Below are 57671 nucleotides of genomic sequence, written 5' to 3'. Positions count from 1 at the left end.
GAGAATGATGAGTTGATCATGCTGTCTCTCACTTTGCGGTCTCGGTTTGGTCGTTTAGGGCATGGCGATGAGGCCTATGCATCCATCGTTCCAGTACTACATCATCCTACTTCGGATCATGCCCACCCTAGCCAGCCCGCACCTGAGCCAGCCGCTGCGTCGACGAATTCAGTGTCATTGTTACGCTCTATAGGTAATTCGGTCGCTTCTGCGATGACTGCAAAAGAGTCCGAGCCAAGTCAAGCAGTGACAGCAACCGAGCAAGAGGGTGATAAAAAACGTTATGTCATGAGTCTGCGTTGAACCAACTAGTCTTTTTTTGATATTGGATGAGTTTAAGTTTTATTTATATGTGAAATCATTATCTTACTTTCGTAATCCAAAGTCTGTATTCGAGCCGCAATGGCTCTTTTTTTTGTATAAATTTTAGTTTTTTTATATTCAGGTGCTTGAAAAAAGCACTATTACTACGCATTTATAGATTATCTCAAATCATAAAAGAGTGCGGTTGTCCAATTGTGGCACCGCTTCACAGCTGATGAGGAAATTATATGCGTTTTGAAAAGTTTACAGATCGGTTACAACAAGCGTTATCCAATGCTCAGTCCCTTGCAGCAGGTCTTGATCATACAGGGATTGAAGCAATACATATTTTAGCGAGCCTGCTGGATGAGCCAGCAAATGTCAGTCTGCTGACCCAAGCGGGTGCCAATATGCAAACGCTGCAAAGCCGTTTGCGTCAAGCTATTGCCGATGCACCAAAATTGGCAACACCAAATGGCGATATTAACTTGACCCCACAAGCGGTCAGAATCTTGAATCTTGCGGATAGCTTTGCCCAAAAAGCTGGTGATGACTATATTGCTAGCGAGTGGGCATTACTTGCCTTGGCTGAACAGGGCGAGACCAAGAAAATCATTGAGGCTGCTGGTAGTGATGCCAAGCGTTTACGTGCGGTGATTGAGCAAGTTCGAGGGGATAGTAAAGTGAATAGTAATAATGCTGAAGATCAACGCGAGGCGCTCTCAAAGTATACGATTGATCTGACTGAGCGCGCTTTAGCAGGGAAACTTGATCCAGTGATTGGTCGTGATGATGAAATTCGACGCACCATTCAAGTGCTTGCACGCCGCACCAAAAATAACCCTGTACTCATTGGTGAGCCTGGCGTGGGTAAAACTGCAATTGTGGAAGGTCTTGCCCAACGTATTGTTAATGGTGAAGTACCGGAAGGATTGAAAAATAAGAAGGTGTTGTCTCTAGACCTTGGTGCCTTGATTGCTGGCGCAAAATTCCGTGGTGAATTTGAAGAGCGTTTAAAGTCGGTTCTAAACGATTTGGCCAAACAAGAAGGGCAGGTCATCTTGTTTATTGATGAACTGCATACTTTGGTTGGTGCAGGTAAAGCCGATGGTGCGATGGATGCGGGCAATATGCTCAAACCCGCACTGGCGCGTGGTGAGTTGCATTGCGTTGGTGCCACAACCTTGGATGAATATCGTCAATATATTGAAAAAGATGCTGCGCTTGAGCGTCGTTTCCAAAAAGTGATTGTTGATGAGCCATCCGTTGCCGATACGATCGCTATTTTACGTGGCTTAAAGGAACGTTATGAGTTGCATCATAAAGTCGAAATTCAAGATTCGGCGATTATTGCGGCTGCACGGATGTCACATCGATATATCACGGATCGCAACTTGCCGGACAAAGCGATTGATCTGATCGATGAGGCAGCGAGTCGTCTACGCATGGAGATGGATAGTAAGCCTGAGGTCATGGATAAGCTTGAGCGACGTTTGATTCAGTTAAAGATGGAGCGTGAAGTCCTCAAAAATGATGAGGATGCACGTAGTCAATTACGCTTGATTGATACTCAGATTGAGCAGCTGGAGAAAGAGTATGCAGATTTAAATGAAGTTTGGCTTGCAGAGAAAGCGATCGATAAAGGTGGCAAACAAATTATCGAAGATCTCGAAAATGCACGTATTGCTTTTGCTAAGGCAGAGCGGGAAGGCAATTATGCTGAGATGGCTCGTCTGCAGCATGGTGTGATTCCTGAGTTGAATAAACAGTTAGCACAGGGTCAAAAAGATGAAGATGCAGAAAAGCCAACCTTGCTGCGTAATAAAGTGACGGATCAGGAGATTGCCGAAGTCGTTAGTGCGGCTACGGGTATTCCTGTCAGTAAAATGATTCAGGGCGAACGTGAAAAGCTCTTGCATATGGAAACTGAGCTGCATAAGCGAGTCGTTGGACAGAACGAGGCTGTTGTTGCGGTCTCTAATGCGGTGCGCCGTTCACGTGCAGGTTTGTCTGATCCGAATCGCCCAAGTGGCTCGTTCCTCTTTTTGGGAGCGACGGGTGTGGGTAAGACCGAACTCAGCAAGGCCTTGGCGAATTTCTTGTTTGACAGTGATGATGCCATGATTCGAATCGATATGAGCGAATTTATGGAGAAGCATTCTGTTAGTCGTTTGGTTGGCGCTCCTCCAGGATATGTCGGTTATGAAGAGGGAGGTACGCTCACCGAAGCGGTGCGTCGTAAGCCTTATAGCGTCGTGTTGCTTGACGAAGTAGAGAAGGCTCATCCCGATGTCTTCAATATCTTATTGCAGGTTCTGGATGATGGACGTTTGACGGACTCACAAGGGCGTACTGTAGACTTCAAAAATACAGTGATTATCATGACCAGTAATTTAGGTTCGGCTGCAATACGTGAGTTGGGAGAAGATGCTCCTGCCGATGAAGTCAAAGCGGTCGTTATGGAAGCGGTCGGGGAACATTTCCGCCCAGAGTTTATCAACCGGATTGATGAAGTAGTGGTATTCCATCAATTGGGTCAAAGCCAGATCAGAGGTATTGCGGATATTCAACTGGATCGTTTACGTCAGCGTTTGGCGGATCGTGAGATTGATTTAGTGCTTGATGATTCTGCATTTGATCAATTAGTTAAAGTAGGTTATGACCCTGTGTTTGGTGCTCGTCCATTGAAACGAGCAATTCAAGCGGAGATTGAAAATCCACTGGCTTCGCGTATTTTATCGGGTGAGTTTGGTGCAGGTGATACCATTACTGTCAGTGCTAATCCTGATCAGACTGATTCATTAAAGTTTGAACGTGCTCGATTCCATTAATGAACTAAATGGTTAACTATTTGGTTTGTTAAGTGATTAGAAGCAAATGAAAAGACGAAGTGATCTTCGTCTTTTTTTATTTTTAGAATACGCTACATTAATAATGGTCTCTTCGGTTGCGTGTTTGTATAATATTTGATAGATTCATCAAACAATATAATAATTCCTCAGTGTTGTTATGCTTGGACAGGAGTCTAGCAAAATGGAAGTGTCCCCTCGAATGAAGGACGCGGAGAGTGATTTTCTTAAATCTAAAAACTACTCCGCATTCGTGAAAAAGTTATCTCTCGTCGCCATGATTGCTTCTGCAAGCACGCTCGCACCTGTTCATGCCGCGTCACAACTGACCGATGCAGAATTAGATACCAAATTTCTGGATGTGCCGATCAAGTCTCCCTATCTCACCAAGAAAGAAGCTGACCGCCAGTCTGCAGCAACTGCCAATTCAGACACTACGTCTGCGACGGCTTTTGAAAATGCGCAATCAGTGTTGGTTGAGTCCCCAGATGGTTTAAATAACCCACTTTTATCTGGTGTGGAGCAGAGAATTCGTTCATTAGGTGTTTCTGACGTCGCGGGTGTGCCTAATGGGGTTGCTAACTCAGGAATTGAGATTCCATTTGGCGCCGAAAACTACAGTTTTAAATGGGCGGGTAATGTCGATCAGGTTTATGTCGCTCCGCCAACGAATATTGACTATCTACAGAGTGTATATGGGGCGGATGCAGAGTTTTATCTCACCAAACCACAAGTGGTTCGTATTGAAGCAACATCACATCGTACGAATTAAATATAGGTTAGGCTGGCTATAAAAAAAGACATCTATTGATGTCTTTTTTTTATAGCCTCATGTGTTGTTTTTAGGGGTTAGGGCGCGAGTTTAATTTTCTTCATGAGATAGCTTGCGCACCAAGCCGGTCCAATCAGCAAGAATTGTAGATCTTTAAAGAAGGAGGGTTTTTTACCTTCAACTTTATGACCGTAGAACTGTCCAATCCAGCCGATGACAAATAGACCGATATAAAACCAAATCGGTGTTGAGAGGGCTGTTGTCAGCGGTCCAGAGAGTATGACAACGAATACCACAACGATTGCCGAAAACAACGCCATAACGAAGAATAAAGGGATAGAGAGGCGAACATAGAATACCAGCATCAAAACGAGGATGAGGAGTGCTACAACGGGGCTTATGCTCCAGATGATCCCAATTAAGCTTGCTGTGATGAGCGGCACGCAGATCCAGTGGATTTTTTTATTGAGAGGATTTTGGTGACTGATACTGTACTCATCAAGCCAGTTTTGTAAGGTCCGCATATGATTCTCCCTGTCCCTATATTCTTTAGTCCTCTATCATAGCGCATATACAAAAAAACCGCCTCTAAAGGCGGTTTTCGTGATGATCGTTTATCAGATAGATTATTGGTTAGGGCCGCTTACACGTTCAATCGTAACGTTACCCATACCTTTATTCACGATGCCGAGTTTTTCAGCCGCACCATAGGAAAGGTCAAGGATCCGATTACCTGAATAAGGTCCGCGGTCGTTGACTTTTACAATGACGCTTTTGCCATTATCTTTGTTGGTGACACGGATAAAACAGGCCAGAGGCAGCGAACGATGCGCAGCGGTCATCGCATTCATATCAAAACGTTCGCCAGTAGCGGTTTTACGACCGTTAAACTGATGACCGTACCATGAAGCAATACCGGTTTGTTTAAACTTACGAACAGTATCGTTAGCCACAGAACTCAAGCGATCTAAAACGCTGATATTATCACTACGTTGATCATTGTCATCGGATGATGAATCAATGTTGGTGACTTTAACGACAGTATTTGCATTTGCGGCAACTGCGACGTTGTCTGAGCTCGTTGTATCGCGTGTGGTGGCAAGCGTAGGTGTAGTTGCGAGTGCGAGAGTAGTTGCATTCACGGTTTTGCTATCACGTGAAAGTGCATTGGACGCAAGGCTCGGTACATCGAATGGCGTTGTCAGCGATTGCGATTGTACTAATTCTGCGTGAGCAGAAGTAGTCAGTGTTACGAGTACAGCTAGCGTTGTCAGTGTTATTCGCATAAACATGCTCCTTTGGAAGGCGGTTGCTGGATGTTGCTATCAACCACCATCTTCAAGTTTGGCTTAATATAAAATGTAGCAATGAAGAGACATCCTACTGTCCAAATCCAAAATTGTCTAAAAAAATGCCCGAATATGGGAAGTTTTTACATAACGGCATCATTTATGCTGTTTTTTTGAACAAAATAGTAACAATATATTTCTAAAATCAAAATTTGTTGATTTTTTGGTCGACTGCGAGAAGATTTTTATGGCGTTTTCGCCGCATCTAGGTCAGGCATGGCCAGTTTAGCGCCTCTGGCGCGGATTGCTGCACCTAGCTGCCAAACCGCAGTTGCATATAAGCGACTGCGATTATATGTCGTAATGACTTGATAGTTTGGATAGGTGAACCAGTATAGCGGCCCTGTATCCCCCATTAAGCGCACACCACAAACAAGATCAGTCGGTGCCACCGGTGCGGTGATCGGCGTCAGTCCCAGTGCAAATAACTCACTTGCAGGGCGAGGCTGGGTCAGATCCTTGGTAATGATGAGATTATCATCAGTTCCTTGATACTGAGCACGATAACCGATAGGTTTTCCCTTTTGCCATCCATGAGAAGCTAAATAGTTGGCAATGGAGCCAATGGCATCGATGGGACTATTAACGAGGTCTATACGCCCGCTGCCGTCAAAATCAACGCCATATTGGCGAATATTGCTTGGCATAAATTGAGGATAGCCAATCGCGCCTGCATAGGAAGATTTGATAGTAGTCACATCAATTTTTTCATCGCGTGCAAAGACGAGGAGTTCGGCCAGTTCTTGCTTAAAGTAGTCGGGGCGACGTGTATCCTTAAATGCCAAGGTAGACAAGGCGTCTAAGGCTTGGAAAGAGCCTTTATGGCCGCCAAAGCCTGTTTCTACGCCTAATATCCCTAGAATGATCTCAGCAGGCACGCCATAAGTGCTTTCAGCACGATTTAAAGCTTCTATATATGTTGTCTGAAATGCCAGACCTTTATTAATAGTGGCTTCGGTAATAAATTGTGGTTGGTATTGATACCATTCTTTGCTTTCACCAGGTTTTGCCATCACCGCCAGAATATTGGGTTTCAGATGAGCATTGATCATGATGTTATCGACATCTTCTGGTGCAAACTGATATTGGCGGACCATTTGATCGCGAAAGGCAGGATAAGCGGGATCTGAATCAAAGTCTCCAGCATAAGCAATACTGCTCAGCGTGACGGATGCAACGATAGTTGTTATAAATTTAACGTGATTCAATTTGGAATCCCTCAAAGGCGGCGAACGCCGCTATCTGTATCTATTAATAAGCTGTAAATATCGTATGAAAATCTTAATTAGATTTCTTGATGTTTAGCGATGAGTTCGGATGGACATCAATAATCCAAACCCGCTCATCAATGTAATCAATGCCGTACCGCCGTAGCTAATAAAAGGCAGGGGCACACCTACGACAGGCAGAATACCACTCACCATACCGACATTCACAAAAACATAGACAAAAAACGACATAGCAATTGCACCACCCAGCAAACGGCCATAGGTGCTAGATGTTTCAAAAGCGATAAATAGCGCACGACCCACTAAAGCACTATATAGAAGAAGAAGGAGCGTGACGCCGACTAAGCCGAACTCTTCGGAAAAAGCAGCGATGATAAAGTCGGTATGCCCTTCAGGTAGGAATTGCAGGTGAGATTGGGTTCCTTGAAGGTAACCTTTACCCATTAAACCGCCAGAGCCAATCGCTGTTTTAGACTGAATAATATTCCAGCCCGTACCCAATGCATCCGCTTCAGGGTCGAATAAGGTTAAAACACGTTGTTTTTGATAATCATGGAGGAGGAACTCCCATGCGATGGGTAATGCTGCGCCTAAAGCGACAACACAGCCGCCAATCATCCACCATGGCAGTCCACCGAGGAATAGCACAAACAAGCCGCTGGCGCTCACGAGAATCGCCGTACCCAGGTCGGGTTGCTTGGCAATCAAGCCCGCAGGGATGGCTATGAGGAGTAAGCCAGTCAGTACAACCTTCCAGCTAGGGGGCAGAACTCGCCCAGATAAATACCATGCCATCATCATGGGCATTGCGAGTTTAAGAAACTCTGAGGGTTGGAAGCGAAATAATCCAGGAACACCCAGCCAGCGCCTTGCGCCTAAAGAGACTTGTCCAATCAATGCAACCATAATCAGTAGAATGAGCCCCATGGCGAAGAACCACGGGGAAAAAGCTTCATACATCTTGGGTGGCACTTGGGCCAGCGTGATCATGACTACAAACGCCATGCCAAAACTAATGGCTTGGCGTGTGACCATGTCTGCATCTTGTCCTGAGGCGCTATACAGGACAATCAAACCGAAAGCCGCTGCAATTAAGAGTAAACCCAATAACCATGGATCTAGATGCATCCGTGTCCATCGCCCAGGCTGCATTTGCATGGTTGTACCATCTCGCGGCGCGTAGCGCAAAAAGCGGTAGTGATGATAATCAGACATGTTTGAGCAACCTAAAGCGACTTCCGTGGGTGAGTTCTTACGCGGTGTAAATCAAAGCATCATAATGCGTAGTGAATGCCAGTAGTTCGTCTTGGCTTAAACTAGGAACGAGCTTGTCGATCGCAACGTGCAATGCCTTTGTGATACCGCTTTGTGCAAGGCTAGATGCTTTGCGTTTGAACATGCCCAGATCCAGCGTTTGGTTAAAATCAACCATGAAATGCTTGATCATGACATCAGAGAACAATTTGAATTGTTCAGCAAGTGCTGGACGTACCGCTTTGCCATTCCCGGCAAAAACTTCAGCAAAGGAAGCTTTCATCTGAGCAACCAGTGCATCAGGCAGTACGGTACCTACTTTAAGCTGCCCTTGATGGGTATTGCTGCTGAGTGCTAAGAATTCAGTTGATTTGAGCACTTGTTCATTCGGATCTTTATTTAAAAGTTGTTTCATGAGGACATGAACAGTGCTTTTAATAAAGTTAGCGAGTTTTTCCATAGTTTCTTTTTTGTCGCTAGGCGGGAGCATATGTACCAGCTGAACGAGAACGTTATCGATCAGTTCGTCAGTAATGCCGAGTGATACGAGGTCACGGATGACATATAACGGTTCAGTTGAAGGTGTTTTAGCCTGTACTAATGCTTTTTCGATATTGCTTTTTAGTGTCTCGGACGGTGTAAAACCAAAATAAGCTGTCATAAGTCTTTCCTCTTAAAGATGTCTTTATAAAAAATAGTGCTTGTTCTAAATATAGATACTTGATTTTAAATAAAAAGTATCAAATAAAATAGAGCCCCTCGCTATTGGTGACGGTAGCTTTTTAAGCGCACGCTATTCTGTTGTTTCAAGCTGGGCTTGTCGAGTCAAATTATTGCCGAGCCAGTCGAGTCACTTGCGGAAGCCAGTGCAAATCTGAGGTCCGGCAAGGATTAATATCGAGTCCGCCACGCCTTGTGTATTGGGCGTGCACTGCCAGTGCTTCGGGCTTTAGATGTTGCCAAATATCTGCAAAGATTTGCTCAACACATTGCTCGTGAAAACCGCTATGTTTACGGTACGAGATGATATAGGTCAATAAGCTACTTTGACAGAGCTTTGCTCCACGGTAACGTATAAAAACGGTGCCCCAATCGGGTTGCCCCGTGACAGGGCAGTTACTGCGCAATAGATTAGAGTAAAGCGTTTCTTCAACAATCTCGGATGCACGATCATCCAGTTTCAGTAAACTGGCATCGGGCTCAGTGGGAGCTGGCGATGGTGTGGTTGCTAACTCATCAAGATAAATACCCTGAGGTAAATGCGTGGCAAGTTCATCAACACCTAGAAGTTCTAGTTGTACTGGTGCATGCGCTGCCGCAGAGAGGTCTTTAATCACGACTGCGAGGAATGCATCAGGATCAGCAAAGGTCTCAAAATTTAAACTATTAAAATAGAGTTTCAGAGACTTCGATTCAATCAGATAGAGCGAGTTTGCGGGCAGAGCCATACGGCCAACCGCTACTATGGGTTTGCCAGATTGATCTAACCATGAAAGTTCAAAGATATGCCAAATATCCACACCCTGATTGACGGTCTCTGGATAAGTGGCCCCTAATAACGCGCGCCCTTCGGCACGCGCAATCGGGAAAAGTAAAGCGGGGTTATAGTGATCTGGATAGACTGTTTCTTCACCCAGCGCAGAATCATTAACACTCATGCGCGCATTCCTGTGCCGTTGTGTAATAAGCGATAAGCGAAGAAATACATCGCCACGCAAAAAATGCTAATGAATCCCAATGATGCCCAAACGCTTACATCACTGACGCCCAAGATGCCGTAACGGAAGGCATTGACCATATAAACGATGGGGTTGATCAGAGACAGCGTCTTCCAGAACGGAGATAACTGATCCATGGAGTAGAACACACCACCCAGATAGGTCAAAGGGGTGAGCACAAACGTTGGTACGATACTCACATCATCAAAAGTACGCGCATAAACGGCGTTAATAAAGCCACCGAGAGAGAACAATACGGCGGTCACAAAGGCAGTAAAGACAACGATGCCCACATGTTGAATACCCAGATGGGTGAAAAACAGAGACAAAATCGTCACAATGATGGCAACCAGAAGTCCACGAGCGACGCCACCCATGACAAAACCGAGCAAGACCACATGATGTGATACAGGGCTCACCAATAGTTCTTCAATTGATCGCTGAAATTTTACACCGAAGAAGCTGGAAACGACGTTGGAATAGCTATTGGTAATAATCGCCATCATCACTAGACCTGGAACGATGTACTGCATGTAAGAAACACCATGCGTAGAGCCGATTTGGCTACCGACCAAATTGCCAAAAATAACGAAATATAAGGTCATCGTGATCGCCGGAGGCAATAAGGTCTGCGACCAAATGCGCATAAAACGGCGAACTTCTTTAATCACGATCGTCGTAAAGGCAATCCAAAGTTGTGAACGGTTCATGACTTATCCTTTTAAATTCTTTTCGACGAGACCCACGAACAGTTCTTCGAGGCGATTGGATTTGTTGCGCATACTTGAAATCGTAATGCCTTGGGCGGTCAATACGTCAAAGATGTCATTGAGCGAGTGATTTTTTTCTAAGGAGAGCTCAAGCGTATTGGCATCGATTCGCTCAAGGGTGATCCCGGCCAGATTGATTTGTGGCAATGTTTCGAGCGGTGAGCGCAGATCCAATATAAAAGTCTCCACTGAAAGTGAAGCCAACAGGCTCTTCATATCGGTGTCTTTTTTAATCTCGCCTTTATCGATGATTGCAATGCGTTTACACAAGACTTCGGCTTCTTCAAGATAGTGTGTCGTCAGAATGATTGACGTACCCTGCTCATTTAAGGTGGTTAGAAAATCCCACATTGAGCGGCGCAGTTCGATATCAACACCCGCGGTGGGTTCGTCAAGGATCAGCATACGAGGCTCGTGCACCATTGCACGGGCAATCATCAGTCGACGCTTCATACCCCCTGACAAGAGGCGCGCTTGCACATTGCGTTTTTCCCAAAGCCCAAGTTGGGTCAGGTATTTTTCAGCGCGTTCCATGGCCAATGGACGAGGAATACCGTAATAGCCCGCTTGAGTGACCAGAATATCAAATACTTTTTCAAACATGCCGAAGTTGAATTCCTGCGGAACTACACCGATGCACTGTTTGGCTTTTGATGGCTCTTTATCCAGATCGTAGCCAAAGATTTCTACACTACCACTGGTTTTGAGTGTGAGTGAGCTGATGATACTAATCGTTGTCGATTTGCCGGCACCATTCGGGCCGAGCAGAGCATAGAAATCACCTTGAGCAACTGTGAGATCAATTCCTTTGAGGGCTTGCAATCCGCTTTTATAGGTTTTGGTGAGGTTACGAAGAACCAGTGCATCCGTCATTACGATCTCTCTTTAAATATGCATGCATGAGGGCAATACAGCAGCCAATCTGATTTACTAATGAATGATATAGAAATGGTATTTTAAACGAAGAATGCAAGGTGATGAGTAAATAAAATGTCTTAAATGGGAAACTTAGCGTTGCAAGCAACGATATGGCCATCACCACAATGTGAGCAGGTGAATATATAGTCATTTGTGGATAAACATTGACTCAAATAACAATCGTTGCTTTACCTTGCGCAGCTTTTTGCCTATTATGAGCGCCGCATCAAAAATGCGCCTGTAGCTCAGCTGGATAGAGTACTGCCCTCCGAAGGCAGGGGTCGTGGGTTCGAATCCCGCCAGGCGCACCAATTAAAAAACCACCTTAAAGGTGGTTTTATGCATTCTAAAAGAAATTCTTAGCTCGCCTTCCGTTGCCCCCAAAGATTACAAGCTACTTTATAAGCATCTTCATCATTGGAGTTGGGCGTAATGTTCTTCATTGGATCTTTGCTGTAATTACTATCTTGTATGGTGTCCGTTTCATCATAGGAAATCACCTGCACCATTCGGTACTGCGATTTCGTACAATCAAAAATTTCTTGAGCGACAATTTTATTCAGCTCATACGGTTGCCCATCAGGATTCTTTAATTTGTCATTATCCTCAAACATCGCCTTCACCCAGACTTGAATCAAGCCTGAGCTTCCCTTGACGGCTTTAATTGAATCCGCATCTAAGAAATAGTAGCCATCTTCATCGACCGAGACTTCCTGCCAATCAGCTCCTAGCACTGCACGTGTTGTGCAGATAGCCATCAGCAGCATCAATAAAGCGCGCATATGCAATATCACTATAAATAATCTCACGCAGTATATAACACGGCAGATATGAGTTGCCAACGCGCCACAAAATAGAAAATCATAGATGAATGATTTTTGAGGATGGCATTGTTCATTTTTTAACAAATCTGTAAACTAAAATCCTTGGAAGTGTGATTAAGTGTGCAATAGATTGTTTTATAATTTTTTGCCGAATAGGATTTTTGGCAAATGACTTCAATCAATATGAGGCTACAAAAATGGATTTTTGTTATAGCTGCGCATCGTTTAATGGCAAAAAAAATACGCTCAAAGGACTGTGCAAAGAAGGTGAGAAGAAACTCACGCTATGCGCTATTTGTGGGTTCTTGTGGGTCGATTTTGAGGGGAAACCCATCGATGAGCCCGATGATATCTTTGATCGAATGCAGCAAAACCACCGTAGAAGGCAGCAGCTCTAAAGTATTCGCTCAAGCTTAAAGTGCTTTTATATCACGAGATATATAGATCGATATCTCACGTAGATACTTGTCGTTTGATACGTAATAGCCACCTATTAAAACGCCCCGAGAGCGTGAGCTGTCAGGGCGGATGTGTAGCACCAACTCAAAGGATTACAAAGAGCTGAAACTGGAAGAAGATTATCATATTTGAACTTTAATGGAACCATTTGGTCAAATAAATCTTGTAAACCACGCAAAGCGAGTTGTCAGTTACCTAGAAACTATTAATCACAATGCATTGTTTATCTTGGAAACTTTTCGAGCGCGCCACTTTTTCTGTAGCCAATTGATGATACGAATGCCAAGTAAAATAACCAGTGCCAAGGCATAAGGCCATGTTGTAGTTAGTCCCAATTTTTTAAGCCATGTCATATGAATCACTGCAAGTATGCCGATGACATAGACCAGTTTATGCAGGCGCGCCCAATTTCGTTTGAGACGCACTTGCCACCCATGCGTCGAGGTGATGGCAAGCGGGATGTAAGAAAGCAGGGCGATGAAACCGACAATAATATAAGGACGTTTGGTCAACTCTGTCGTCAAGAGTGATAAATCTAATCCGAGCAGCAGTACGCTGTAAATGAGGAAATGGCAGGCTGCATAAAAGAATGCAAACAAACCAGTCATACGCCTAAAGATAATCCAGTATGTTTGATCAGTAATAATCCGCAGTGGGGTGATGGCTAATGCCAATAAAATACCTTTAATTGCCCATGAGCCACTTTGATCGACCAATTCTTTGGCAGGATCAGCGCCCAGTAACTGCTGTGCAAAAATTGCTTGATAAAGCATCCATAGGGCGGGGCAGAGTAGTAATACAAACACCGCCGGTTTGAGCTTACGGGCGATTTTTATGCTTCTTGCAGTCATTCTTCACTTCTTATCTTTAGTGTTTATTTGCGGTCATTAACTTTCTTCATAAAAACGTTTAATAAAAACGTTTTAAGTCTAAGCCTTTGTATAAACCCGCGACTTCTTTTTCGTAGCCGTTGAACATTAGGGTTTTGCGTCGATTTGGATTGAGCAGGGTGCTCGGTAGGCGTCTTTCAGTTGCTTGCGTCCAGCGTGGATGATCGACAGTGGGATTAACGTTGGCATAGAAGCCGTATTCTTGCGGTGCCCGGCCCAGCCATGTCGTAACAGGCGCACGATCCGAGAAGGTGATGCGTACGATCGATTTAATCGACTTGAAGCCATATTTCCAAGGCACGATGAGACGAAGGGGAGCTCCATCTTGATCGGGAAGGCTGCGACCATATAAGCCCATAGCCATGAGCGTTAAAGGATTCATGGCTTCATCCATGCGTAATCCTTCGACATAAGGCCACTCCAGTGCAGATCCACTTTCACCGGGCAACTGTTTAGGATCCATGAGGGTATGGAAGACTACAAATTTTGCTGATGTTTTAGGTGCAAATCGACGCAGTAAGTCTGCAAGAGGGAAGCCTAGCCAAGGCACCACCATTGACCATGCCTCAACACAGCGAAAACGATAGATTCGATCTTCAAGGGTATGCGGTGCTAGGATGTCTTCAAGGCTGTAGGTCCCCGGTTTGTCACATAGCCCATCGATTTTGACACTCCAAGGCGAGACTTTAATGGTGCCAGCATTTTGTGATGGGTCGGATTTATCCGTACCAAATTCATAGAAGTTATTATAGGTTGTCACTGATTCATAAGGAGTAAGCGTTTCGCCAGTTTGATTACTGGTCGCTACTTTACGCGTCGCGATTTTCTGCTTGATGTATGCTGGCGCATCTGGTCGTTCAGGGGCGACGGTATAAGGAAGTGCCAAAGCTTGTGCGGATGCAGGGAGGATTAAACTGCTCGCACCCGTTGCGATTCCGACTCCAGTCAAACTCGCAGTTTTTAAAAAAGCACGCCGATTTAAATAGTGAGATTCGGGTGTTATTTCGCTGGGACTAGGCGTGTTTTGGTTACGATTTTGGATAAGCATTTCGGTATTCCCCGACTCACATATTTAGCTATTGTATTTACGTTTATGGTGATAACGCGCTGAATATAATGTAGCGCTTTTTAAGACAAAGCTGCGGATTATTTAGCTGTGATTTTGAAGAGATTTACGGTGGATTCGTACATCGCTGTAACATTTCAAAAATGTTTGCGTCTATAAGAAATTTAGTCAAATAAAAGAAGAAAAACGGGTCCTGTGGTTTTGAATCATTCGAACTTCGCAAGGAGCGTGTTGCCTTGCGAAGTCGTATTGTTTTCTTATACAGCGTCGTTGACAGATTCTTTTTTGACAGCAGATTTCTTGGTGCGAGACATGATTAATGAAATAATTCCTGAGGATGAGTAGATCAAACCCACACAAAATAGACCGAGCGGAATATTGTACGCAATGCCAATCAACAGCAAAACAACAGGAAGCATGATCGCAAAAGGAACACGTTTGCGATCCATTTCTTTAAAGCTGAAATAACGCACATTACTGATCATTAGTAATCCCGCAAAAACGACTAATGCGGCGAACAGAATTTTCCAGCCAATAATACTGATATCAATCCATGCTGGATTATCGATGCCGACCCAAATGCCACTAGCAACAACGAGTGCAGCGAGGGGGCTTGCAAGTCCAATGAAATAACGCTTATCGACAACTGCAATCTGCACATTGAATCGTGCCAAGCGGAATGCCGCGCAAGCTGTATAAATGAAGGCACAGGCTAAGCCAACACGGCCTAAAGGTTGCAATGCCCAACTGTAGACCAGAATGGCAGGGGCGACGCCAAAAGACAGCATGTCTGAGAGGGAGTCATATTGCTCGCCAAATGCACTCTGTGCATTGACCCAACGTGCAACACGACCATCCAAACCATCAAATAATGCGGCTAAGAAAATGGCATAAATCGCTTTTTCAAACTGACCACTGGTACTGGCGATGACGGAGTAGAAACCGCAAAGCAGCGCAGCTGTTGTAATCAGATTTGGAAATAGGTAGATACCCTTACTGCGAACCTTGCTTCCTTCACGCGTACGTTCTTCTTCGATAATTTCAAAAGTCAGTCCATCATGAAGATCATCTTCATAGGCAAGATTGTCAACTGATAGTAAGTCGGGCTGCTCCGCTGTACGGCGTTCTGGTTGTTTTTCTGGTATAGCCACGGCAGACTCCATGAAAGGCGGATGAAGAGATAGTTGGATGATACGAATAAATGAGCCGTTATGAACAGCTCATTTCTCAAGATATTAATATATTTAATTCATTTTGGTTATGTGGGGAGAGATTCACCCATGAAACCTAAAAAACTTATTCTCCGACGAGCCATCTTACGGCAGCATGTCCGCCATTCTCACTCATTTTGAGTTGGGGGAATAGCCACTGCAATAGTACGTCAGCACGGTCGGCAAACTGATAGGGTGGGTTGATGACCAATAAACCGCAGCCGTTTAGACCTACGGGAGTATCATCAGGCCATACACATAATTCGCAAATCAATTGACGGCGAATGCCCGTTTTTATCATTTTCTTTTCAAAACGTTCAATCATCGGACGGTCTTTGATGGGATACCAGACGGCAAAGACGCCTGTTGGCCATTTTTGATGTGCAGCGGCTAATAACTCAACCAATTGAGGGAAGTCTTTGCGCTCCACCTCATAAGGCGGATCGATCATAACTAAGCCGCGTTTTTCCTTCGGTGGAATGACTGCAAGTAACCCTTCGTAAGCATCGCGTTCATGCATACCCAAACGGCGATCATAAATATAATGACGGAGCTGGTCGTAAACATCCGGATGCATTTCAAATGCAGTGCCTGTGTCGATTTCGCGCATTTGTTGGAGCGCTAGCCATGGAGAACCTGGATACCAGCCACGGCTCTTTTCACTACGCAATTTTTCAACGAGTTCTAGATAGCGCTGGATCATCGGAGGGGCTAAGCGAGTGACACTGGCTTCAAGCTGACTTAAGCGATGAATTCCGTCTAGATATTCTCCCGATTTCTGAGCGGGCGCTAACGCTAAGTCGTATATCCCTGCACCTGCATGCGTATCAATATAGCGATAAGGTTTATCCTTTTGCCCCAATAGTTCGAGCAGTTCGAGGAGAAGTACATGTTTCATCACATCGGCAAAGTTGCCAGCGTGGAAATGATGACGATAATTCATACAGTAAATTCAAAACCCACAGTCAATACAGCAGAAAGTTATAAAACTTCGCTCTAAAACAAAATAAAAAGTGCGGAATGCAAAAAAAGGCAAATTCCTGCCAACATGTTAGCATGAACCTTGATGTTTTACGGAATTCAAATTGAATGAATTGGATGATGCATTGGCAACAATACTTTGAGGATTCTCAATATGTAGAAGCTTTGGTCGAGCAAGGTTTTGTCGTGCTTGATCATGCTTTGCCAGAGTCCCTTTACAGGGCTTTGGTTTTAGAAAGTCGCGAAGATGAGCACTATCAAGCGGCAAAGATTAGTGCTGGCGGACGTTTAGAGTCGATACGCAGTGATTCAACACGTTGGATTGAATCTGATACGGCTGTAGATCGACAGGCCGGTACCGAGTATTTAGAAGCATTAGACGCTTTAGGCTTGGTGCTTAATCGCACGTTATATCTGGGGATCCGTTCGGTCGAAGCGCACTATGCCTGTTATCAAGTCGGGCAATTTTATGCGCAGCATCGTGACAATCCATCCGGTTCTGATGTGCGTGCTATTTCGACGGTTTTGTATTTAAATCATGGCGTAGATCAAGGTGATTCAATGACTTGGTGCTCAGAGTGGGGCGGTGCTTTACGCTTGGTCGATGCAAGTGATGCTGTGCAGGATATTCTACCAATCGGTAATCGTTTAGTTGTATTTCAGAGCGATCTCCCCCATGAAGTATTGCCTGCGACGGTGGTACGTCGATCTATAGCAGGATGGTTGCGAAGAGATACAGCTGTTTAAATGAATGTGAAGAGGGTTAGATGATGAGTGATCGTATGAATGTAAGCCAATTGATTGCCCGTGTCGGTGAAACGGATCAATTATTTTTGACGCAGCCAACGCCAACGCTTGCCATTGAACGTGCTTATCTTCGTCTTGAGCTTGTGAAGCTGAGTAATAGCAAAAATGAGCAGTTGCATTTTTTAAGTGAGGCCGCTGTGATTTTAGAACTGGCCGGTGCCGAGATCGAAGACCAAGAGACCAATGTTTTGCTATCAGCACAACTGGCTGCGGTTTATTTACAATTCCATATCGTGACGCATGAAACACGTTATTTGGTGGTGGCTGGGCAGATATTAAGACCGCACTCGAATGCCGAATATCCTCCGATTTTCATGCAACTGGCGCGTTTGGATGCGGCACTCAATAAGCCTGCGCTGACCAAGCATTGGCTGACCCGTTGGCTACAAGTTTTAAAGCGTGTGAATTCGAAATCTGCATTTGAAGGTCTAGAGCAATATCCTGAGTTTGCAGAAATTCGCCATGAGCTTTGGTTTGAGCAAATCAGTCGTGATGCGGATGCGTCAATTGCTCAATCGATTCCCAATCCAATAACTGCTGTTCACTCGTAAAATAATGAGATCGCTGGCTGACTGGATCAACGAAGGCAATATCTTTTGCAAGTAACTGTAAGGGTTTGCTGTAATCCGTTTTCCAGTCAGCCAGAACGGGATAAAAAGCATCAAAGAGAATGGGGATGCCAAGTGCAGCAAGGTGCACGCGCAGTTGGTGTTGTTTGCCTGTAATGGGCGATAAGCGATACTTGGCAAAATCCCCGTTAACTTCTAGACGTTCAATATTCGTTTTTGCATTGTATTCTCCCTCAATTTCTTTCATTCGAAAGAATGGCTCACCTTTGACCATGCGACTTTGATAAGTCATAGGAAGCGTTAAGTCTTCACGATTCGATGCAATTGCTTCGTAGGTTTTATGAATGCTATGACTGCGGAATAAAGCTTGGTAGGCATCACGCGTTTCTGGATTGATTGAGAATAAAACAATTCCTGCTGTCTCACGATCGATACGATGAATCGGTGCAAGATGATCTAAAGCCAGCTTATTTTTAAGACGCGTAAGCAGTGTTTCTTGTACATACTTGCCAGACGGAATGACGGGTAGAAAGTGAGGTTTATCTGCTACCAATAAATGTTCATCTTGGTAGAGTACTTGTTCAATGAACGGGATCTGAGGCTCGTTTTCGATATGGCGATAATAATAAATATGCTGGTTAGCGATATACGGGCTGTCTAACTCAAAAGGCATACCTTGCTGATTTAAGACCAGACCTTCTACTAAGCGCTGCTGCCAGATTGAGCGCGGAATTTCGTTGAAACGTATCGTGAGAAAATCGAGTAAAAGGGTATGAGGGGCTTCGGGTAGCCAGACACAGCTTGGACTTAGACCCGCGCGGAGTGGTAGAGGGCTGGAAACGGATGGCTCACGCTGCATGATGACACTGTATTGAATGTAGGAAAGGCATTATAACGAAGTCTCTAGTGGAGAATGTTATCGTGATTTCATGTCACGATAGTCAACGTTATAAATCTAATAATCATGTATTGTGTGATGTGTTTAACGTTTTATTGGTGTTAATGACGATGATTAGTTATTTTCATCTTAATCAATAAGAATTTAACCATTGCATATGGGTCAGAATGGATATGGCAATCTTAAAAAAAAGTGCAATTAAAACCGCAGCCGCAATTTCAGTTTCTACGTTGTTACAGACTGGGCACGCCTCAGAAAGCCCAATTCCACAGGATTCTGCGCAAAGTTACCATCAGCAAGCGGCGTGGCAAGAAATACAACAATTTTTGCCGGAGCGACTACAACTGGATTTGGGCAATCTTCCTTTAGAACGTATCTGGGAGTGGCAAGGACACCAAGTCCATTTAGATCGCTACTTAAATCCAAGTTCTAAAGTCAGAGTAATTTTATTGCACGGTGTTGGGACCAATGGTCGTCAGATGTCTTTGATCGTAGGGGCACCTCTGGCGCGTCATGGCTACGAGACCGTTGCGATTGATCTACCCAACTACGGATTAACACAAGTCGATTCAAACCATCCAGTGCGCTATGACGATTGGGTGCAATTGGTCAGTGACTTTATTGATGCGGAGCTACAGCGTGATCCGCGTCCTATCGTTCTGTATGGACTATCTGCTGGCGGGATGCTGGCTTATCATGCCGCTGCCAAGAACCGAAAGGTCGCAGGCATCATCGGCATGACTTTTCTGGATCAACGATTTCAGCGTGTTCGCGATGAGACCGCTAGGAATCTGTTGATGAGCCGAGTCGGTATTCCTTTTGCGGAAGTGGCTGCCCATACACCTCTTGCTGGTATAAAGCTGCCGATGACGTTGGTATCAAAGATGAGTGCATTAGTCAACGATCCGAATGCACTAAAAGCATTCTTGGCTGATAAAACGTCAGCAGGCAATTGGGCCAGTTTAAGGTTTCTTGCCAGCTATGAAAATTATGTGCCCTTGCTTGAGCCATCGGAGTTCGATGTCTGTCCGATCTTATTGACACAGCCTGCGGAGGATCATTGGACACCATTGCCATTAAGTAAGCTGGTACTCGATCAAGTTCACAAGGTTCCTGTGACCATTGTTGAATTAGAAGGGGCGGGGCATTACCCCGTAGAGGACCGAGGGTTACAGCAGTTAGAGACTGCTATTGTGGTTTTTTTAGAAGGTATTCAACCTGAATAAGATAAGCCGATTGTAGAAGATTAAGTAAATTTTAATCCAAAAATTATAAAGCCCTAGAGTACTTAGTCTCTAGGGCTTTGCTTATAACGATCATCTTTTCAATTCAAGCAATTAGAACTGAATAATTCTTCCCAATTCAGCACTTTGCATTGATCTAATCACGGTACGAATCACATGGTCAATGATGGTTGAATCAAGATCCAGGGCGATCTGAACGATGTGTTTCGATTTAATAGGCGTAATTCGCAGATCTTTCAAAAACGTACCCGCAGCATTAACCAATACCCGTCGCATGACTAAAGCTTGATCCTCAGAAACTGTGAAATGCATTCGTGCATTGAGTTTCGTGAATGTTCCAATCTGATGTTCAGCGGTGTTGCGCATGAACGCTGTTGGATGTGAGGTATTTAAGCTTAAGGAATTGTTTAATGCAGTTTCAACCAGTTCTTGCTGATCATGACGATCAGAGAGCTGCGGGTGGACGTTCATTTTAAACCTTCATGTTAAAAATCGAATTTCGATCATAATAATAAGTATATAAAAAACGTATCAAAGCAGTGAATTGGATTGTTTCTTTTTGTAACTTTGTACCACTTGGAATGCTTTGAGCAGACTACACACAGTTTACAAAGTTAGTGCTTCTAGTGTGGAAAAAGTCCCCATATGAATCGTGCACTGAAGTACATGACAACACACAGCCAAAATAAAACAAAAACACCAAGTAAGTCAGGGATTCTCAGCCACAACCAACTGATGACCGGATTTCGCCAAAAGGCTGAATGTTGTTGCCGTTTTTCAAGCATGCGGTGCAGTATGGGGTGGTCGATATGATCGGTAGTTTGGATACCATGGACTTCGCGGAGATGAACGTGGACGATGTCCAGTGCTTTGCGACTCGGACGGATAAAGATGTCGGAGATGTCCCCAATCACTGGAATCCAGCCCACACCTAAATCGATTAACGCTAATTTAAGTGCAGGAAGGAGCTTACTGATGGGCACGCCGATTTGCCATGCTCTAAAGATCGCAACCAAGGTCAGTCCTAAACCCGCGATATCCCCCACGACTGGAATAGTCCCAATGGCACCATCCAGACCGACACCCTGGCGGGTGAAGGGGATGCGTACCAGACTATCCATCATGTTAGCGTAAGTCGCGAGTTGACGTTCTAAGGCGAGCGCTTCTGTTTTGGTTACGGTTTTAGGCATAGATTAGGCGCACTGATTAAGTGTGGCTAGGGGCATGTTGTGCATTGGCTTCTGCAGCAGCGGCAGCTTTCTTTTCAGCTTTTTGTTTCTTTGCGTAGTGATGCCCAACAACGCAGCCACCTACAGCGCCGAGTACCGCATGATGCCCAGCGTAATGTCCAGCGACTGCGCCTGCTGCACCGCCGCTGAGACAGCCAATAGCATTCGCGCTTTGTGCAGCGAAGATCATCGAACCCGCAATAATGAGACCTTTAAGTGGTGCTTTCATGTTGACTTCCTCGGAACGAAATAAGAGATGAGGATTATGGAAGGGGTTAACAGCAATAATATATAGTGGTTTAGTCTATTACGTTGAAGTTTATAGATACTCTTGATTTTGTATTGGGATACAAAGATATAGTTAATGTAAAGCTGTGTCTTTTAAAAGCTTATCGCGGCAGTATTAGCCGCGATAGAGCAGAGTAAATCAAAATTATAGTACGGCTAATGCGGTAGCGTAGTTTGGTTCATCACTGACATTGTGAACCAGTTCAGAATGCAGCACATTGTTATTTGCATCTAAGACGACCACTGCACGTGCGGTTAAGCCCACAAGCGGTCCTGCAGAGAACGTCAGACCATAGTTGCCAATGAATTCAGGATGGCGAAACGTGGAGAGGGTAACGACACTGTTTAAACCTTCCGCACCGCAAAAGCGTGCTTGTGCAAAAGGTAAATCCGCAGAAATGCACAACACCACTGTGTTTTCAACCTTGCCAGCTTGCTCATTAAATTTACGCACTGAAGTTGCACAGGTCGGTGTATCTACACTCGGGAAAATATTCAGAACTTTACGCTTACCTGCATAGTCTGCCAGCGTCACGTCTTTAAGATCTTTGGTGGTTAATGTGAATTCTGGCGCTGCTGATCCTTGGGCTGGCAGATTGCCGATCAAGGGGATTTCATTACCGCCTAATAGAACTGATGCCATTGCTGATGTCCTTAGCTGAATAAGTTTTTGGGCATTTGATTATAGAAGATTCGATAACTTCATGGATGTATCAGCTGTGAATAGTGGGTGAGTGGTGACATAAAAACAACGTAATTCAGAAGCTATAATAAGTTTCACTGCAAAAAAAGGCCCTCATAAAATGAGGGCCTTTTTACAACGATTTAAAGCAACAAATTACATCATGCCGCCCATACCGCCGCCCATGCCACCCATATCAGGGGCTGAAGATTTCTCTTCTGGGAAGTCAGTGATCATGGCTTCAGTGGTCAGCATTAAGCCAGCAACCGATGCTGCATTTTCAAGTGCAGAACGTGTTACTTTAGCTGGATCCAAGATACCCATTTCGATCATGTCGCCGTATTCGCCAGTCGCAGCGTTATAGCCGAAGTTGCCTTTGCCATTTTTAACTGCATTAACAACGACTGATGCTTCTTCACCAGCGTTGGTGACGATTTGACGCAGTGGTGATTCCATTGCACGGCGCAGGATGTTGATACCTGCAGTTTGGTCATCGTTGATGCCTTTTAAGCCTTCAAGTGCAGCAACCGCACGAACCAGTGCAACACCGCCACCAGCAACAACACCTTCTTCAACCGCAGCACGTGTTGCATGTAACGCATCATCAACACGGTCTTTCTTCTCTTTCATTTCAACTTCAGTCGCCGCACCAATTTTGATCACGGCAACACCACCAGCGAGTTTTGCAACGCGCTCTTGGAGTTTTTCGCGGTCGTAATCAGAAGTTGCTTCTTCGATTTGATGACGGATGGTCTGTACACGGGCTTCGATTTCAGCAGATTGACCTGCACCATCAACAATCACCGTGTTTTCTTTGCCAACAGTGATTTTGCGTGCTGAACCGAGGTCGGTCAGTTGTGCAGTTTCAAGGCTCATGCCGATTTCTTCGCTGATGACGGTTGCACCAGTCAAGATTGCGATGTCTTGCAGCATTGCTTTACGACGGTCACCAAAGCCTGGTGCTTTAACCGCACATACTTTGATGATGCCACGCATGTTGTTTACAACTAGCGTAGCCAGTGCTTCGCCTTCGATGTCTTCAGCGATGAGCAGGAGTGGTTTACCTGATTTTGCAACGGCTTCAAGAGTAGGGATCAGTTCACGGATGTTGCTGATTTTTTTATCAACAAGCAGGATCAGTGGATTGTCCAGTTCAGCAGTCAGGGTGTCTGGTTTGTTTGCAAAGTATGGGCTGATGTAGCCACGGTCAAATTGCATCCCTTCAACCACATCTAATGTATCTTCAAAGCCTGAGCCTTCTTCTACAGTGATCACGCCTTCTTTACCTACACGTTCCATTGCTTCTGCAATCAAATCGCCGATGGTGGTATCGCTGTTTGCAGAGATTGAACCCACTTGAGCAATCGCTTTTTTATCGCTTGCAGCAGTAGAGATGTTTTTGATTTCAGCGACAGCAACGCGAACAGCTTTGTCGATACCGCGTTTAAGATCCATTGGGTTCATGCCAGCTGCAACAGCCTTCATGCCTTCGTTCAAAATGGATTGTGCAAGTACGGTTGCGGTGGTTGTACCATCACCAGCGATGTCAGCAGTTTTGCTGGCAACTTCGCGAACGAGCTGTGCGCCCATGTTTTCGAATTTGTCTTTCAGAGAAATTTCTTTCGCTACGGTCACGCCGTCTTTAGTGATATGCGGTGAACCGTATGATTTGTCGATAACGACATTGCGACCTTTAGGGCCGAGGGTGACTTTAACTGCGTCTGCAAGGATGTTTACACCAACAATCATTTTTGCGCGGGCTGAGTCGCCGAATTTTACGTCTTTAGCAGACATGGAATCGCTCCTTTCAAATTGAATATACGTTTAATGCCTAGAGATCATTCCATTTAAATGGGCATGAAGTAGACATTTAATTTTTAAACAGTGAGTCTTTTGGACTTATGCTTCGAGACTTATGCCTCAAGAACACCAAAAATGTCTGATTCTTTCATGATCAGCAATTCTTCGCCGTCAACTTTAACGGTTGAGCCTGCATATTGACCAAACAGCACTTTGTCACCTACTTTGACATCCAGAGCGCGTACGCCGTTGTCAGTGATTTGACCTTTACCAACGGCAAGGACTTCACCTTGTGATGGTTTTTCTGCTGCTGAGCCTGGGAGCAAGATACCGCCAGCGGTTTTGGTTTCTTCTTCAACGCGACGGACAACAACACGGTCATGCAATGGACGGATGTTCATGCAGTTTTCTCCTTGATTAATGGTTTAGTTGAGTGAAAGTGTGCAGCAGGCGTGCGAAATGGCACTGCTTATGCCGCACAGTAAAATGCTTACTCAAAAGAGTGGGGGTGGAATGACTTGCTTCAAGGGCTTTTTTTGACAAAATAAATCTTATTTGGCGTTTTTTTGCCCGCATAGCAACGTTTAATAATTTGAAGCGCTGATTTGATGGGTTTTGAGCTCAAAAAGCAGACCCTTATTGTCCAGTAAATTTCTGACATTACGCGGATTCTTGGTGCGCGTCATGTTGCAGAGGCCAAAGCTGTCCTGATCGTTCAAATTGCTTCGTATGCAGATTATAGTCGTAGCGATCTACTGTTAAATCGGGATGAATAATATTGACCGAGTTCGGGACATCATAGCGCAGACGATGCGATACAGCGGTGCCTGCTTGGATATCGAGGACTTCTTTGGATAATCCAAAATGCGTTTGCAGTGGTAACACAACAGGGACATGAAAATGTCCGTGAAGGAGCGCATCCAGCCCACAATCTGCCCAATGCTGTGCTGCATGAACGACTAGGGTGGGTATATCTCGCTCTTGATAGGGTCTTAAGACGCGGAATGGCTGATGAGATAAGATCACACGATGCTTGCCTATTGCACCGAGTTTTAAACGTTCACCAATACGCTCAATCTGGTGGGGAGTGAGGCGTCCACGGGTATGGTGCTTAGGGCTAATGCTATTGACCCCAACCAGATGAAAGTGCTTTGTCTCCAGCATTTTCTCAGTATCGCCAAAGACACTTTCATAATGTCCAAATGGTGAGAAAACACGTTTGGGCAAATGATATAGCGGAATGTCATGGTTACCGGGAACGACCAGCCAAGGAACACCGAGGGTATTAAAGAAATTAAAAAAAGCTTGGAACTGCGAACGTCTTGCACGCTGAGTTAAATCACCGCTAATGGCAATGGCTTCAAGCGGCAATGAGTCACACAGTTTACGTAATGCATCCGTGACGGTGTCTTGTTCCGCGCCGAAGTGCACGTCAGAGAGATGAAGGAGCATAGGATTCGGCCATTTATTTTTTTAATTGAGCTTTATGCTCAGGAACAATCATCAGTAAAGCGTCTTGCGCGACTGAAAAATGTAAGGGTGTCTTAACATGAACGATTTCCCCATCGATTGCCACTTTCATTTGTCTAGCTTTTGAATCAATACGTATCTGTTCCGCGCAAAAAGCGGTGACTTCTGGAGCCTGCTCAAATGTTCCGAGTTGTAAGCGTGCAATCAGTGTAAGCATTTGAAAGCGTGTGACTTCCGTGATTGCTACAGCAGCGAGTTTACCTTGGGCAGCACATTCTGCCAGTTCTAATTTAAAGTCTTGAAGCTGCAATTGATTGTTTCCGAAGAAAACGAGTGGCGATTCAATGGGCTCAATTTGTCCGTCTACAGAGAGCTTGAGTTTTAGTTTTTGATGTTCTCTCATCAGGACGGCAAAGCCTGAAAGCATGGCGACAGCGCGAAAGCGTCCGAAGCGACTATTATCTTGTTCACGCTGTTCAATCATACGCGGGTAGAGGCCAATAGAAGCATTGTTTAGGTAGATGTATTGATTGACGCAACCAACATGAATGGCACTTTGTATCCCTTGTACGATGACATGCGCTGCATCAAGAGGCGCTAAAGGGATGTCTAATGCCCTTGCAACATAGTTGAATGTACCCAATGGAATAATGCCCATGGGAATCGAGCCATGGAGCAGAATCTGTGCCACTGTATTGAGCGTTCCATCTCCACCAGCAGCAACAATTACACCGGGACGTTGCTGATGTTGTGCAACTGCTTTTTGGGTCATCCGTGTCAGGTCGTGAGGCTGTTCTGCAAGATGAAGTTGAACATCAAAGCCATGTTTGGTGAAGTAATTAACCAATAATTCATGGATCGGTTCCGATTCAGGAGCACGATGCCCTGCGCCTTTGTTCATTACGATTGAAATTAGTTTTTTGCGATGATCATTTTTTTCTTGTTGGGTTGATGCTTGCGACATAATTAACCTTAAAAAGGGGATGAGTTATAAATGTAGTCAACTTTATCATTTAGCATCTTATTGTTATGAATTTTTTTGAGTTGAAATTTGTTGTGGTCAGCTTCATTTGTGAGTGGGTGTAGTGACTTGAGTATTCCTGTGTGGTGAATCTTTGGAGTGAGCACATTCTGATGTGCAGTTATCTTATTGTTTTATTAAAGCTTTATTTGGATCGTGTCAAATATTACATTCTTCTACATAAAATAATCATGTAGGACAATTTTAAGCGGGTGTAATTTTAATTTTTTACTAACTAAGTTTTTGATATTTATATTAATAATGATATTTTTGAGTGTTATTTTTGGTTGAAATTAGATGCTAAAAACCATCATTTCGCTAAAAAAATATGAGTCTGTTTTTTAGAGTCGTCGTTCTTATAACTATTTGAATAATATTAATATAAAAAACAATGATGTGCCTAAAGTATCGTGAGGTGGCATTTTATGACAGTGGTGAACTTCCATTCGATAAATCAGGCTACTACTATTATTGGATACGGTATCTACTGCCCCCATACATCAATCAGCGGTAGGTATCACTGTCTACCTTAACGGGAGTTTACTCCATGAATGCAAAAGTTGATCTCTTAACTACGTTGAAATCGTCGTTCCCAGTCCGTCGCATGGATTTTGAGTTCAAAAATGTTCTCAAATATTGGGTCAATGCTGATCCCTGCTCAACGCATATGTTCAGTGCGATGTCGGTCATGTTCCCTGATGGCGAGCGTTACTTTGTCGATAGCGTTCGTGCAGTCCGCGATCTGATCACCGATGATCCTCAACTTCAAAAAGATATCAGCGCATTCATTGGGCAAGAGGCGATGCATGCCAAAGAGCATCATTCTTTTCATTTGAATGCTGAAGTGCATGGCTTAGATCCTGAGTCACTGGAACGTTTTACCTTTAATTTATTAGATAAAGCAACTAAGCTGATTATTAGAAATGGTAAGCAACAACGTCTTGCGGTGACGTGTGCACTAGAGCACTTCACAGGAACGATCGCTGCGCAATTGATGCGCCGTGAAGATATTCAAGACCTGATGCAAGATGAAACCATGAAGCATTTATGGCTATGGCACTCGGTTGAAGAGAATGAGCACAAAGCCGTTGCATATGATGTCTATGAGAAAATTTATGGGACGGGTCCTGCAGCATACTTAAATCGTGTGGTGATTATGGCGATTGCAATCACGCTGATTATTGCCGTGAAGTTTGGTTTCCTGACCACATTGATGTATCGTGATGGTCAATTAACCAATTTCAGCTCATGGAAAAAAGGCCTTTCATTGTTCTGGGGCCGCGAGGGCTTTTTTACGCAGATTATTCCAGAAACTTGGGATTATTTCCGTCCAAATTTCCACCCCTGGCAGCATAATACCCATGATTTGCTTAATAAATATCGCGCCAAACTGGGGATGAGTAGTTAAGTGCCGTTGTCAGCTTAAGCCTATCCTTACGTCAGTCAATTAAGTTGTCGTACTCATTGCAGTACGACTTTTTGTTTGATGGGCTGTGTTGTCAAATTGTGAATGGTTTTGAAAATAAAACATATTTTAATAAATAATCCTTGTTGTGAAACAAAATAATTTTATGAAGAGACTACTATCACGAAAATTTATGCCTGTTATACAGACTTCTAAATGCAACGCAATTATGCTTTAATACAGCCTCATTTTTTTACGGCAGTGCCCGTGATCCGGGACTGTCTTTGCTCGTATTTTTACGAAAGGCCTCACCATGACCCAAGTGATAGCTTCTAATATTCCAACATTTGTCCGCCACCCAAAGCTGATTGCTTGGGTTGAGCAAATTGCCGCATTGACCCAACCTGATCGCATCGAATGGGTTGACGGTAGCGAAGAAGAAAATCAACGTCTTCTCGATTTAATGGTCAGCACCGGGATGATGACCAAACTCAATGAAGAAAAACGCCCTGGCTCATATTTGGCTTTATCAAGCCCTTCAGATGTTGCGCGTGTTGAAGAGCGCACTTATATTTGTTCTGAAACAAAAGAAGATGCTGGTTCAACCAATAACTGGGCTGCACCTGCAGAAATGCGTGAAACCTTAAAGGGTTTATTTGCAGGCTCTATGCGTGGTCGCACTATGTATGTGGTGCCATTCTCAATGGGTCCATTGGGTAGCCATATTGCACACATCGGTATCGAACTGACCGATTCTCCTTATGTTGTCGTCAATATGCGTATCATGGCGCGTATGGGCAAAGAGGTGTACGACGTATTAGGTACTGATGGCGAATACGTTCCATGTGTGCATTCAGTTGGCGCACCACTCGTCGATGGTCAAGAAGATGTAAAATGGCCATGTAACGACACTAAATATATCGTTCATTATCCTGAAACACGTGAAATCTGGTCTTTCGGTTCAGGTTACGGTGGTAATGCCTTACTCGGTAAGAAATGCTTAGCACTACGTATTGCTTCTGCAATGGGCCGTGATCAAGGCTGGCTTGCTGAACATATGCTGATTCTGGGCTTAACCAGTCCACGTGGTGATAAGCACTACGTTGCAGCGGCATTCCCATCTGCATGTGGTAAAACCAACTTTGCAATGCTGATTCCACCTGCTGGTTTTGAAGGCTGGAAGATCGAAACTGTCGGTGATGACATTGCATGGCTGAAACCAGGTACTGATGGTCGTTTGTATGCGATCAACCCTGAAGCCGGTTTCTTTGGTGTTGCGCCAGGAACCAGTGAAAAAACCAATCCAAACTGCCTGGCAACCCTCTACAAAAACGTGATTTACACCAACGTTGCTCAAACGGCGGATGGTGATGTCTGGTGGGAAGGTTTAAGTAAAGAAGCACCAGCGAATTTGACAGATTGGAAAGGTGAGGCATGGACTCCTGAAAAAGGTACACCAGCTGCTCATCCAAACTCACGTTTTACCGTTGCTGCTAGCCAATGTCCATCTATCGATGCTGATTGGGAAAATCCAGTAGGCGTGCCAATCTCTGCATTCATTTTCGGTGGTCGCCGTGCTGATACCGTGCCACTAGTGACTGAAGCTTTTGACTGGGTTGATGGTGTGTATAAAGCTGCGACTATGGGTTCAGAAACCACTGCAGCAGCAGTAGGTCAGCAAGGTGTTGTTCGTCGTGATCCATTTGCGATGTTGCCATTCTGTGGTTACAACATGGGTGATTACTTCCAGCATTGGTTGAATATCGGTGAGAAACTGCAAGCTGCAACTGCAGCAAGCGGTGAAAAAATGCCTAAGATTTTCAACGTCAACTGGTTCCGTCGTGATGCGAATGGTGACTTTGTATGGCCTGGCTTTGGTCAAAACACTCGTGTACTCGAGTGGATCATTGATCGTTGTGAAGGTCGTATCCATGCTGAAGAAACCCCAATGGGCTTTGTACCTGCGTACGAAGATCTGAACTGGACTGGCACGAACTTCTCTCGCGAAGAGTTTGATCTTGTTGCTGCTCAAGACCATGATCAATGGGTCACTGAGTTAGAAAGCCACGAAGAACTGTTTGCCAAAATCGGTACTCACTTACCTCAAGTATTGCGCGATCGTAAAGCGCAACTGGTTGCTGCGCTGCACAAAGCAAAGCAAGAAGCGAGTGCTTAAGTTGATTCGGTAGCTGATTAAGTTAATCAGATTATAAAAACCGTCTCACTAGAGGCGGTTTTTTTTGCATGAATTATTCCCGTGAACTGGTCAGCGATCATCGATTGACTCGGCTATACTGTCTTTTATATATGAACGTGTTTTAGGATGTCTTTTATGTCTCATGGTAACGTTGTCGTCATTACGACTGCTCTAGCTGCTTGTCTCGTTTTGGCGGGTTGTGGTCAAAAAGGGGCACTGTATCTGCCCAATACCAATACTACTCAAAACGCCAAGAAAACTCATTTTATTTTGGGTTCTGATGCGGCGTCTGAAGAGAATAAAAAAACTGAGGCTGCGCCTGTTCCAGCCCTGCCGGTAAAAGATATTCCTGCAAGTTCAGTTGTAGGAAGTGCGTCATGAGTTTTAGCCGTATCGATGGTGTGTTATGTGTTGAAAAGTTATCACTGGGGTCTTTAGCTGCTCAATATGCGACTCCGCTTTATGTCTATTCTCGTGCAGCTTTAACCGAGAATTATTTGGCTTTTGATCAGGCATTTAGTTTTATCGATCACCAAGTTTGCTTTGCAGTAAAGTCTAACTCAAACATCGGTGTACTCAGTGTTTTGGCTAAATTAGGTGCAGGTTTTGATATCGTCAGCGGTGGTGAGCTTGAGCGTGTGTTTGCGGCAGGTGGTGAGCCTGCAAAGATTGTGTTTTCCGGTCTAGGTAAAACCGAGCAAGAAATTGAACGTGCATTGAAACTGGGTATTGCCTGCTTTAATGTTGAATCAGCAGCAGAGCTTGCGCGTATTGATCAAGTTGCACAGCGTGTAGGTTTGCGTGCTCCGGTTTCATTGCGTGTGAATCCTGATGTCGATGCACAAACACATCCTTATATTTCTACCGGTTTAAAAGAGAATAAGTTTGGGATTCCGAATGATACGGTGTATGAGATCTATGCAACTGCGGCCAGCCTTAAAGGGATTGAAGTCGTCGGGATTGATTGTCATATTGGTTCACAGCTAACGACAACAACGCCGTTTCATGATGCTCTTGATAAACTTATTGAGATGATTAATACCTTGAAGACACAAGGTATTACCCTCAAACATATTGATATCGGTGGTGGTTTAGGGGTGACCTATCGTGATGAAACGCCACCAACACCGACAGAATATGCGGCTGCGCTGCGTCCTGCGCTACAAGCACTGGGACTGAAGGTCTACATGGAGCCGGGTCGTGCGATTAGTGCAAATGCGGGTGTGTTGTTAACCACGGTTGATATGCTTAAGCCTACGACTTATCGCAACTTTGCACTTGTGGATGCGGCAATGAATGATTTGATTCGCCCATCACTTTACAGTGCGTGGATGGACATTCAGCCTGTAGCAAAGCCTAGACATGATGACGTCAAAGTGTGGGATTTGGTGGGTCCAGTATGTGAATCGACCGATTTCATTGGTAAAGAGCGAGAGCTTGCACTTAAAGCGGGTGATGTTTTAGCGGTCATGGGTGCGGGAGCGTACGGTTTTGTCATGGCAAGTAATTACAATACACGTGCACGTGCAGCAGAAGTAATGGTCGATGGTGATCAAGCCTATGTGGTGCGTCAACGTGAGACTGTGAATGAGCTATGGGCATTAGAGTCTCTCGTTCCCTGATTGTCGAATAAAGTTATCGAAACAATTATCGCAAACATCAATTGAAAGAGGAGTCCAATATGCGTGTTGAATTTAGCAAAATGCACGGATTGGGTAATGATTTTATGGTCATTGATTTAGTCAGCCAACAGGTCAATCTAGATCCTGCGCTGATTCGTGGCCTTGCCAATCGTAATTTTGGGATTGGCTTTGATCAATTGTTGTTGGTTGAACCCCCTGAGCAACCGGATGTTGATTTTAAATATCGCATTTTCAATGCTGATGGTTCCGAAGTTGAGCAGTGTGGTAATGGTGTGCGTTGTTTTGCGCGTTTTGTCCACGAACGTGGCTTAACCCGTAAAAAATTGATTCGTGTATCGACTAAAAGCGGCATTGTTGAGCCAGAGATTAATGAACAGGGCTGGGTGCGCGTTAACATGGGTGCGCCTAAGTTTCATCCCACAGAGATTCCGTTTATTGCACCAGCTGACGCAGCTGTGTATCAAGTGGAAGTAGGTACGGGTGAGGTGCAGCTTGATGTGGTGAATATGGGTAATCCCCATGCCGTGATTGTTGTGGATGATATCTTGAAGGCGCCTGTTGAGACTCTGGGACCACTGCTTGAAAAGCACGCACGCTTTCCTGAGCGCGTGAATGTGGGTTTCATGCAAGTACTCAGTCGTCGTGAAGTGTGCTTACGGGTATTTGAGCGCGGAACGGGTGAGACATTGGCTTGTGGGACAGGCGCTTGTGCGGCAGTTGTCAGCGGTATTCGTCAGGGTCTGCTTGATCCTGAGGTTGTGGTTCATTTGCAGGGTGGGGACTTAACGATTGCTTGGCGTCCGAATGATGTCGTATGGATGACCGGTCCAACAGCAACAGTTTTTGAAGGTGTTATTCAATTACATGATTAATTGAGCATTCAATTGATCATTGTTTAATAAGAGTTTACTCCCGTGATATCCTAAATTGTACTTTAACAGTGCGGTTTAGGTGGTGCACCACAGGGTCTGGTGCGTCGCTATTATTTTTATTGCGCCGTTTTGGTGCAAATTGATTTTTTAATCAATTTTTCTTTTCTAAACAAGTCTATTGTTCATTTTCTTCATGATATCTTTATCGGGTATTTAATTGACCTGATGGTGATGTCATCCCGTCTCTCATCTACATCTTTGCGTGATTTGGCGTCCTTGAAACGTCGATGCTTTGTAAAATTTGGTGTTTCATCGCGGTCTTTGCTCAAGAATGGGGTATAACAGGTCAAGACTGGTACTGACTTTGCATAGTGTTAACAGTACATCATTCTGATAATGATTTAAGTTGTATGTTCTAAAGAGGCGTAATCATTATGGGAAATTCTCCGTTTTTAAGTGTGGAAGACACACTAGAGGTGCAAGCCTCGAATGAGTCAGGAAATGATCTCATCGGTGAAGTCAATAAAGCCCCTGAGTTCTTTAATGAAATGCGCTATACCGACGGATCGATTCGACCGACATATAAAGAGGTCGTTGAGTGGATTGAGTCGCAGAGTGCAGATAAAGTCGTTGCGCTAAATCATGAAGCAACGGAAAATTTTTATAAAAAAGGGATTACTTTTACTGTCTATACCGACGCGAGTAATACTGAGCGTGTTATCCCTTTTGATATTATTCCCCGCATTATTGAGTTAAAAGAATGGCGTGTCATGGAGGCGGGATGTGCACAGCGTATCCGTGCACTCAATGCATTCTTGCATGATATTTACCATAAGCAGGATATTATTCGTGCTGGTATTATTCCCGCTGCCCAGATTTTAGCGAATGATTGTTTCCAGCCGTGGATGCTCAACGTCGATTTACCAGGTCAGATTTACGCCCATATCAGTGGCATTGATTTGGTGCGTCATGGCGATGGTATGTACTACGTTCTTGAGGACAACTTGCGTACCCCATCAGGGGTGTCTTACATGCTTGAAGGGCGCTCTATCAGTCAACAGCTGATGCCCGGTTTATTTGCCAAGAATAATATTCTGGGCGTAGAACAATATCCTGCATTACTTAAGCAAACTTTAATTGAATCAACACATGTTGAAGACCCAATGATTGTGGTGCTGACACCTGGTCGTTTCAACAGTGCTTACTATGAGCATGCCTTTCTTGCTCGAGAAATGGGTGTGCCATTGGTCAGTGGTCAAGACTTGTTTGTAGATGGAGCGGAGGTTTTCTTAAACAGCGTCGCAGGCAAACAAAAAGTGGATGTCATCTATCGTCGACTTGATGATCCGTTCCTTGATTCATTAGCTTTTAGACCCGATAGCATGCTTGGCGTTTCAGGTCTGATGTCTGCTTACCGTGCGGGCAATGTGACGCTGGCTAATGCGCCAGGTACTGGTGTTGCTGATGACAAATCAGTTTATCCTTTTGTGACGGATATGATTGATTTTTACTTAGGTGAAAAGCCGATTTTGCACAATGTGCCGACATGGCAATGCCGTAAACCTGATGATCTCAAATATGTGCTGTCTCACTTGCCTGAGCTGGTCGTGAAAGAGGCGCAAGGTTCAGGAGGCTATGGCATGCTCATCGGTCCTAAAGCGAGCAAAGCTCAGCTTGAGGAGTTCCGTCGTAAGCTCATTGCTGAGCCCGATGCCTATATTGCACAACCAACACTGGCGTTATCGGTATGTCCAACACTGGTGGAGGAGGGTGTTGCACCGCGCCATATTGATTTGCGTCCATTCGTACTCAGTAGTCCAACACAAGTCAGGACGACGCCCGGTGGTTTAACGCGTGTTGCGCTCACAGCGGGTTCATTGGTTGTGAATTCATCTCAAGGAGGTGGTATTAAAGATACTTGGGTTATTGATCTTGATTCCGATACTCATACTGGTGCTGATTTAGGGAAAGAAACGGCCACTCTAACAGGAGCAGACGTATGATTTTACCTCTATCAACCGCATCCAATCTTTATTGGTTGGGCCGCTATTTGGTCCGTGTCGATGGTTTGTTCCATTTGTTACCTTTTACGGATGATGGTGAGGCTCAGGCCTTTGCACATGCCTTCAGTTTGCCTGCATGGAATGCAGAAACGCTTAATGCCTTGATTCACGATCCCAATCAATCGGGTTCTCTGCCTTCAAATCTAGATGCCGTTAAACAAAATATTCAAGCGGCGCGTGGCGTACTCACGGCACCGACCTTTGAGGCGTTTAATGCGTTAGGCCGATTTAATCGTTTGTCTGTTGAAGACATGCATATCATGCTACAGAACTGTCAGTCAGCATTTAAGTATGAAAGTGATATGGTGCAGTTGTTCTGTCGAATGGGCGAGGCTGTGGAGCGTATCGATATCGCGCTAAGACTGATTAAAAGTCCAGCGGTAGATATTAAGGCGCTGAGTGATATTTTGGATGCACTCCCCATCGGTTGGCAGCGTTTGAAAGAGCCGATCATGCTGTTGAACAAGCGCTATGATCGAGTTGCGTTTTATGATTTGAGTGATCGTGTGCAAGAGCTTTTTAGGAATGGCGTATGAAGTTAATCGTTAATCACCAAACCATTTATCGCTATGACCAAATGGTGCGCCGTAGTGTGCAGTACCTTCGCATGAGCCCACAAACCATTGCCCACCAGAAGGTATTGAGCTGGCAGTTATCTTTGCCGGGCAAGACACTGGAGCAAGCCGATGGCTTTGGCAATGTATGGACCACCCTGTATCTTGATCAACCGCATCGTGATTTATTTTTATTGGCGCAGGGCGAGATCGAGATTGATGACAGCGCTGATTATATTGTCGATGAACGTATTGCCCCTGAGATTTTTTTACACCCAACGGACATGACTCTGATTGATGAGCCGATGCGTGAATTTACGGCGAAGCATCTGAAGTCGTTAGATCGTAGCGGTTTAATTGCTTTTGCTGAAGCGGTTGTCGCCAAGATGCCTTATACCCCTGGTGCAACAGGGGTACGAACAACTGCCAGCGAAGCATTTATGCTGGGGCACGGGGTGTGTCAGGATCATACCCATGTATTCTTAGCGTGTGTGCGTGATCGTGGTTTGATTGCGCGTTATGTCTCAGGGTATTTATATACGCCGATCTCAAGTCATATGGCGAGCCATGCTTGGGCGGAGGTGTTATTGGATGGGCGTTGGTATCTATTTGACATCAGTAATCAGATCTTTACACCAAGGCAGCATATTCAGACAGCAGTTGGTCGTGATTATTTGGATGCTGCACCTGTACGCGGTATCCGCCAGGGCGGGGGCAATGAAAGTCTGAGTGCGATGGTGCAAGTCTTGGCAAGTTAATGCCCTAAAGACCCCCATAATGTATTAAAATGACCATATCTGGAAAGATGCATGATCTGGTCTTTTTGTCTTTATGAGTGATGTTGTAGCTGTATTGCTTGAGCGATTTGGTGGGGTATGAAATGACGTATTGCGTTGCTATGCGACTGAAAGAAGGTTTAATTTTTGTCAGTGATTCAAGAACTAATGCAGGGATGGATCATATTGCAACGTTCCGTAAGTTGCATCGCTTTGGCGTGCCTGGCGAACGGATGATTGTGATCCAGAGTTCTGGAAATCTGGCGACATCGCAAGCAGTGGTGACCAAGTTATTTCATAGTATCCAAGCGGATATTGGCACGCACTTAAATAACGTTTCAACTATTTTTGATGCAGCAGGCTTGGTTGGGCAGTATTTGACCAGTATTATGAAAAGTTCGGCTTCTGTCCTAGCGGGTACTGATGAACTCGAGTTTTCAAGCTCCATCCTACTCGGTGGTCAGATCAAAGGGCAACCGACAGAGTTATATAGCATTTATCCGCAAGGTAACTTTATCGCTGCGACATCAGATACTCCCTATTTCCAGATCGGTGAGAGCAAATACGGTAAGCCAATTCTAGATCGTGCTCTAAGTTATGATTCTCCGCTGGATAAAGCGTTGCGCTGTGCTTTAATTTCTTTTGATTCGACCATTCGTTCGAATCTTTCTGTGGGCACGCCGCTGGATTTAGTGGTTTACAAAAACGACAGTTTTGATTTCCCTGAAGGTCGTCGTTTGACTGAAAACGATCCTTATTTCTCTATGATTAGACAGCAGTGGTCAGACAGCATGCGCTCTGCATTGGCGGCTTTACCACCGCCACCGGATGATTACTGGCGCTAACATTTCATACCAGCATGCAACCCTCAATATTATGAAGATATTGAGGGTTTATTTTTTGTGGCATCGCGGTAGGTGAGGTAGACCCTGAGATCAAATTCCAATTGATGATAGTCGGGTAGCATGTGCTCACACAATTGATAGAAGGCTTTGTTGTGGTCGCGTTCTTTGAGATGAGCCAGTTCGTGAACCACGATCATGCGAAGAAATGCGGCAGGTGTATTTTTGAATAACGCTGCAATGCGTATTTCTTTTTTTGCTTTCAGCTTGCCACCCTGTACACGACTAATCGCAGTATTCAAACCCAATGCATGATGATCGACGGTCAGATGATTGTCGAAGATCACTTTATCGATCGCCGCAGCATTCTTCAGAAAGGTTTGTTTGAGCTCTAAGGCGTAACCATAAAGTGCCTTATCAGTTTGAATCTGATGCGATTCTGCATATTTTTTTTGCAAGTAATGCCCTAGCTTATCCTCATTCAGCATTAGTCTGATTTGATCCTGAAGATGAGCCGGGTAGTGATTGAGGTATTTAAGTTGTTGGGTCAATGGAATACTTTTGGATGAGTAAGGTGAAGTGAGTGAACGATATTATACCCAAAAAATCTCAACATATGGATTGATTGATTTTAAGTCATTTCAACGATTTTATTGCTTCTAAGTATGGGTTAGTTATAAAAATGACAACGGATCGTAAAGCATGTTCTATGCCGCATTTACGTTCTATAAGTAGGACACTTAAGGTCATAAGTGGTTACTACTCAAGTTATTGTTCTGAAAAGTATGCTCATTGTGTTGAGATTAGGCGTATAACCCTACTCAATATTGTTTTCATTTAAACTTTTTAAGTCGTTATTCACAGTTGATATGCATGGTTTGTAAGCGTTAATTTTAATGATAGGTGCATGCTGTGAATTTAAACGATATTTAAGCATAGGAAATTGACATGACCAGCGAAACCATTCGTGATCCATTGAAAGATCATTTACTCACGCCTGAAAATTCAGCATTCATCATTATTGATTATCAACCTGTACAAGTGAATTCTATTGCTTCAATGGATCGCCAGTTATTGATTAATAATATTGTTGGCACCGCGAAAGCAGCAATTGCATATGGCCTTCCGATTGTTCATTCGACCGTCAATGTTAAAACCGGCTTAAATAAGCCACCTATCCCACAATTGCGTAAAGTGCTGGGAGATTATCCAACCTATGATCGAACCACCATCAACTCATGGGAGGATGTGGAGTTTCGTCAAGCGGTTGAGGCAACAGGTCGTAAAAAATTGATTATGACCGCTTTATGGACCGAAGCGTGTTTAACGTTTCCTGCATTAGACGCCTTAAGCGAAGGCTATGAAGTTTATGTAGTGGTAGATGCTGTAGGCGGGACTTCTTCTGCCGCGCATGAGGCGGCGTTGCGCCGTATCGAGCAGGCAGGTGGCAGAATGATCAGTGTGGCGCAGTTGTTTTGTGAGTTGCAGCGCGATTGGGCGCGTTCAAAAACTGTTCCAGACTTTATCAAACTTTTTATTGAAACGGGGGGAACAGCAGGCATTCAGTTTTCCTATGATAAAGAGTAAATCTCCTCTGTATTTATGAGCGCCTTAATATCTACAGCTGATTTGTCTTAACCACATTAAAACAGCAATCTTTCTATCCGGAAGTTTTGCTGTTTTTCTATGGTTACGATCCATATTCATTATTTATTTTTGGAATGAGGTTTGGGGATAGGAATCGATTATTATTTTTTAGGTCGATAATTATTGGATGATCTAAACACTAAAGTTAAAGACCTGTGATAAATCGAATACGTCTGAGGCATGGAGTGGATTATGAATTGGCAAAATGGGTTAACACAATTATTAGGCATTACTTATCCGATCATTCAAGCCCCCATGCTGGGTGTCACTACGCCTGAAATGGTCGCTGCCATTTCAAATCTTGGAGGTTTAGGCTCATTACCTGTTGGTGGCTTGTCCCCCGAGAAAACATTAGCCCTCATTCAAAAAACCAAGTCCCTGACCCAACGACCTTTTGCGGTTAATCTTTTTGCCCATGATATACCAACAGACGCCTCAGCATTTTGTCATGCACAAAGCATCGCGGACTATTTAGACGAGTTGGCTGAGAAACACAGTATTGCATTCCAAAGTCAGCCCATTGGGGATTTTAAATTTTATTCATACCGCGATCAGGTACAAGTGTTATTGGATGAACAGATTCCAATCGTGAGTTTTACGTTTGGTATTTTGGCAGATGAAGTTATTGCATCGTTTAAAGAAAAAGGCGTGGTTCTAATCGGTACGGCAACGTGTGTTAAAGAAGCGCAAATTTTAGAACAAAAAGGTGTCGATGCAATTACTGCACAAGGTATTGAGGCGGGCGGACATCGGGGAAGTTTTTTGGCAGACGGGGAGCTACCGCAGATTGGCTCTATAGCGCTCATTCCGCAAATGGTTGATCAAGTCTCCATCCCGGTTCTGGCTTCTGGGGGAATTAATGATGGCCGAACCATACAAGCGGCATTTATTTTAGGGGCTTCTGCGGTACAGATCGGTACGGCTTTTATTGCAAGTAGCGAGAGCTGTGCAATACCTGACTATAAAGCCGCATTGAAGGTTGCAAAAGACACCGATACTGTGCTGACGCGGACTTTTTCAGGGCGTTTTGCGCGAGGAATTCAAAATGAATTTATGCGTGAAGTAGATGCTGAGGTTCAGCAATCGGGTCGTATTATTCCTCAGTATCCCATCCAGAATAGTTTGACAACGGCACTTCGAGCTGAGTCACAAAAGCAAAATAATGCTCAGTTCACTAACCTTTGGTCGGGACAGTCTGTTTATAAGGGTACTGCGACATCTTCGGCAGATATTTTTAATGATCTGGTTAAGCAGACTGAGCAGTTAGAATTTTTTTAGCAAGCGACGATCAGATAAAGATAGGCGATCAAGTGATCTACGAACGAGTTGTGGCGTGTTAGAATATCGTATGTCTGATGAACTCACCCAAACACTGACGCATCTCCCTGTATCCATGCATGCGAGTCTTGCGCAACTCCCTGCCGCGCAGCCGATTGTGCTGCTGACCCGCCACTCGCTCCGTGTCGCGGCTGATGGGCAGGGGTTTGCAAGTTATGCCCTCCCTCTGACTGAAGTTGGGCGGGAGCTTGCGTATGCGTGGGGGGAGTATCTGTGTACGTGGACGGGGCGAGAGTTTCGTGCGTGTTTATCCAGTCCTATCGGGCGCTGCGTGGATACTGCGCTGCGCATGCTAGGGGGGAGTCTGGACGAAAATGAACAGAATCGTACTGATATTATTGAAACCACACTCCTTGTTGAGCCTGGAAGTTTTGTCCTTGATGCCGCGCGCTTAAGTGCAGTCTTTCGCCAATACGGTGCTCTTAAGTTTATTAATGCATTTTTATCCAAGCAAGTCGAGGGCATGAAACAACCTGCCCAAGGTGTATTGGATATTTTGAGTCTGCTGTATGACTACTTGCCCAGTGCCGAAAATAGCGTTTTGCTTGCAGTAAGCCATGATACGATTTTGGCGGCATTTTTAGCGGTCATGCAAGACGAGCCTGAGATTACTTCAGAAGATTGGCCGGAAATGATGGAGGGCGTATTTCTGTGGTTTGATGGTGATCGTTTTGAAGACAGTCAGGTTCATTGGGTCTGGCGCGGCATTAAAAAGTCTCGACTGGTAAGCAGCTTTGTTGTTTAATCCAATCGGTCTAATTCTTGCTTAGGTTATCTACCTAAGTGATTTCTGCATGATATTCTCATTCAATGATCCCCATACAAGGGTTTTAGGCATATCTGATTTTTACGCTAACACGCCTTATGATCTCGTTTTCCCTTTATGATACCGTCAAGATTAACTTGTGATTCCACTATATGAATAACCCAACGGAAATGTCCTTAAACCGGGGCTTGAAAAATCGCCATATCCAACTCATTGCGTTGGGTGGTGCCATAGGGACTGGGCTCTTTTTAGGTTCTGCTGGTGTACTTAAAATGGCCGGCCCAGCCATGATTTTGGGCTATGCCATTGGAGGTTTGATCGCCTTCCTGATCATGCGCCAGCTTGGTGAAATGATTGTTGAAGAGCCTGTAGCGGGTTCATTTAGCCATTTTGCACATAAGTATTGGGGCGGTTTTGCCGGATTTCTTTCGGGCTGGAATTATTGGGTATTGTATGTGTTAGTGGGGATGTCGGAGCTAACCGCGGTGGGTAAGTATATCCATTATTGGTGGCCTGATATTCCGACGTGGGCAACAGCTGCCGTTTTCTTTGTATTGATTAATTTGATTAATTTGACGCGGGTCAGTTGGTTTGGCGAGTCGGAGTTCTGGTTTGCAATTATTAAAGTCGCCGCAATTGTTGGCATGATTATCTTGGGTGGTTATCTGTTGTTGAGTGGAGTCGGTGGGCCTCAGGCTTCTTTTAGTAACTTATGGCAGCACGGCGGTTTCTTACCCAATGGGTGGCATGGTCTTTTGATGGCATTGGCCTTGATCATGTTTTCCTTTGGTGGGTTAGAACTGGTGGGGATTACTGCAGCTGAAGCTTCCGAACCGAGGAAAGTGATTCCCAAAGCGATTAACCAACTCGTTTTACGAATTTTGATTTTTTATATTGGCGCTTTGATTGTATTGTTGTCTTTGCGGCCATGGGATCAATTGTTATTAAGCCTGTCTGCGGGTGGCGATAATTATTTAAGTAGCCCGTTTGTCAGTATCTTTTCAATCATTGGCAGTGATCTGGCGGCTAATATTCTTAATTTTGTGGTGTTAACTGCGGCATTGTCGGTCTATAACAGCTGCGTGTATTGCAATAGCCGGATGCTGTATGGATTGGCAGTACAAGGTGATGCGCCTAAAGCATTTTTGCATGTTAATCGTCGTGGTGTTCCTGCACTGGCCATCGGTGTCTCTGCACTCATGACTTTTGTCTGTGTACTGGTCAATTATACGATTCCAGAGCGAGCACTGGAGCTGTTGATGTCACTGGTTGTGGCGGCATTAGTGATCAATTGGGCGATGATCAGTTTGGCGCATCTAAAATTTCGCGCAGCTAAGAATCGTGAAAACATCACTCCGCACTTCAAGGCATTTTGGTATCCGTGGACAAATTATTTATGTCTGGCATTTGTGGTGCTGATCCTCGGAATCATGACTCAGATTCCCGGTGTGGCGATATCGGTCTATGTCATGCCATTTTGGCTGCTGCTCATGTGGATTTTTTATCGCATTAAAATGGCGAGATAATTAGTTATGATCAAGTCCCAAAATGCTTGTCCGCCTAAAAAGCCGACAGGTATTGGATGCGAACGGGCAGTCTTAATACTTTAAAAAAACAGAAAACCTGCTAAAGTTCCGCCATTGAACTTTAGCTTGGAAATAAATCATGCCGTTACGTTGGACTGATTCACTGGATATCGCTTTAGCACTGATCGATGCTCATCCTGATGTTGATCCAAAAACCATTCGTTTTACCGATTTACATCGCTGGGTACGCGAGTTACCTGATTTTCAAGATGACCCCAATCGTTCTAATGAAAAAATCCTTGAAGCGATTCAAATGCAGTGGCTGGATGAAGTTGATTAATTCATCTTTGTGCGGATCGTCATTATTTTGCAGTCTACAGTGACTATTGTGCTGATTTGATCTTAGTTTTGGTCAGATAAAAAACTGTAAAACAAAACATGCCCTATCTTTGTGCCTAGGCGTCGGTATAATACGCGCCTGACTTTTTAGCTTTATCTACTCAACCCCTACTTAAGGAATATTGCAGCATGGCAATCGAACGTACCCTGTCTATCGTTAAACCAGACGCAGTTGGCAAAAACCACATTGGCGACATCTATGCACGTTTTGAAAAAGGCGGCTTGAAAATTGTTGCAGCAAAAATGAAACAACTGTCTAAAGCAGATGCAGAAGGTTTCTACGCAGAACACAAAGAACGCGGTTTCTTCGGTGATTTAGTTGCATTCATGACTTCAGGTCCAGTATTGGTTTCTGTACTTGAAGGCGAAAATGCAGTTCTTGCACATCGTGATATCTTGGGTGCGACCAACCCTAAAGAAGCAGCACCAGGCACAATCCGTGCTGACTTCGCAACCAGCATTGATGAAAATGCTGCGCATGGTTCAGACTCAGTAGAATCTGCAAACCGTGAAATTGCTTACTTTTTCACTGCAGACGAAGTGACTACACGTACTCGTTAATTTGCCGTGATAACGATTGGCTTTAATGTGTGATTTGCTCTAATTGTATGACTGTTAGAGTGTGCTGCATGTTAAAATCAATACGTTAGGTTTAGCATAGCTTTGCTAAGAAACCAGATGTTTTTCGACATCTGGTTTTTGCTGTTTTCATATTCCCCGTTTTTAGTTTGGAAAAAAGTAATGAGTATTTCAGACGTGAATGCGATTGCAGAGTCGCAGATTTCCCCTGAGTCCCCCAGCTTACTTGCGCAAGCCGATACCTTGTCGTTTTCCGCAAGTGACGCTGTGCAGCCTTTTGCACCAAGCAGAGAGCCGGATCAGAAGTTAAGCCAAGCATCAGCCGAAAAAGTGAATCTGCTTGGGATGACGCGCAAACAACTTGAAGGCTATTTTGAAAGTATAGGCGAAAAGAAGTTTCGCGCTGCGCAAGTGACAAAATGGATTCACCAACTGGGTGTAACCGATTTCAATGAAATGACCAATTTAGCGGGTCCTTTACGTGAGAAATTATCCAGTCTGGCCTATGTGGCTGCGCCAGAAGTCGTGCATCGTGAATTTGCCAAAGATGGTACCCGTAAATGGGTGTTTCGTGTCGGTGAGGGCGCGGGCTCTTTGGTAGAAACCGTACTCATTCCGGCGGAAGGCCGCAAGACGTTATGTATTTCCTCTCAAGTGGGCTGTGCATTGGATTGTAGTTTCTGTAGTACGGGTAAACAAGGTTTTCAGCGCGATCTGACACCAGCTGAAATTATTGGTCAGCTGTGGGTTGCCAATCAGTCCTATATGGAAGATATCCCTGTTGGTGATCGTATCCGCACCGTCACTAATGTGGTGATGATGGGGATGGGCGAGCCCTTATTAAACTTTGTGCCTGTGGTCTCCTCCATGCAGTTGATGCTGGATGATCATGCCTACGGCATGTCGAAGCGTCGTGTGACGTTGTCCACATCAGGCATTGTGCCCATGATTGATAAGCTGGGTGATGAGATTGATGTTGCTTTGGCAATATCATTGCATGCACCGAACGACGAATTGCGCAATGAATTGGTACCCATTAATAAAAAATATCCTCTGGCGGAGCTGATTGCTGCGGCTCGTCGTTACGTTGCACGCGGTGCACCGGAGTCTGAAAAAACCGCTCAAACCAAAGCGGCGCAAAAAAATAGTAAGCATGCTGCAACAAACCCTACAAATAAGCTATTGCAAAGCAGTGCCTTACTCGAAGATGATGACGATACGTTGGATGATGTGCTTGAGCCTTCACGTAAGAAACATGTGACGATTGAGTATGTGATGCTGGATGGGGTCAATGACCAGCAAAAGCACGCCAAACAATTGATACAACTTTTAGGTGATTTACCCAGTAAGATTAACCTCATTCCATTCAATCCGTTTCCACACGCACCCTATGAGCGCTCTGGACGAGAGCGGATCATGACTTTCCAGAAAACATTAGCGGATGCTGGATTTGTCTGCACGGTCAGGGCGACACGTGGTGATGATATTGATGCTGCATGCGGCCAACTGGTTGGGCAGGTTGCTGATCGGACGCGTCGTGCAGAGCGTTGGAAACAAAAAGTGGTTGAGCAAAAGAATAAAGATCAACAAAGTACCGAACAGAAGACCGCTCATTCCAATCAGGGACGGCGGAGTGAAATATTGAGAACGCGAGGTTAGAGAGTGGTTGCATTCAATAAGCATATATACCGTATCAGCGAAGGGAATGGTTCATTGCATCATAATGTACCTGTGGGAATGGTTTCTGCACTTTTACTGTCTATAGCGGTGCTTACTGGATGCCAATCCACTGTTTCTGAGCCAGGCTCGATGATGAAGACTGCACAATCACCGCCTAATCCAGAGGCTGCTGCACGTGCACGGACTGCCATGGCGGCTGAGTATATTAAAAGCGGAGATCTGGATGCGGCTCAGCGTAGTCTTGCAATTGCCTTGAAAACGGAACCGCGATTACCTGAAGCTAATAACATGATGGGTGTGTTATTGCAGCAAGAGGGTAGTGAGCCGAATCAGATCAAAGCGGAAGAGTATTTTAAGAAAGCGATTGCTTTAAAAGATGATTTTGCTCAAGCGCGCAATAACTATGGCGTATTCTTGAGTAGTCGTAAGCGTTATGCCGAGGCGTATACCCAGTTTGAACTTGCGGGTTCGCAGTTGGGTTATACAGAGCGCTATGCCGCTTTAGAGAATCTTGGCCTGACTGCAGAGGTGTTGGGTAAACCAGCCGAAGCACAGCAAGCTTTTACTCAAGCCCTGCAAGCCAATAGAAATTCCTTGGTGGCACGCTTCGAATTGGCTCAAATTTTCTTGGGTCAGAATCGGGTTCAAGCGGCGCGTAGTCTTTACGATGAATATTTACAGCTACTGGGCGGGCAGCAACAAAGCGCCCGATCATTGTGGCTGGGTATGCGGATTGCGCATCAGACACAAGATATAGGGCGTTTACAGTCCTTGGCAGAGCGATTGCAATTGTCATACCCAAATAGTGCCGAATATCAGCACTATAACGAACTGTTGAAAACGGGGGCGGCATGGGATTAAAACCATCTGATACACCTAATCCGTTAGAATCAGACGTGATTAAAACACCTGATGCGGATCATAATGCATTGTCTGAAAGTGTGCAGAACGTCGACGTTTTGCCAGGGCATACCGAGATAGCAATAGATAGCGAGTCTTTGATTGAAAAAAATACTAAAGATGCAATTCCAGAGTCTTTAATTAGTTCACATGAAAACACTGCTGGCATCAGTGCCAGCCCGGTCTTTGATTCTTCTTCAGGTAATACGATGTCTACACCCACTTCATCACTGTCAAATACACAAGCGCAAGCACCATCTAATGCCCAGCGACCTGGTGAGCGGTTAAGGCAGGCTCGGTTGTTTAAACAGCGTGAGTTAAAAGATATTGCCAGTGAACTTAATATTCCTGAGCGTCTGTTGGTTGCAATCGAGGCTGACGAATACAAGTCATTACCCGAGCCTGCTTTTATTCGTGGGTATTTACGTAGCTATGCACGTGTGCTGGGCATAGACTCTGACATTTTGATTACTCAGTTCAATGAGATCTATACCAGTGCAACCGGATTGTCGAGTAACCATTCTTTAGAGAACTCACCCCTTCAGCAATTAGCGAAGTTGCACAGTAAAACGCGTAAGAGTAAACGCTGGATGCTATGGCTGCTTGTGCCTGTGGTCTTGGTTATTATCGTCTTGTTACTTCGCCCTGTGGTCAAGCGCGTGATGAATTCACCATCCAGCAATGATACCCATGCGGTTGTGTTGAATGAAAATACCCACGCAGATTCAAATTCGACAGGTAATATCATAACATCCTCTACTAGCCAAGCACCTTTGTCTGCGCTGCCTAGTCCGGCTACTTCCGCAAATGATCAGCTTGTACTGACCTTTAGTAAATCGAGTGATGTGATCGTGCAGGATGCGAGTGGAAAAACATTGACGAGCGGCGTACATAATACTGATGAACCTTTAACGTTGAGTGGTACCTCTCCATTTAGCATTACGTTGGCTGATGCGCCGTCTGTTTCACTGGCTTTAAATGGCGAACAAGTTGATCTTAAACCCTATACTGTAAATGGTCGTGCAGCATTTCGTTTGTCCCGCTAGAGGGATAGGCTGTACTGCGATTAAAGCTTGATGAGAATTAGGAATTGTATTCATGCACCATACGCCTATCGTTCGTAAATTAACGCGTAAAATTCGGGTTGGATCTGTTTATGTCGGTGGGGATGCGCCGATCAGTGTGCAGACAATGACGAACACGGAAACCTGTGATGTCGCTGCGACTGTAGATCAGATTAATCGCTGCGCCAATGCTGGCGCAGATATCGTACGCGTTTCTGTACCTAGTATGGAAGCGGCAGAGGCTTTTGGAAAAATTCGTAAACAAGTCAACGTTCCATTGGTTGCAGACATTCACTTCGATCATAAAATTGCATTGGCTGTTGCTGACTATGGTGCGGATTGTTTGCGCATTAATCCCGGTAATATCGGCAGTGATGACAAAGTGCGTGAGGTAGTTGCCGCTGCACGTCATCACGGTATTTCAATGCGTATTGGGGTTAATGCTGGATCTTTGGAAAAAGATCTGCAAATCAAATATAAAGAACCTACAGGTGAGGCTCTGCTTGAGTCGGCAATGCGTCATATTGATATTTTAGACCGCCTGAATTTCCATGAGTTTAAAGTCAGTGTTAAAGCCAGTAATGTGTTTTTGACATTGGATGCTTATCGCTTACTGTCAGCACAAATTGATAATCCATTGCACTTGGGGGTTACTGAAGCTGGGGTGTTTCGTTCAGGCACAGTAAAATCAGCGATTGCATTGGGTGGATTATTACTGGATGGCATTGGCGATACTTTACGGGTGTCTCTTGCCGCTGAACCTGAAGATGAAGTGAAGGTCGGTTTTGATATTTTAAAATCTCTGAACATTCGCTCCAATGGCATTAATTTCATTGCTTGCCCAAGTTGCTCTCGTCAAGAGTTTGATGTAATTCGGGTCATGAATGCTTTAGAAGCGCGTTTAGAGGATATTCGTACACCACTGGATCTATCCGTGATCGGCTGTAAGGTGAATGGTCCTGGTGAAGCTAAAGAAGCAGATATTGGTGTGGTCGGTGCTGCTCCCCGTTCTCTGGTGTACCTGAATGGTGAGAAGAGTCATCTCATTGATACCCATAATTTGGTTGATGAAATTGAAAAAATGGTGCGCAATAAAGTTGCAGTGATTGAAGCCGATAAAGCTGTTGCCAAAGCGAAAGAAATTATTCGCATCACTTAAACAAATAGATATTAAGTCAGATAAGTAGTAGATGAGCAGTATGAGTAGTTCAACAATTAATGCAATTCGTGGTTTTAATGATATTTTACCGAGTGAAGCCAGTCGTTGGCGCAAACTAGAAACCGTGTTGGCCGAGTTGATGGATGCTTATGGCTACCAGCATATTCGCTTACCGCTGGTTGAGCAAACGGCACTTTTTAAGCGTGCTATTGGGGATGCGACGGATATCGTCGAAAAAGAAATGTACACCTTTTTTGATAAAGGTGAACCGCCAGAATCGTTGACCTTACGTCCGGAAGGCACGGCGGGATGTGTGCGTGCCATGCTAGAACATAACTTGCTGCGAGGGACTACGCCACGCTTGTGGTATACAGGCCCAATGTTTCGCTACGAAAAACCACAAAAGGGTCGTTATCGTCAATTTCATCAGTTTGGTGTAGAAACCTTTGGTGTGGCGACACCCGATATTGAAGCTGAACTGATTTTATTGACCGCACGTCTTTGGAAGCAATTTAATATTTTCGATAAAGTCCAGCTTGAGTTGAATACACTCGGGGAAGTGGAGTCTCGAGCACGGTTTCGTGCGGCGCTCGTTGAGTATCTGGCGGCACGTAAAGATCAATTAGATGAAGACAGTCAACGCCGTTTGACGACGAATCCTTTACGGATTTTGGATAGCAAAAATGCACAAACACAAGCTCTCTTAATTGATGCACCGAAATTGCATGACTTCCTTGATGAGGAGTCTTTACAGCATTTCGAGCAATTGAAAGTGTATTTAGATGCGGCCAACATTCCCTATGTGGTTAATCAAAAACTTGTCCGAGGTTTGGATTATTATAATAAGACCGTTTTTGAGTGGACAACGACGCACTTGGGCGCTCAAGGCACTGTGTGTGCGGGTGGTCGCTATGATGGTCTGGTCGGTCAACTCAAGGGCAAAGCTGATCAAAGTGTCCCAGCCGTTGGATTCGGCATGGGTATGGAGCGGTTACTCCTGCTTTTAGAATTGGGCGCGGGCAATACCATACCCTCGGATTGTGATGTATTTTTGTTAGCAGATCCTGTATATCAAACTAAGGCGCTATTACTTGCCGAGTCCTTGCGTGATCGTTTTGCAACACAGCCACAACCACTACGGATGAAGACAGGCTCGTTGGGCAGTCTTAAAAGCCAGATGAAAAAAGCGGATCAGTCGGGCGCGCGTTTAGCTCTGATTTTAGGCGAGCGTGAGGTTGAACTGGGGCAGGTCACCGTAAAAATCTTGGCAACGGGTGAGCAGGAAACATGGTCGCAACAGGATTTGGCGACACAGTTGATCGCGCGCCTTGAGAGCCGCCAATAAGGATATGATGGCTTTGGGTCATTGATTTATTTTTAAAAACAAACAGTTTTTCAGATTAAGAGTAAAGGAATCGGTAATGAGTGAGTATTTGAGTGATGAGGAACAAATTGAGCGCCTGAAAAAGCTCATTAAAACTTATGGAGGCGCAGCACTCACTGGTGTGTTATTGGCTCTGATCGCTTTTTTCGGGTGGAGATACTGGGAAAATCGTCAGGATGTCGAACGTTTTCAGGCGATTAATCAATATCAAAGTATTGTTGATGATAGTGCAAAGGTTGAAGGAGATAAGGCGGCTCAATCACGTTTTATTTCAAATGTGCAAGCTTTGGTCAAGTCTGACCCGAATAGCGTATTTTCCCTGCAAGCCTTGTTACTTCAGGCAAAAGTAACCGGTTCACAAGGAGAGTGGGCGAGTGCTGAGAAGGCCTTGGCTCAAGCGACGACCTTGAAGGTCAAAGATGATGGTCTGATTGCCATCACTTGGATTCGTTTGGCGCGTGCCCAGTTTGCGCAAAATAAATTTGATGCAGCAATCGCCTCACTCAATAATGTGACTGATCCTGCATTTGTTGCAACTCGTGATGAATTACGTGGTGATGTTCTTTTGCAAAAAAATGATCAAGCAGGCGCCAAGAAAGCTTATGAATCAGCTTGGACGGCACTTGTAAAACGCCAACAATCTCGCGAGCTTCTCAAGGTTAAAATGAATGCACTTGGTTTGACTCCAGAAGAGATCAAAGAACCAAGTCCGATTCGTGATACACCTTCTGAGACTACCAATATTGAAAATGGAGCTGCTTCGTAATGAAATTGCCGACTGTGAGTGCTGTGAAACAGGCTTCATTGCCAACGAATCTAATGTCGTGGTCCACTGCAAGTAAAACTGCGATGGCTTTCGTGACTGTGAGTGCATTGGTACTCGCAGGGTGTGGAAGTAGCAAAGATTTTAAACCCGAAGTCCATAAACCAAGCAAACTGCCGACGTTAACTGCACCTTCACAGTCGTTGGGTTTGGTTTGGAAAGATTCTATCGGTGGTGAAGATAAAGTTGATCCTTTGCGTCCGCAATTAGATGTCTTAAATGGTAATGTCTACGCTGCAAGCCATTCCGGCCGAGTGTATGCATGGGATGCTGCAGGTAAGCAACTCTGGCAAGTGAAAACCAAGCAAGATATCACCAGTGGAGTAACCGCTGCTGATGGGATCGTAGTGTTTGGCACTGGCAAAGGCGCTGTTGTTGCATTGGATGCCCAAGATGGAAAAGTGCGTTGGTCACGTAGCACTGGGGCATCGATTTTGTCTCCTGCGCTGGTGAGCGGCGGTCGTGTTGTTGCGCTAGGTAATGACGGCACGGTAACTGCGACCGATACAACCTCAGGTCAATCCGTTTGGACTTACGATATTCCAATGCCCGCATTGAGTGTCCGTGGTAGTTCTGCCCCCGTGTTGTTTGATGACAATACCGTGATTGTTGCGGGTGCCTCGGGTCGAATTTATGCATTAGACTTAGCGACTGGTGTTCCAAAGTGGGAGCGTCGTGTTGCGGTGAGCGCGGGAACTTCTGAAGTTCAGCGTTTGATCGATATTGATGGCGATCCATTGGTGTCTGGTCGTCAGCTATATGTCGTCAGTTATCAAGGTCAGCTAACGGCGATGAACATCGACAATCAACAAGTGAACTGGATTGTTGATGCCAGTAGTTTAAAAGCTCCTGCCGAAGGACTGGGCAATATTTACGTCAGTACTGCTGAGGGAAAAATCCTCGCAATTGATGAACAAAACGGCAAAGTCGCTTGGACACAAGATAGTCTGGCCTATCGTGGGCTGAGTAATCCGGTTGTATTGGGTCGTTATCTGGTTGTGGGTGATCAAGATGGTTATCTGCATCTGATTGAGCAAACGGAAGGCAAGATTGTGGGTCGTGTCAGTACGTCTGGTGCAGTCTCGACTTTACGTGTTGTTGGTGATCGTCTGCTGGTGAATAGTGCAAAAGGAAACTTGAGCATCTGGCAAGCGCGTTAATTCGTCTTGATGAGCGGTTAGACGTTCACAGAGATGATTAGTCAGTTATAATATAGGGTTTGCGTTGCTGATCTTTGTTATCATTGCAATGCAAACCCTTTTTTTGTCCCTTACTTTTTTTACATGCATGTGTATCAATCGTTAAAAGGGAATTTTTAGATGAATGAGTGTTCATGAAACCTGTAATTGCTTTGATTGGTCGGCCGAATGTCGGTAAATCCACCTTATTCAACCAAATTACCAAGACGCGTAATGCCTTGGTTGCGGATTTGCCAGGTCTGACCCGTGACCGTCAGTACGGCGATGCGACCTATGAGAATAAGTCGTTTATTGTCGTTGATACTGGTGGTATCGGTGAGAATGATCAAGGCATCGATTCTTATATGGCCGAACAATCGCGTACAGCGATTGAAGAGGCCGATATTATTTTGTTTATCGTCGATGCAAAGGCAGGCTTGCTGGCGTCCGATGAACAGGTAGCACGTGAATTACGTGTTTTAGGTAAGAAAATTCATATTGTTGCAAACAAAGTGGATGGGGTACATGCTGAAGCCGCCGTTGCGGAGTTCTTCAAACTCGGTTTTGGTGAGCCGCATCATGTTGCTGCAAGCCATGGACGCGGTGTATCCCAGTTGCTTGAAGATATTTTGGCGGATCTACCCGAAGATGTTCCTCTAGATGAGGAAAAGGTTGCACCGGGTCTGCGTATGGCGATTATTGGCCGCCCCAATGTGGGTAAGTCGACGCTCGTTAATCGCCTGTTAGGTGAAGAGCGTGTCGTGGTTTATGACCAGCCGGGGACCACACGGGACAGTATTTATATTCCTTTTGAGCGACAAGGTCGTCAATACACTTTGATTGACACTGCGGGTGTACGTCGTCGTGGTAAAGTTTTTGAGACTGTTGAAAAGTTCTCGGTCATTAAAACTTTACAAGCCATGAAAGATGCCCATGTTGTTGTGGTGGTGATTGATGCACGTGAAGGGATTGTTGAGCAAGATTTGCATATGTTGGGCTTTGCTCTTGAAGCGGGTCGCGCCATTGTCATTGCGATCAACAAATGGGACGGCATGACTGATTATGAGCGTTCACAGGTCAAAGCAGATATTGAACGTCGCTTTGACTTTATTCCGTGGGCAAAAATTCATCTGATTTCTGCGTTACATGGAACGGGCGTAGGTGAGCTTTACCCCTCGATCCATCAAGCCTATAACTCTGCATGGCTTAAAGTCACGACCAATCGCATGACGCAAGTGTTGCAAGATGCCGTAGAGCAGCATCAGCCACCGATGGTATCGGGTCGTCGTATAAAAATGCGTTATGCGCATATGGGCGGATCAAACCCACCACTGATTATTATCCATGGTAACCAAGTGGATCAGGTGCCTAACGACTATCGTCGTTATTTGGAGAATGTTTTCCGTAAAGTCTTCAAAATGGAAGGTACGCCTGTGCGTATCGAGTTCAAGAGTGGTGAAAATCCATTTGCGGATAAAAAGAACAAAATTAGTGATCGGGATGCCGAGCGCCAACGTCGCTTGGTACAAGCCTTTAAAAAGCGTGCAAAAAAACGTTAATCCGTCATGGATTGATTGTGTTGAAGTGTAAAAAAGGCCCATTTCGATGGGTCTTTTTTTGTCACCGATTCTGAACTATGCCACTATGCAGCATCTTAAAAAAGCCATCCACCTTGTGTGCAGATAAAAAGGAGCCATTCTCAATGAAGAGTGTTAAAACTGGATTAACTTGGTTATTGGTTGCGGTGGTCGGGGCTTTTGCATTTGCAATGCTGGCTTTAAACCGAGGCGAGCATGTCAATGCCGTATGGCTCGTGGTGGCTTCCGTTGCATGCTATAGCATCGCCTATCGCTTCTATAGCGTCTTTATTGCTCAAAAAGTATTTGAACTGGATGATCGCAGACTTACGCCAGCTGAGCGAAATAACGATGGTTTAGACTACGTCCCGACCAATAAGTGGGTACTCTTTGGACATCACTTTGCTGCGATTGCGGGTGCGGGTCCTTTGGTTGGTCCAATTTTGGCTGCACAAATGGGTTTTTTACCGGGCACAATCTGGATTCTCGTTGGCGTGATGCTGGCAGGGGCGGTTCAAGACTTCCTCATTCTGTTTATTTCAACCCGCCGTGATGGTCGCTCACTGGGAGAGATGGCCAAGCAAGAGTTGGGTTCGTTTGCAGGTGTGATCGTGATGCTGGGTGCATTTGGTGTCATGATCATCATCCTTTCCGCTTTAGCGCTGGTCGTTGTTAAAGCCTTGGCAGACAGCCCTTGGGGGTTATTCACTATCGCAGCGACAGTACCCATTGCACTATTTATGGGTGTCTATATGCGCTTTATCCGGCCCGGAAAGATTGCCGAAGTTTCCCTGATAGGCTTTGTCCTCATGATGTTGGCGATCGTGTATGGCGGACAGATAGCCCAGGACTCTGTTTTAGGACCATTATTTACGTTACATGGAACGACTTTGACGTGGGTGTTAGTGATCTACGGCTTTATTGCCTCGGTTCTACCGGTATGGCTGTTGTTGGCGCCACGGGATTACTTATCAACCTTTCTTAAAATCGGTGTCATTATTGGGCTGGCGATCGGAATTGTCTTTGCCATGCCTGAAATGAAGATGCCAGCCGTCACCAAGTTTATTGACGGCAGTGGTCCTGTGTTTGCGGGCAGTTTATTTCCGTTTTTGTTTATTACCATTGCTTGTGGTGCCATTTCTGGTTTTCACGCCTTGGTTGCCAGTGGAACGACGCCGAAGTTGATTGAGCGAGAGAGTCATATTCGCTTTATTGGCTATGGCGCAATGTTGATGGAATCCTTTGTGGCCATCATGGCGCTGATTTGTGCATCGGTGATCGAGCCCGGTGTTTACTTTGCGCTGAATTCTCCTGCTGCATTGATTGGGACAACTGTAGAAAGTGCGTCTCAAGTGATCAATAACTGGGGTTTTGTCATCACGCCTGAAGCATTGGCAATGATTGCCAAAGATGTTGGCGAGCACTCAATCTTGTCTCGCGCAGGTGGGGCTCCGACCTTTGCAGTGGGCATGGCGCATATTATTACCGATGTTTTTCACAGTAAGGCCATGATGGCATTTTGGTATCATTTTGCGATTTTATTCGAAGCCATGTTTATTCTGACGGCGGTTGATGCGGGGACACGTGCTTGTCGATTCATGGTGCAGGATTTGGTCGGCGTTGTTATCCCACGTCTTGCCAATAATCGCTCATGGCTAGGTAATCTGGCAGGTACAACGATTGCCGTGGGAGGCTGGGGTTTCTTTGTATACCAAGGCGTCACCGATCCATTAGGTGGAATTAACACCTTGTGGCCACTCTTTGGAATTGGCAATCAAATGCTGGCGGCAATGGCTTTAATTCTAGGGACAGTAGTGTTGTTTAAAATGAAAAAACAGCACTACGCTTGGGTCACCATCGTTCCGACGATTTGGTTGTTTATTACATCAATGACTGCAGGCTGGCAGAAAATATTCAGTGAGAATCCTCGCATAGGATTCCTTGCGCAAGCCCATAAATTTGCAGATGGTATTCAACACGGGGTGCTTATAGCACCAGCCAAGTCTTTTGCGGATATGCAAAAGATTGTCTTTAGTAACCAGATCAATGCCGTGCTGTGTGCTTTCTTCATGCTTGTTGCGGTGACAATGTTGATTTCCGCATGCTTTGCTATTCGCCGTGCACTTCAGTCTAAGGTGCCGACCGTGCATGAGACGCCAATTGTGTATCGTGAGGAGCATCAAAATGGGTAATGGTGTCTATTATCAAAAAGCCAGAGTGACGTTATCGATTATTCAGAAGTGCATCCCGATAGCATTAGAGTCTATGCCAGAACCCACTTTGCCAGAGACAAAGTGGCAATGGCTCCTGTTATTGATCAAGCGTTTTGCGCAGAGCTTTCGTTTAATGGTTGGTGTGCAAGACTATGAGAATTATTGTCTGCACATGCGTTCAAAGCATCCGGACAAAGTGCCCATGACCGAACGTGAGTTTCATCGCTATTGCTTAGAGGCGCGCTATCCAAGCAAGGGTGGCAAGGTAGGGAGGTGTCCTTGTTGATCCACGCTTCTTGGATGTGGTTTTTATTTCAAAAAGTTATTCTTGAGTAGTTCAATGACCTCACCACTACGACCATGTGCAATCGCTTTCATTGAAGACAACGCTGTTGAGTAGACATATGCAGGTTCAATCTTAGGTGGCATGACGAGCTCCATGCGGTTGGTGGTCACATCCAGTAGTGCTGGTCCGGGATGGGCTAAAAAGGCCTTGACTGCTTCTTCCAGATCATCACTGTGGTCAACGCGGTCGCTGTAATAGCCCATCACCTCTGCGAGTTTGGCGAAGTTCGGATTTTTAAGTTCGGTATAGGCATCCAGTAATCCTTCAACCTTCTGCTCAAGCTCCACGAAACCCAACGTACCATTGTTAAACACCACGATTTTAATCGCAATATTTTCCTGAATGGCCGTGATCATATCCCCCAGCAGCATGGTGAGTCCGCCATCCCCACTAAAGGAAATGACTTGACGATCAGGCAATGCTTTTTTAATCCCGAGTGCTTGTGGCATGGCATTTGCCATTGTCCCATGCAGTAAACTGAGTAAGGTGCGACGTTGTCCATTGGTATGGACATGCCGTAAAAGCCAGACCATGGGACTACCACCATCAGCCGTAAAGATAGCATCGTGTTGGGCATGTCTGTCAATGAGCATCGCCAATTGCTGAGGGTGAATCACACCATCTTTGCCTTCGCGTTCTTCATGTGCACGATGCTGATTAACACGCTCTAACTCATGCTTGCACTCATTCAGAAAGCTTTGATCAGCATGGGGTCGCAGGCGCTGAAGTAATGCTTTTAACGTCGCTTTGACGTCTCCGACGACACCCAATTCAATGGGGTGACGGCGACCGAGATGGGTCGCATCAATATCAATTTGAATGATGCGTGCATGGCTTGGATAGAATTGCTGCCATGCAAAATCAGCGCCCAGTAAGAGTAATGTTTCGCACTCGAGCACAGCCTTATAGCCTGAGCTTGCCCCAAATATGCCAGTCATCCCGACGTTATAAGGATTGTCATATTCCACAAAGTCTTTGGCACGTGAGGTATGGGCCATAGGGGCTTGTAATGCAGCACAGAGCGCGATGAGCTCATCATGCGCACCATCACAGCCGAATCCAGCATAGACCGCGACTTTACGACTATTGTTCAGAATATCTGCAATTTTCTCAAGTTCAATTTCATTGGGCTGGATCATTGGTGAGGGCAGGTGGACATGAAATCCAGGACTATCCTCAACCTCAACCGCGCTTATGTCACCGGGGACGATGAGTACGGAGACGCCGCGTTGGGTTAATGCAGTCTGGGCCGCAAGGGTGGTCATGCGACGTGCTTGACTGGGATTGATGAGTGTCTCGCAGTAGACACTACAATTTTTAAAGATCGGCATAAAGTCGACATTTTGCGGGAAGTCGATGCCCATTTCCGCGGTTGCAACCTGACTTGCGATCAGAATGACGGGTGCACGATTACGATGGGATTCATAAAGGCCATTGATGAAATGCAAGCTACCGGGACCACAGCTACCTGCACAAGCGGTTAGATTTCCAGTGATATAGGCTTCGCCGCCAGCGGCAAATGCGCCAACTTCCTCGTGGCGCATATGAACCCATTTGATCTGGCTACGTGAGATAGAGTCAGTGATATGATTTAGGGTATCACCGACAATGCCGTAGCAGTGTTTAACCCCAGCAGCTTCTAAGGTTTCAATGATGATGTCAGAGACTTTCTTTTTTGACATGAGATACTCCAGAAAGGGCGAGAGATCGATCTAGTCAATAAGATTGAAGCAGTGATGCAAGATACTCGCATGAAGATTTAAAAATATGAAATGAGATCATTGATATCTCGCTTTGATGGTAGTACTGGTATGATTATTGATCTGTGGGCTTAGCGTAATTTTGATCGATGAAAAGTGCTTAGAATGTACGGCTTGATAAGATAGGGGAATGCGTGTGTATTTTTATAGCATTTGACCGAACGGTTATTTATGATGGGGTTAACGCTCATCATCAGTTTTGAGACAGTCACTTTACTGTGCTTGATGAATCTTAGTTGGTCTTAAAGATCACCCTATTAATGATTTTAAAGTCACCTATTTCCTAGAGGTTTTTAATGTCTGGTATCCATTCTAGAGAATTCGCGCTGCTCATGGCATTGCTGATGTCTGTTGTTTCATTTTCCATTGATGCGACATT

55 protein-coding genes, 1 tRNA gene and 1 pseudogene (2 of these 57 cut by a window edge) are annotated in these 57671 nt (G+C 44.9%); 33 read left to right on the top strand and 24 right to left on the bottom strand.

Annotation, left to right across the window (positions count from 1 at the left end):
- The 3 genes from ACLHG7_RS01495 to ACLHG7_RS01485 form a co-directional block, all read left to right on the top strand.
- Nucleotides 1-303: the 3' portion of a hypothetical protein gene (locus ACLHG7_RS01495; RefSeq protein WP_410209309.1), read on the top strand. The gene continues 156 nt to the left of window position 1, outside the view; only the last 303 of its 459 coding nucleotides appear in the window; the start codon falls outside the window, past its left edge; the stop codon is at nt 301-303.
- A 248-nt stretch (nt 304-551) separates the two neighbouring features.
- Nucleotides 552-3134, top strand: coding sequence for an ATP-dependent chaperone ClpB (gene clpB / locus ACLHG7_RS01490; protein WP_410209308.1), 2583 nt, complete (start codon nt 552-554; stop codon nt 3132-3134).
- Between the two features lie 202 nt (nt 3135-3336).
- Nucleotides 3337-3924, top strand: coding sequence for a hypothetical protein (locus tag ACLHG7_RS01485; RefSeq protein WP_410209307.1), 588 nt, complete (start codon nt 3337-3339; stop codon nt 3922-3924).
- A 77-nt stretch (nt 3925-4001) separates the two neighbouring features.
- On the opposite strand, the gene ACLHG7_RS01480 is transcribed toward ACLHG7_RS01485, so the two are convergent.
- The 8 genes from ACLHG7_RS01480 to ACLHG7_RS01445 all read right to left on the bottom strand — a co-directional run bounded on the left by ACLHG7_RS01480 (nt 4002) and on the right by ACLHG7_RS01445 (nt 11117).
- Complete coding sequence (locus tag ACLHG7_RS01480) at nt 4002-4448, bottom strand: DUF962 domain-containing protein (protein ID WP_410209306.1); 447 nt, start codon at nt 4446-4448, stop codon at nt 4002-4004.
- 102 nt (nt 4449-4550) lie between these two features.
- Nucleotides 4551-5210, bottom strand: a complete 660-nt coding sequence (locus ACLHG7_RS01475) for a septal ring lytic transglycosylase RlpA family protein (RefSeq protein ID WP_410209305.1) — start codon at nt 5208-5210, stop codon at nt 4551-4553.
- Between the two features lie 248 nt (nt 5211-5458).
- On the bottom strand, nt 5459-6481 hold the full coding sequence (gene mltB / locus ACLHG7_RS01470) for a lytic murein transglycosylase B (RefSeq protein ID WP_410209304.1): 1023 nt from the start codon (nt 6479-6481) through the stop codon (nt 5459-5461).
- Nucleotides 6482-6574: 93 nt separating this feature from the next.
- The gene (gene rodA, locus ACLHG7_RS01465; protein ID WP_410209303.1) at nt 6575-7717 is read right to left on the bottom strand and encodes a rod shape-determining protein RodA; all 1143 of its coding nucleotides are present in this window, start codon (nt 7715-7717) and stop codon (nt 6575-6577) included.
- A gap of 37 nt (nt 7718-7754) precedes the next feature.
- Entirely contained in the window at nt 7755-8417 is a 663-nt protein-coding gene (locus ACLHG7_RS01460) for a hypothetical protein (RefSeq protein WP_410209302.1), read from the bottom strand.
- 169 nt (nt 8418-8586) lie between these two features.
- The gene (gene queF / locus ACLHG7_RS01455; RefSeq protein WP_410209301.1) at nt 8587-9414 is read right to left on the bottom strand and encodes an NADPH-dependent 7-cyano-7-deazaguanine reductase QueF; all 828 of its coding nucleotides are present in this window, start codon (nt 9412-9414) and stop codon (nt 8587-8589) included.
- Nucleotides 9411-10184, bottom strand: coding sequence for an ABC transporter permease (locus tag ACLHG7_RS01450; RefSeq protein WP_410209300.1), 774 nt, complete (start codon nt 10182-10184; stop codon nt 9411-9413). The genes queF and ACLHG7_RS01450 overlap by 4 nt, the downstream gene beginning before the upstream one ends.
- Nucleotides 10185-10187: 3 nt before the next feature.
- Entirely contained in the window at nt 10188-11117 is a 930-nt protein-coding gene (locus ACLHG7_RS01445; protein ID WP_410209299.1) for an ABC transporter ATP-binding protein, read from the bottom strand.
- 279 nt (nt 11118-11396) lie between these two features.
- Here ACLHG7_RS01445 and ACLHG7_RS01440 point away from each other — a divergent pair.
- Nucleotides 11397-11473: transfer RNA gene (locus tag ACLHG7_RS01440), tRNA-Arg, on the top strand.
- A gap of 48 nt (nt 11474-11521) precedes the next feature.
- On the opposite strand, the gene ACLHG7_RS01435 is transcribed toward ACLHG7_RS01440, so the two are convergent.
- From ACLHG7_RS01435 to ACLHG7_RS01415, 5 genes are all read right to left on the bottom strand, one after another.
- Nucleotides 11522-11944: a surface-adhesin E family protein gene (locus tag ACLHG7_RS01435; protein ID WP_410209298.1), complete on the bottom strand. Its 423-nt coding sequence runs from the start codon at nt 11942-11944 to the stop codon at nt 11522-11524.
- Nucleotides 11945-12654: 710 nt separating this feature from the next.
- A complete protein-coding gene (locus ACLHG7_RS01430; protein ID WP_410209297.1) occupies nt 12655-13296 on the bottom strand; it encodes a sulfite oxidase heme-binding subunit YedZ in 642 nt (213 codons plus the stop codon).
- Nucleotides 13297-13354: 58 nt separating this feature from the next.
- Nucleotides 13355-14383 carry a protein-methionine-sulfoxide reductase catalytic subunit MsrP gene (msrP, locus tag ACLHG7_RS01425; protein ID WP_410209296.1) on the bottom strand — a complete coding sequence of 343 codons (1029 nt, stop codon included), beginning with the start codon at nt 14381-14383 and terminating at the stop codon, nt 13355-13357.
- 275 nt (nt 14384-14658) lie between these two features.
- Nucleotides 14659-15546 (bottom strand): CDP-diacylglycerol--serine O-phosphatidyltransferase, encoded by an 888-nt coding sequence (gene pssA / locus ACLHG7_RS01420; protein WP_410209353.1) that lies wholly within the window; start codon nt 15544-15546, stop codon nt 14659-14661.
- A 151-nt stretch (nt 15547-15697) separates the two neighbouring features.
- A complete protein-coding gene (locus ACLHG7_RS01415; RefSeq protein WP_410209295.1) occupies nt 15698-16555 on the bottom strand; it encodes a 23S rRNA (adenine(2030)-N(6))-methyltransferase RlmJ in 858 nt (285 codons plus the stop codon).
- A gap of 146 nt (nt 16556-16701) precedes the next feature.
- On the opposite strand from ACLHG7_RS01415, the gene ACLHG7_RS01410 reads away from it, so the two are divergent.
- Together ACLHG7_RS01410 and ACLHG7_RS01405 are read left to right on the top strand one after the other, a co-directional pair.
- Nucleotides 16702-17340 (top strand): 2OG-Fe(II) oxygenase, encoded by a 639-nt coding sequence (locus ACLHG7_RS01410; RefSeq protein WP_410209294.1) that lies wholly within the window; start codon nt 16702-16704, stop codon nt 17338-17340.
- A gap of 20 nt (nt 17341-17360) precedes the next feature.
- Nucleotides 17361-17951 (top strand): hypothetical protein, encoded by a 591-nt coding sequence (locus tag ACLHG7_RS01405; RefSeq protein ID WP_410209293.1) that lies wholly within the window; start codon nt 17361-17363, stop codon nt 17949-17951.
- On the opposite strand, the gene ACLHG7_RS01400 is transcribed toward ACLHG7_RS01405, so the two are convergent.
- Nucleotides 17884-18828: a pseudouridine synthase gene (locus tag ACLHG7_RS01400; RefSeq protein WP_410209292.1), complete on the bottom strand. Its 945-nt coding sequence runs from the start codon at nt 18826-18828 to the stop codon at nt 17884-17886. The genes ACLHG7_RS01405 and ACLHG7_RS01400 overlap by 68 nt on opposite strands.
- A gap of 212 nt (nt 18829-19040) precedes the next feature.
- On the opposite strand from ACLHG7_RS01400, the gene ACLHG7_RS01395 reads away from it, so the two are divergent.
- Nucleotides 19041-20093: an alpha/beta hydrolase gene (locus tag ACLHG7_RS01395; RefSeq protein ID WP_410209291.1), complete on the top strand. Its 1053-nt coding sequence runs from the start codon at nt 19041-19043 to the stop codon at nt 20091-20093.
- A gap of 111 nt (nt 20094-20204) precedes the next feature.
- Here ACLHG7_RS01395 and ACLHG7_RS01390 read toward each other — a convergent pair whose 3' ends face one another.
- From ACLHG7_RS01390 to ACLHG7_RS01355, 8 genes are all read right to left on the bottom strand, one after another.
- On the bottom strand, nt 20205-20582 hold the full coding sequence (locus ACLHG7_RS01390; RefSeq protein WP_410209290.1) for a hypothetical protein: 378 nt from the start codon (nt 20580-20582) through the stop codon (nt 20205-20207).
- Between the two features lie 152 nt (nt 20583-20734).
- Nucleotides 20735-21301, bottom strand: a complete 567-nt coding sequence (locus ACLHG7_RS01385) for a DUF4112 domain-containing protein (protein ID WP_410209289.1) — start codon at nt 21299-21301, stop codon at nt 20735-20737.
- A 16-nt stretch (nt 21302-21317) separates the two neighbouring features.
- The gene (locus ACLHG7_RS01380; protein WP_410209288.1) at nt 21318-21569 is read right to left on the bottom strand and encodes a hypothetical protein; all 252 of its coding nucleotides are present in this window, start codon (nt 21567-21569) and stop codon (nt 21318-21320) included.
- Nucleotides 21570-21773: 204 nt separating this feature from the next.
- Nucleotides 21774-22271: a thiol peroxidase gene (gene tpx / locus ACLHG7_RS01375; RefSeq protein WP_410209287.1), complete on the bottom strand. Its 498-nt coding sequence runs from the start codon at nt 22269-22271 to the stop codon at nt 21774-21776.
- A 195-nt stretch (nt 22272-22466) separates the two neighbouring features.
- Nucleotides 22467-24104 (bottom strand): chaperonin GroEL, encoded by a 1638-nt coding sequence (gene groL / locus ACLHG7_RS01370; RefSeq protein WP_410209286.1) that lies wholly within the window; start codon nt 24102-24104, stop codon nt 22467-22469.
- 119 nt (nt 24105-24223) lie between these two features.
- The gene (locus ACLHG7_RS01365) at nt 24224-24511 is read right to left on the bottom strand and encodes a co-chaperone GroES (protein WP_114899154.1); all 288 of its coding nucleotides are present in this window, start codon (nt 24509-24511) and stop codon (nt 24224-24226) included.
- 259 nt (nt 24512-24770) lie between these two features.
- The gene (locus tag ACLHG7_RS01360; RefSeq protein WP_410209285.1) at nt 24771-25562 is read right to left on the bottom strand and encodes a metallophosphoesterase family protein; all 792 of its coding nucleotides are present in this window, start codon (nt 25560-25562) and stop codon (nt 24771-24773) included.
- 13 nt (nt 25563-25575) lie between these two features.
- A complete protein-coding gene (locus ACLHG7_RS01355) occupies nt 25576-26544 on the bottom strand; it encodes a diacylglycerol/lipid kinase family protein (protein ID WP_410209284.1) in 969 nt (322 codons plus the stop codon).
- 604 nt (nt 26545-27148) lie between these two features.
- Between ACLHG7_RS01355 and ACLHG7_RS01350 the strand changes: the two genes are divergently transcribed.
- The 9 genes and pseudogenes from ACLHG7_RS01350 to ACLHG7_RS01310 all read left to right on the top strand — a co-directional run bounded on the left by ACLHG7_RS01350 (nt 27149) and on the right by ACLHG7_RS01310 (nt 36956).
- The gene (locus tag ACLHG7_RS01350) at nt 27149-28009 is read left to right on the top strand and encodes a metal-dependent hydrolase (protein WP_410209283.1); all 861 of its coding nucleotides are present in this window, start codon (nt 27149-27151) and stop codon (nt 28007-28009) included.
- A gap of 310 nt (nt 28010-28319) precedes the next feature.
- The gene (locus ACLHG7_RS01345; RefSeq protein ID WP_410209282.1) at nt 28320-30182 is read left to right on the top strand and encodes a phosphoenolpyruvate carboxykinase (GTP); all 1863 of its coding nucleotides are present in this window, start codon (nt 28320-28322) and stop codon (nt 30180-30182) included.
- A 156-nt stretch (nt 30183-30338) separates the two neighbouring features.
- A complete protein-coding gene (gene lptM, locus ACLHG7_RS01340; RefSeq protein WP_410209281.1) occupies nt 30339-30584 on the top strand; it encodes an LPS translocon maturation chaperone LptM in 246 nt (81 codons plus the stop codon).
- Complete coding sequence (gene lysA / locus ACLHG7_RS01335; RefSeq protein ID WP_410209280.1) at nt 30581-31825, top strand: diaminopimelate decarboxylase; 1245 nt, start codon at nt 30581-30583, stop codon at nt 31823-31825. The genes lptM and lysA overlap by 4 nt, the downstream gene beginning before the upstream one ends.
- Before the next feature lie 59 nt (nt 31826-31884).
- Nucleotides 31885-32718 (top strand): diaminopimelate epimerase, encoded by an 834-nt coding sequence (dapF, locus tag ACLHG7_RS01330; protein WP_410209279.1) that lies wholly within the window; start codon nt 31885-31887, stop codon nt 32716-32718.
- Nucleotides 32719-33152: 434 nt separating this feature from the next.
- Nucleotides 33153-34649: pseudogene (locus tag ACLHG7_RS01325) on the top strand (circularly permuted type 2 ATP-grasp protein); the annotation flags it as partial.
- A gap of 68 nt (nt 34650-34717) precedes the next feature.
- Entirely contained in the window at nt 34718-35317 is a 600-nt protein-coding gene (locus ACLHG7_RS01320) for an alpha-E domain-containing protein (protein WP_410209278.1), read from the top strand.
- Nucleotides 35314-36093: a transglutaminase N-terminal domain-containing protein gene (locus ACLHG7_RS01315; RefSeq protein WP_410209277.1), complete on the top strand. Its 780-nt coding sequence runs from the start codon at nt 35314-35316 to the stop codon at nt 36091-36093. Before ACLHG7_RS01320 ends, ACLHG7_RS01315 begins: the two co-directional genes overlap by 4 nt.
- A gap of 122 nt (nt 36094-36215) precedes the next feature.
- Nucleotides 36216-36956, top strand: coding sequence for a proteasome-type protease (locus ACLHG7_RS01310; protein ID WP_114899144.1), 741 nt, complete (start codon nt 36216-36218; stop codon nt 36954-36956).
- Nucleotides 36957-36985: 29 nt separating this feature from the next.
- Here ACLHG7_RS01310 and ACLHG7_RS01305 read toward each other — a convergent pair whose 3' ends face one another.
- Nucleotides 36986-37441: a YgjP-like metallopeptidase domain-containing protein gene (locus ACLHG7_RS01305; protein WP_410209276.1), complete on the bottom strand. Its 456-nt coding sequence runs from the start codon at nt 37439-37441 to the stop codon at nt 36986-36988.
- A 460-nt stretch (nt 37442-37901) separates the two neighbouring features.
- On the opposite strand from ACLHG7_RS01305, the gene ACLHG7_RS01300 reads away from it, so the two are divergent.
- From ACLHG7_RS01300 to ACLHG7_RS01225, 16 genes are all read left to right on the top strand, one after another.
- Complete coding sequence (locus tag ACLHG7_RS01300) at nt 37902-38540, top strand: hydrolase (protein WP_410209275.1); 639 nt, start codon at nt 37902-37904, stop codon at nt 38538-38540.
- Between the two features lie 252 nt (nt 38541-38792).
- On the top strand, nt 38793-39878 hold the full coding sequence (locus ACLHG7_RS01295; RefSeq protein WP_410209274.1) for an NAD(P)H-dependent flavin oxidoreductase: 1086 nt from the start codon (nt 38793-38795) through the stop codon (nt 39876-39878).
- 70 nt (nt 39879-39948) lie between these two features.
- On the top strand, nt 39949-40683 hold the full coding sequence (locus ACLHG7_RS01290; protein WP_410209273.1) for a histidine phosphatase family protein: 735 nt from the start codon (nt 39949-39951) through the stop codon (nt 40681-40683).
- A gap of 173 nt (nt 40684-40856) precedes the next feature.
- Complete coding sequence (locus ACLHG7_RS01285) at nt 40857-42230, top strand: amino acid permease (protein ID WP_410209272.1); 1374 nt, start codon at nt 40857-40859, stop codon at nt 42228-42230.
- A gap of 139 nt (nt 42231-42369) precedes the next feature.
- A complete protein-coding gene (gene iscX, locus ACLHG7_RS01280; RefSeq protein ID WP_114899140.1) occupies nt 42370-42570 on the top strand; it encodes a Fe-S cluster assembly protein IscX in 201 nt (66 codons plus the stop codon).
- A gap of 188 nt (nt 42571-42758) precedes the next feature.
- Entirely contained in the window at nt 42759-43190 is a 432-nt protein-coding gene (gene ndk, locus ACLHG7_RS01275; protein ID WP_114899139.1) for a nucleoside-diphosphate kinase, read from the top strand.
- Nucleotides 43191-43370: 180 nt separating this feature from the next.
- Nucleotides 43371-44867, top strand: a complete 1497-nt coding sequence (rlmN, locus tag ACLHG7_RS01270; RefSeq protein WP_410209271.1) for a 23S rRNA (adenine(2503)-C(2))-methyltransferase RlmN — start codon at nt 43371-43373, stop codon at nt 44865-44867.
- Nucleotides 44868-44921: 54 nt separating this feature from the next.
- Nucleotides 44922-45749 carry a type IV pilus biogenesis/stability protein PilW gene (gene pilW / locus ACLHG7_RS01265; RefSeq protein WP_410209270.1) on the top strand — a complete coding sequence of 276 codons (828 nt, stop codon included), beginning with the start codon at nt 44922-44924 and terminating at the stop codon, nt 45747-45749.
- A complete protein-coding gene (locus ACLHG7_RS01260; RefSeq protein ID WP_410209269.1) occupies nt 45740-46834 on the top strand; it encodes a helix-turn-helix domain-containing protein in 1095 nt (364 codons plus the stop codon). The genes pilW and ACLHG7_RS01260 overlap by 10 nt, the downstream gene beginning before the upstream one ends.
- Nucleotides 46835-46886: 52 nt before the next feature.
- Nucleotides 46887-48011, top strand: coding sequence for a flavodoxin-dependent (E)-4-hydroxy-3-methylbut-2-enyl-diphosphate synthase (gene ispG, locus ACLHG7_RS01255; RefSeq protein ID WP_410209268.1), 1125 nt, complete (start codon nt 46887-46889; stop codon nt 48009-48011).
- Nucleotides 48012-48051: 40 nt separating this feature from the next.
- Nucleotides 48052-49356 carry a histidine--tRNA ligase gene (gene hisS / locus ACLHG7_RS01250; RefSeq protein ID WP_410209267.1) on the top strand — a complete coding sequence of 435 codons (1305 nt, stop codon included), beginning with the start codon at nt 48052-48054 and terminating at the stop codon, nt 49354-49356.
- Between the two features lie 76 nt (nt 49357-49432).
- Entirely contained in the window at nt 49433-50161 is a 729-nt protein-coding gene (locus tag ACLHG7_RS01245; RefSeq protein ID WP_410209266.1) for a YfgM family protein, read from the top strand.
- Nucleotides 50161-51378: an outer membrane protein assembly factor BamB gene (gene bamB, locus ACLHG7_RS01240; protein WP_410209265.1), complete on the top strand. Its 1218-nt coding sequence runs from the start codon at nt 50161-50163 to the stop codon at nt 51376-51378. The genes ACLHG7_RS01245 and bamB overlap by 1 nt, the downstream gene beginning before the upstream one ends.
- 173 nt (nt 51379-51551) lie before the next feature.
- Complete coding sequence (gene der / locus ACLHG7_RS01235) at nt 51552-52955, top strand: ribosome biogenesis GTPase Der (RefSeq protein WP_114899133.1); 1404 nt, start codon at nt 51552-51554, stop codon at nt 52953-52955.
- A 143-nt stretch (nt 52956-53098) separates the two neighbouring features.
- Nucleotides 53099-55165, top strand: coding sequence for a carbon starvation CstA family protein (locus ACLHG7_RS01230; RefSeq protein ID WP_410209264.1), 2067 nt, complete (start codon nt 53099-53101; stop codon nt 55163-55165).
- Nucleotides 55158-55472 carry a YbdD/YjiX family protein gene (locus ACLHG7_RS01225; RefSeq protein WP_410209263.1) on the top strand — a complete coding sequence of 105 codons (315 nt, stop codon included), beginning with the start codon at nt 55158-55160 and terminating at the stop codon, nt 55470-55472. The genes ACLHG7_RS01230 and ACLHG7_RS01225 overlap by 8 nt, the downstream gene beginning before the upstream one ends.
- 23 nt (nt 55473-55495) lie before the next feature.
- On the opposite strand, the gene ACLHG7_RS01220 is transcribed toward ACLHG7_RS01225, so the two are convergent.
- Complete coding sequence (locus ACLHG7_RS01220) at nt 55496-57214, bottom strand: thiamine pyrophosphate-dependent enzyme (protein WP_410209262.1); 1719 nt, start codon at nt 57212-57214, stop codon at nt 55496-55498.
- Between the two features lie 374 nt (nt 57215-57588).
- On the opposite strand from ACLHG7_RS01220, the gene ACLHG7_RS01215 reads away from it, so the two are divergent.
- A protein-coding gene (locus tag ACLHG7_RS01215) for a multidrug effflux MFS transporter (RefSeq protein WP_410209261.1) crosses the window boundary here: on the top strand, nt 57589-57671 show its 5' portion. 1150 nt of this gene lie beyond the right edge of the window; the window shows 83 of its 1233 coding nt (coding positions 1-83); the start codon lies at nt 57589-57591; its stop codon lies off the right edge, out of view.

Origin of the sequence: Aquirhabdus sp., from assembly GCF_046462495.1 — a bacterium.
Lineage (GTDB): Bacteria > Pseudomonadota > Gammaproteobacteria > Pseudomonadales > Moraxellaceae > Aquirhabdus.
Note: the sequence above shows the minus strand (reverse complement) of the source record. Positions and strands in the feature narration are given on the sequence as shown.

Coding starts and splice junctions, on each gene's coding strand:
- ACLHG7_RS01230 (WP_410209264.1), top strand. CDS start 53,099: ATGAAGAGTGTTAAAACTGGATTAACTTGGTTATTGGTTGCGGTGGTC.
- iscX (WP_114899140.1), top strand. CDS start 42,370: ATGCCGTTACGTTGGACTGATTCACTGGATATCGCTTTAGCACTGATC.
- ACLHG7_RS01460 (WP_410209302.1), bottom strand. CDS start 8,417: ATGACAGCTTATTTTGGTTTTACACCGTCCGAGACACTAAAAAGCAAT.
- ACLHG7_RS01300 (WP_410209275.1), top strand. CDS start 37,902: ATGACCAGCGAAACCATTCGTGATCCATTGAAAGATCATTTACTCACG.
- ACLHG7_RS01395 (WP_410209291.1), top strand. CDS start 19,041: ATGGCAATCTTAAAAAAAAGTGCAATTAAAACCGCAGCCGCAATTTCA.
- der (WP_114899133.1), top strand. CDS start 51,552: ATGAAACCTGTAATTGCTTTGATTGGTCGGCCGAATGTCGGTAAATCC.
- ACLHG7_RS01295 (WP_410209274.1), top strand. CDS start 38,793: ATGAATTGGCAAAATGGGTTAACACAATTATTAGGCATTACTTATCCG.
- ACLHG7_RS01285 (WP_410209272.1), top strand. CDS start 40,857: ATGAATAACCCAACGGAAATGTCCTTAAACCGGGGCTTGAAAAATCGC.
- msrP (WP_410209296.1), bottom strand. CDS start 14,383: ATGCTTATCCAAAATCGTAACCAAAACACGCCTAGTCCCAGCGAAATA.
- ACLHG7_RS01225 (WP_410209263.1), top strand. CDS start 55,158: ATGGGTAATGGTGTCTATTATCAAAAAGCCAGAGTGACGTTATCGATT.
- ndk (WP_114899139.1), top strand. CDS start 42,759: ATGGCAATCGAACGTACCCTGTCTATCGTTAAACCAGACGCAGTTGGC.
- ACLHG7_RS01385 (WP_410209289.1), bottom strand. CDS start 21,301: ATGCCTAAAACCGTAACCAAAACAGAAGCGCTCGCCTTAGAACGTCAA.
- ACLHG7_RS01315 (WP_410209277.1), top strand. CDS start 35,314: ATGAAGTTAATCGTTAATCACCAAACCATTTATCGCTATGACCAAATG.
- ACLHG7_RS01365 (WP_114899154.1), bottom strand. CDS start 24,511: ATGAACATCCGTCCATTGCATGACCGTGTTGTTGTCCGTCGCGTTGAA.
- ACLHG7_RS01380 (WP_410209288.1), bottom strand. CDS start 21,569: ATGAAAGCACCACTTAAAGGTCTCATTATTGCGGGTTCGATGATCTTC.
- ACLHG7_RS01290 (WP_410209273.1), top strand. CDS start 39,949: ATGTCTGATGAACTCACCCAAACACTGACGCATCTCCCTGTATCCATG.
- ACLHG7_RS01410 (WP_410209294.1), top strand. CDS start 16,702: ATGAATTGGATGATGCATTGGCAACAATACTTTGAGGATTCTCAATAT.
- clpB (WP_410209308.1), top strand. CDS start 552: ATGCGTTTTGAAAAGTTTACAGATCGGTTACAACAAGCGTTATCCAAT.
- ACLHG7_RS01345 (WP_410209282.1), top strand. CDS start 28,320: ATGACCCAAGTGATAGCTTCTAATATTCCAACATTTGTCCGCCACCCA.
- ACLHG7_RS01405 (WP_410209293.1), top strand. CDS start 17,361: ATGATGAGTGATCGTATGAATGTAAGCCAATTGATTGCCCGTGTCGGT.
- ACLHG7_RS01480 (WP_410209306.1), bottom strand. CDS start 4,448: ATGCGGACCTTACAAAACTGGCTTGATGAGTACAGTATCAGTCACCAA.
- bamB (WP_410209265.1), top strand. CDS start 50,161: ATGAAATTGCCGACTGTGAGTGCTGTGAAACAGGCTTCATTGCCAACG.
- ACLHG7_RS01220 (WP_410209262.1), bottom strand. CDS start 57,214: ATGTCAAAAAAGAAAGTCTCTGACATCATCATTGAAACCTTAGAAGCT.
- ACLHG7_RS01320 (WP_410209278.1), top strand. CDS start 34,718: ATGATTTTACCTCTATCAACCGCATCCAATCTTTATTGGTTGGGCCGC.
- ACLHG7_RS01450 (WP_410209300.1), bottom strand. CDS start 10,184: ATGAACCGTTCACAACTTTGGATTGCCTTTACGACGATCGTGATTAAA.
- ACLHG7_RS01430 (WP_410209297.1), bottom strand. CDS start 13,296: ATGACTGCAAGAAGCATAAAAATCGCCCGTAAGCTCAAACCGGCGGTG.
- ACLHG7_RS01435 (WP_410209298.1), bottom strand. CDS start 11,944: ATGCGCGCTTTATTGATGCTGCTGATGGCTATCTGCACAACACGTGCA.
- ACLHG7_RS01360 (WP_410209285.1), bottom strand. CDS start 25,562: ATGCTCCTTCATCTCTCTGACGTGCACTTCGGCGCGGAACAAGACACC.
- ACLHG7_RS01485 (WP_410209307.1), top strand. CDS start 3,337: ATGGAAGTGTCCCCTCGAATGAAGGACGCGGAGAGTGATTTTCTTAAA.
- ACLHG7_RS01415 (WP_410209295.1), bottom strand. CDS start 16,555: ATGAATTATCGTCATCATTTCCACGCTGGCAACTTTGCCGATGTGATG.
- ACLHG7_RS01390 (WP_410209290.1), bottom strand. CDS start 20,582: ATGAACGTCCACCCGCAGCTCTCTGATCGTCATGATCAGCAAGAACTG.
- ACLHG7_RS01305 (WP_410209276.1), bottom strand. CDS start 37,441: ATGCTGAATGAGGATAAGCTAGGGCATTACTTGCAAAAAAAATATGCA.
- dapF (WP_410209279.1), top strand. CDS start 31,885: ATGCGTGTTGAATTTAGCAAAATGCACGGATTGGGTAATGATTTTATG.
- groL (WP_410209286.1), bottom strand. CDS start 24,104: ATGTCTGCTAAAGACGTAAAATTCGGCGACTCAGCCCGCGCAAAAATG.
- rlmN (WP_410209271.1), top strand. CDS start 43,371: ATGAGTATTTCAGACGTGAATGCGATTGCAGAGTCGCAGATTTCCCCT.
- ACLHG7_RS01350 (WP_410209283.1), top strand. CDS start 27,149: ATGAATGCAAAAGTTGATCTCTTAACTACGTTGAAATCGTCGTTCCCA.
- tpx (WP_410209287.1), bottom strand. CDS start 22,271: ATGGCATCAGTTCTATTAGGCGGTAATGAAATCCCCTTGATCGGCAAT.
- hisS (WP_410209267.1), top strand. CDS start 48,052: ATGAGTAGTTCAACAATTAATGCAATTCGTGGTTTTAATGATATTTTA.
- ACLHG7_RS01245 (WP_410209266.1), top strand. CDS start 49,433: ATGAGTGAGTATTTGAGTGATGAGGAACAAATTGAGCGCCTGAAAAAG.
- ACLHG7_RS01445 (WP_410209299.1), bottom strand. CDS start 11,117: ATGACGGATGCACTGGTTCTTCGTAACCTCACCAAAACCTATAAAAGC.
- ACLHG7_RS01400 (WP_410209292.1), bottom strand. CDS start 18,828: ATGCAGCGTGAGCCATCCGTTTCCAGCCCTCTACCACTCCGCGCGGGT.
- queF (WP_410209301.1), bottom strand. CDS start 9,414: ATGAGTGTTAATGATTCTGCGCTGGGTGAAGAAACAGTCTATCCAGAT.
- ACLHG7_RS01355 (WP_410209284.1), bottom strand. CDS start 26,544: ATGTCGCAAGCATCAACCCAACAAGAAAAAAATGATCATCGCAAAAAA.
- rodA (WP_410209303.1), bottom strand. CDS start 7,717: ATGTCTGATTATCATCACTACCGCTTTTTGCGCTACGCGCCGCGAGAT.
- lptM (WP_410209281.1), top strand. CDS start 30,339: ATGTCTCATGGTAACGTTGTCGTCATTACGACTGCTCTAGCTGCTTGT.
- ACLHG7_RS01260 (WP_410209269.1), top strand. CDS start 45,740: ATGGGATTAAAACCATCTGATACACCTAATCCGTTAGAATCAGACGTG.
- ACLHG7_RS01475 (WP_410209305.1), bottom strand. CDS start 5,210: ATGCGAATAACACTGACAACGCTAGCTGTACTCGTAACACTGACTACT.
- ispG (WP_410209268.1), top strand. CDS start 46,887: ATGCACCATACGCCTATCGTTCGTAAATTAACGCGTAAAATTCGGGTT.
- ACLHG7_RS01310 (WP_114899144.1), top strand. CDS start 36,216: ATGACGTATTGCGTTGCTATGCGACTGAAAGAAGGTTTAATTTTTGTC.
- lysA (WP_410209280.1), top strand. CDS start 30,581: ATGAGTTTTAGCCGTATCGATGGTGTGTTATGTGTTGAAAAGTTATCA.